Annotated in this window: 53 protein-coding genes, 1 tRNA gene and 2 pseudogenes (1 of these 56 cut by a window edge); 41 read left to right on the top strand and 15 right to left on the bottom strand. The window is 71.6% G+C overall.

The features are described from left to right. Nucleotides 1–167: 167 nt before the first annotated feature. Nucleotides 168–1502: an AMP-binding protein gene (locus tag NLX94_RS35940; protein WP_254387469.1), complete on the top strand. Its 1335-nt coding sequence runs from the start codon at nt 168–170 to the stop codon at nt 1500–1502. Nucleotides 1503–1560: 58 nt separating this feature from the next. Next, entirely contained in the window at nt 1561–2457 is an 897-nt protein-coding gene (locus NLX94_RS35945) for a DMT family transporter (RefSeq protein WP_254387470.1), read from the top strand. On the opposite strand, the gene NLX94_RS35950 is transcribed toward NLX94_RS35945, so the two are convergent. Both NLX94_RS35950 and NLX94_RS35955 read right to left on the bottom strand, forming a co-directional pair. Beyond that, nucleotides 2450–2872 (bottom strand): GNAT family N-acetyltransferase, encoded by a 423-nt coding sequence (locus tag NLX94_RS35950; protein WP_254387561.1) that lies wholly within the window; start codon nt 2870–2872, stop codon nt 2450–2452. The genes NLX94_RS35945 and NLX94_RS35950 overlap by 8 nt on opposite strands. Nucleotides 2873–2911: 39 nt before the next feature. Continuing rightward, nucleotides 2912–3478: pseudogene (locus NLX94_RS35955) on the bottom strand (alpha/beta fold hydrolase); the annotation flags it as partial. A 155-nt stretch (nt 3479–3633) separates the two neighbouring features. Here NLX94_RS35955 and NLX94_RS35960 point away from each other — a divergent pair. Then, nucleotides 3634–4683 (top strand): ABC transporter substrate-binding protein, encoded by a 1050-nt coding sequence (locus tag NLX94_RS35960; protein WP_254387471.1) that lies wholly within the window; start codon nt 3634–3636, stop codon nt 4681–4683. Between the two features lie 17 nt (nt 4684–4700). Here NLX94_RS35960 and NLX94_RS35965 read toward each other — a convergent pair whose 3' ends face one another. The 4 genes from NLX94_RS35965 to NLX94_RS35980 all read right to left on the bottom strand — a co-directional run bounded on the left by NLX94_RS35965 (nt 4701) and on the right by NLX94_RS35980 (nt 9204). After that, nucleotides 4701–5648: an NAD(P)-dependent oxidoreductase gene (locus NLX94_RS35965; RefSeq protein WP_254387472.1), complete on the bottom strand. Its 948-nt coding sequence runs from the start codon at nt 5646–5648 to the stop codon at nt 4701–4703. Between the two features lie 158 nt (nt 5649–5806). Continuing rightward, entirely contained in the window at nt 5807–6571 is a 765-nt protein-coding gene (locus NLX94_RS35970) for an SDR family NAD(P)-dependent oxidoreductase (protein ID WP_254387473.1), read from the bottom strand. A 77-nt stretch (nt 6572–6648) separates the two neighbouring features. Further along, on the bottom strand, nt 6649–7815 hold the full coding sequence (locus tag NLX94_RS35975) for a cytochrome P450 (protein WP_308402630.1): 1167 nt from the start codon (nt 7813–7815) through the stop codon (nt 6649–6651). Nucleotides 7816–8052: 237 nt separating this feature from the next. After that, a complete protein-coding gene (locus tag NLX94_RS35980; RefSeq protein WP_308402631.1) occupies nt 8053–9204 on the bottom strand; it encodes a ScbA/BarX family gamma-butyrolactone biosynthesis protein in 1152 nt (383 codons plus the stop codon). Between NLX94_RS35980 and NLX94_RS35985 the strand changes: the two genes are divergently transcribed. The 17 genes and pseudogenes from NLX94_RS35985 to aroA all read left to right on the top strand — a co-directional run bounded on the left by NLX94_RS35985 (nt 9164) and on the right by aroA (nt 28667). Then, nucleotides 9164–9865: a ScbR family autoregulator-binding transcription factor gene (locus tag NLX94_RS35985; RefSeq protein WP_254387475.1), complete on the top strand. Its 702-nt coding sequence runs from the start codon at nt 9164–9166 to the stop codon at nt 9863–9865. The genes NLX94_RS35980 and NLX94_RS35985 overlap by 41 nt on opposite strands. 213 nt (nt 9866–10078) lie before the next feature. Beyond that, nucleotides 10079–11692 (top strand): class I adenylate-forming enzyme family protein, encoded by a 1614-nt coding sequence (locus NLX94_RS35990; RefSeq protein WP_254387476.1) that lies wholly within the window; start codon nt 10079–10081, stop codon nt 11690–11692. Continuing rightward, nucleotides 11689–12072 (top strand): hypothetical protein, encoded by a 384-nt coding sequence (locus NLX94_RS35995; RefSeq protein ID WP_254387477.1) that lies wholly within the window; start codon nt 11689–11691, stop codon nt 12070–12072. Before NLX94_RS35990 ends, NLX94_RS35995 begins: the two co-directional genes overlap by 4 nt. A gap of 195 nt (nt 12073–12267) precedes the next feature. Further along, a complete protein-coding gene (locus NLX94_RS36000; protein ID WP_254387478.1) occupies nt 12268–12546 on the top strand; it encodes a LysR family transcriptional regulator in 279 nt (92 codons plus the stop codon). Nucleotides 12547–12885: 339 nt separating this feature from the next. After that, nucleotides 12886–14424 carry a 4-hydroxyphenylacetate 3-hydroxylase family protein gene (locus tag NLX94_RS36005; protein ID WP_254387479.1) on the top strand — a complete coding sequence of 513 codons (1539 nt, stop codon included), beginning with the start codon at nt 12886–12888 and terminating at the stop codon, nt 14422–14424. Nucleotides 14425–14503: 79 nt separating this feature from the next. Further along, a complete protein-coding gene (locus NLX94_RS36010) occupies nt 14504–15001 on the top strand; it encodes a flavin reductase family protein (RefSeq protein WP_254387480.1) in 498 nt (165 codons plus the stop codon). A gap of 242 nt (nt 15002–15243) precedes the next feature. Then, a complete protein-coding gene (locus tag NLX94_RS36015; RefSeq protein WP_302171419.1) occupies nt 15244–16788 on the top strand; it encodes an FAD/NAD(P)-binding protein in 1545 nt (514 codons plus the stop codon). A gap of 82 nt (nt 16789–16870) precedes the next feature. Beyond that, nucleotides 16871–17683: a class II aldolase/adducin family protein gene (locus NLX94_RS36020; protein ID WP_254387482.1), complete on the top strand. Its 813-nt coding sequence runs from the start codon at nt 16871–16873 to the stop codon at nt 17681–17683. Nucleotides 17684–17745: 62 nt separating this feature from the next. Continuing rightward, the gene (locus NLX94_RS36025; protein ID WP_254387483.1) at nt 17746–18393 is read left to right on the top strand and encodes an NAD(P)-dependent oxidoreductase; all 648 of its coding nucleotides are present in this window, start codon (nt 17746–17748) and stop codon (nt 18391–18393) included. Between the two features lie 28 nt (nt 18394–18421). Further along, the gene (locus tag NLX94_RS36030; protein ID WP_254387484.1) at nt 18422–19678 is read left to right on the top strand and encodes a multidrug effflux MFS transporter; all 1257 of its coding nucleotides are present in this window, start codon (nt 18422–18424) and stop codon (nt 19676–19678) included. Nucleotides 19679–19769: 91 nt separating this feature from the next. Then, on the top strand, nt 19770–21158 hold the full coding sequence (locus tag NLX94_RS36035; protein WP_254387485.1) for a class II 3-deoxy-7-phosphoheptulonate synthase: 1389 nt from the start codon (nt 19770–19772) through the stop codon (nt 21156–21158). Nucleotides 21159–21205: 47 nt separating this feature from the next. Beyond that, the gene (gene aroH, locus NLX94_RS36040) at nt 21206–21583 is read left to right on the top strand and encodes a chorismate mutase (RefSeq protein ID WP_254387486.1); all 378 of its coding nucleotides are present in this window, start codon (nt 21206–21208) and stop codon (nt 21581–21583) included. Beyond that, entirely contained in the window at nt 21583–22707 is a 1125-nt protein-coding gene (locus tag NLX94_RS36045) for a prephenate dehydrogenase (RefSeq protein WP_254387563.1), read from the top strand. Before aroH ends, NLX94_RS36045 begins: the two co-directional genes overlap by 1 nt. A 91-nt stretch (nt 22708–22798) precedes the next feature. After that, entirely contained in the window at nt 22799–23986 is a 1188-nt protein-coding gene (gene aroC, locus NLX94_RS36050) for a chorismate synthase (protein ID WP_254387487.1), read from the top strand. After that, entirely contained in the window at nt 23983–25065 is a 1083-nt protein-coding gene (aroB, locus tag NLX94_RS36055) for a 3-dehydroquinate synthase (RefSeq protein WP_254387488.1), read from the top strand. Before aroC ends, aroB begins: the two co-directional genes overlap by 4 nt. Before the next feature lie 193 nt (nt 25066–25258). Further along, a pseudogene (gene tkt, locus NLX94_RS36060) lies at nt 25259–27390 on the top strand (transketolase). Then, nucleotides 27387–28667, top strand: a complete 1281-nt coding sequence (gene aroA / locus NLX94_RS36065) for a 3-phosphoshikimate 1-carboxyvinyltransferase (RefSeq protein WP_254387489.1) — start codon at nt 27387–27389, stop codon at nt 28665–28667. The pseudogene tkt and the gene aroA overlap by 4 nt, the downstream one beginning before the upstream one ends. A gap of 303 nt (nt 28668–28970) precedes the next feature. Here the strand turns inward: aroA and NLX94_RS36070 are convergent, their stop codons facing one another. The 4 genes from NLX94_RS36070 to NLX94_RS36085 all read right to left on the bottom strand — a co-directional run bounded on the left by NLX94_RS36070 (nt 28971) and on the right by NLX94_RS36085 (nt 33229). Continuing rightward, nucleotides 28971–30449: an MFS transporter gene (locus tag NLX94_RS36070; RefSeq protein WP_254387490.1), complete on the bottom strand. Its 1479-nt coding sequence runs from the start codon at nt 30447–30449 to the stop codon at nt 28971–28973. Nucleotides 30450–30536: 87 nt separating this feature from the next. Continuing rightward, entirely contained in the window at nt 30537–31739 is a 1203-nt protein-coding gene (locus tag NLX94_RS36075; RefSeq protein ID WP_254387491.1) for an acyl-CoA dehydrogenase family protein, read from the bottom strand. Between the two features lie 296 nt (nt 31740–32035). Further along, nucleotides 32036–32608: a dihydrofolate reductase family protein gene (locus tag NLX94_RS36080; RefSeq protein ID WP_254387492.1), complete on the bottom strand. Its 573-nt coding sequence runs from the start codon at nt 32606–32608 to the stop codon at nt 32036–32038. A 153-nt stretch (nt 32609–32761) separates the two neighbouring features. After that, nucleotides 32762–33229 carry a hypothetical protein gene (locus NLX94_RS36085; protein WP_254387493.1) on the bottom strand — a complete coding sequence of 156 codons (468 nt, stop codon included), beginning with the start codon at nt 33227–33229 and terminating at the stop codon, nt 32762–32764. Between the two features lie 269 nt (nt 33230–33498). On the opposite strand from NLX94_RS36085, the gene NLX94_RS36090 reads away from it, so the two are divergent. From NLX94_RS36090 to NLX94_RS36115, 6 genes are all read left to right on the top strand, one after another. Beyond that, nucleotides 33499–34173, top strand: a complete 675-nt coding sequence (locus tag NLX94_RS36090) for a DUF4097 family beta strand repeat-containing protein (protein WP_254387494.1) — start codon at nt 33499–33501, stop codon at nt 34171–34173. A gap of 44 nt (nt 34174–34217) precedes the next feature. Further along, on the top strand, nt 34218–35198 hold the full coding sequence (locus NLX94_RS36095; RefSeq protein ID WP_254387495.1) for an ATP-binding cassette domain-containing protein: 981 nt from the start codon (nt 34218–34220) through the stop codon (nt 35196–35198). Further along, nucleotides 35195–35980 (top strand): ABC transporter permease, encoded by a 786-nt coding sequence (locus NLX94_RS36100; RefSeq protein ID WP_254387496.1) that lies wholly within the window; start codon nt 35195–35197, stop codon nt 35978–35980. Before NLX94_RS36095 ends, NLX94_RS36100 begins: the two co-directional genes overlap by 4 nt. Nucleotides 35981–36130: 150 nt before the next feature. Continuing rightward, a tRNA-Trp gene (locus NLX94_RS36105) sits at nt 36131–36205 on the top strand. Between the two features lie 691 nt (nt 36206–36896). Then, nucleotides 36897–37385 carry a MarR family transcriptional regulator gene (locus tag NLX94_RS36110; protein WP_254387497.1) on the top strand — a complete coding sequence of 163 codons (489 nt, stop codon included), beginning with the start codon at nt 36897–36899 and terminating at the stop codon, nt 37383–37385. Then, nucleotides 37382–37705 carry a helix-turn-helix domain-containing protein gene (locus NLX94_RS36115; RefSeq protein ID WP_254387498.1) on the top strand — a complete coding sequence of 108 codons (324 nt, stop codon included), beginning with the start codon at nt 37382–37384 and terminating at the stop codon, nt 37703–37705. Before NLX94_RS36110 ends, NLX94_RS36115 begins: the two co-directional genes overlap by 4 nt. Nucleotides 37706–37855: 150 nt before the next feature. On the opposite strand, the gene hisC is transcribed toward NLX94_RS36115, so the two are convergent. The 3 genes from hisC to gap form a co-directional block, all read right to left on the bottom strand. Next, nucleotides 37856–38944 (bottom strand): histidinol-phosphate transaminase, encoded by a 1089-nt coding sequence (gene hisC, locus NLX94_RS36120; RefSeq protein ID WP_254387499.1) that lies wholly within the window; start codon nt 38942–38944, stop codon nt 37856–37858. Nucleotides 38945–39080: 136 nt separating this feature from the next. Continuing rightward, nucleotides 39081–39995, bottom strand: coding sequence for a pyridoxamine 5'-phosphate oxidase family protein (locus NLX94_RS36125; protein ID WP_254387500.1), 915 nt, complete (start codon nt 39993–39995; stop codon nt 39081–39083). 49 nt (nt 39996–40044) lie between these two features. Then, the gene (gene gap / locus NLX94_RS36130) at nt 40045–41052 is read right to left on the bottom strand and encodes a type I glyceraldehyde-3-phosphate dehydrogenase (RefSeq protein ID WP_254387501.1); all 1008 of its coding nucleotides are present in this window, start codon (nt 41050–41052) and stop codon (nt 40045–40047) included. Nucleotides 41053–41318: 266 nt separating this feature from the next. Here gap and NLX94_RS36135 point away from each other — a divergent pair, with 266 nt between their 5' ends. The 12 genes from NLX94_RS36135 (at nt 41319) to NLX94_RS36190 (ending at nt 52432) form a co-directional block, all read left to right on the top strand. Next, on the top strand, nt 41319–42281 hold the full coding sequence (locus tag NLX94_RS36135; RefSeq protein ID WP_254387502.1) for a helix-turn-helix domain-containing protein: 963 nt from the start codon (nt 41319–41321) through the stop codon (nt 42279–42281). A 101-nt stretch (nt 42282–42382) separates the two neighbouring features. Then, nucleotides 42383–43192 (top strand): bifunctional 2-polyprenyl-6-hydroxyphenol methylase/3-demethylubiquinol 3-O-methyltransferase UbiG, encoded by an 810-nt coding sequence (locus tag NLX94_RS36140; protein WP_254387503.1) that lies wholly within the window; start codon nt 42383–42385, stop codon nt 43190–43192. Beyond that, complete coding sequence (locus NLX94_RS36145) at nt 43189–44859, top strand: AMP-binding protein (RefSeq protein ID WP_254387504.1); 1671 nt, start codon at nt 43189–43191, stop codon at nt 44857–44859. The genes NLX94_RS36140 and NLX94_RS36145 overlap by 4 nt, the downstream gene beginning before the upstream one ends. Before the next feature lie 87 nt (nt 44860–44946). Next, nucleotides 44947–45603 (top strand): TetR/AcrR family transcriptional regulator, encoded by a 657-nt coding sequence (locus NLX94_RS36150; protein WP_254387505.1) that lies wholly within the window; start codon nt 44947–44949, stop codon nt 45601–45603. A 2-nt stretch (nt 45604–45605) separates the two neighbouring features. Continuing rightward, complete coding sequence (locus NLX94_RS36155) at nt 45606–46202, top strand: CGNR zinc finger domain-containing protein (RefSeq protein ID WP_254387506.1); 597 nt, start codon at nt 45606–45608, stop codon at nt 46200–46202. A gap of 648 nt (nt 46203–46850) precedes the next feature. Then, nucleotides 46851–47369 carry a toxin-antitoxin system HicB family antitoxin gene (locus NLX94_RS36160; protein ID WP_254387507.1) on the top strand — a complete coding sequence of 173 codons (519 nt, stop codon included), beginning with the start codon at nt 46851–46853 and terminating at the stop codon, nt 47367–47369. A gap of 99 nt (nt 47370–47468) precedes the next feature. Next, nucleotides 47469–48335 carry a DUF4097 family beta strand repeat-containing protein gene (locus tag NLX94_RS36165; RefSeq protein WP_254387508.1) on the top strand — a complete coding sequence of 289 codons (867 nt, stop codon included), beginning with the start codon at nt 47469–47471 and terminating at the stop codon, nt 48333–48335. Nucleotides 48336–48396: 61 nt separating this feature from the next. After that, on the top strand, nt 48397–49389 hold the full coding sequence (locus NLX94_RS36170) for an ATP-binding cassette domain-containing protein (protein WP_374684064.1): 993 nt from the start codon (nt 48397–48399) through the stop codon (nt 49387–49389). After that, the gene (locus tag NLX94_RS36175) at nt 49386–50171 is read left to right on the top strand and encodes an ABC transporter permease (RefSeq protein ID WP_254387509.1); all 786 of its coding nucleotides are present in this window, start codon (nt 49386–49388) and stop codon (nt 50169–50171) included. The genes NLX94_RS36170 and NLX94_RS36175 overlap by 4 nt, the downstream gene beginning before the upstream one ends. A 129-nt stretch (nt 50172–50300) precedes the next feature. Beyond that, nucleotides 50301–51137 carry an alpha/beta fold hydrolase gene (locus NLX94_RS36180; protein WP_254387510.1) on the top strand — a complete coding sequence of 279 codons (837 nt, stop codon included), beginning with the start codon at nt 50301–50303 and terminating at the stop codon, nt 51135–51137. Further along, nucleotides 51130–51681 (top strand): TetR/AcrR family transcriptional regulator, encoded by a 552-nt coding sequence (locus NLX94_RS36185; RefSeq protein ID WP_254387511.1) that lies wholly within the window; start codon nt 51130–51132, stop codon nt 51679–51681. Before NLX94_RS36180 ends, NLX94_RS36185 begins: the two co-directional genes overlap by 8 nt. A gap of 79 nt (nt 51682–51760) precedes the next feature. Then, nucleotides 51761–52432, top strand: a complete 672-nt coding sequence (locus NLX94_RS36190) for a ScbR family autoregulator-binding transcription factor (protein ID WP_254387512.1) — start codon at nt 51761–51763, stop codon at nt 52430–52432. Nucleotides 52433–52555: 123 nt separating this feature from the next. Here the strand turns inward: NLX94_RS36190 and NLX94_RS36195 are convergent, their stop codons facing one another. After that, nucleotides 52556–53386 (bottom strand): SDR family NAD(P)-dependent oxidoreductase, encoded by an 831-nt coding sequence (locus NLX94_RS36195; protein ID WP_254387513.1) that lies wholly within the window; start codon nt 53384–53386, stop codon nt 52556–52558. Between the two features lie 146 nt (nt 53387–53532). Between NLX94_RS36195 and NLX94_RS36200 the strand changes: the two genes are divergently transcribed. Together NLX94_RS36200 and NLX94_RS36205 are read left to right on the top strand one after the other, a co-directional pair. Continuing rightward, the gene (locus NLX94_RS36200; RefSeq protein WP_254387514.1) at nt 53533–54492 is read left to right on the top strand and encodes an AraC family transcriptional regulator; all 960 of its coding nucleotides are present in this window, start codon (nt 53533–53535) and stop codon (nt 54490–54492) included. A gap of 195 nt (nt 54493–54687) precedes the next feature. Continuing rightward, nucleotides 54688–54855 (top strand): hypothetical protein, encoded by a 168-nt coding sequence (locus NLX94_RS36205; protein WP_250744256.1) that lies wholly within the window; start codon nt 54688–54690, stop codon nt 54853–54855. Between the two features lie 127 nt (nt 54856–54982). Here NLX94_RS36205 and NLX94_RS36210 read toward each other — a convergent pair whose 3' ends face one another. Continuing rightward, a complete protein-coding gene (locus tag NLX94_RS36210) occupies nt 54983–55999 on the bottom strand; it encodes a helix-turn-helix transcriptional regulator (RefSeq protein WP_254387515.1) in 1017 nt (338 codons plus the stop codon). A 299-nt stretch (nt 56000–56298) separates the two neighbouring features. Here NLX94_RS36210 and NLX94_RS36215 point away from each other — a divergent pair, with 299 nt between their 5' ends. After that, nucleotides 56299–56445, top strand: partial view of a hypothetical protein gene (locus tag NLX94_RS36215; protein WP_254387516.1) — the 5' portion only. 48 nt of this gene lie beyond the right edge of the window; only the first 147 of its 195 coding nucleotides appear in the window; the start codon lies at nt 56299–56301; its stop codon lies beyond the right edge, outside the window.

Raw genomic sequence — 56445 nt, forward strand, 5'->3', positions numbered from 1 at the left:
GGGGGGGGGTGGGGGGGGGGGGGGGGGGGGGGTCCCCTACCCGCCCTTCCTCCGTTCCCCGGGGCTCCGCCCCGGACCCCGCGCCTCAAACGCCGGCGGGGCTGATCGTGGCTGGGGTCGGTCGTAGGGTTGGGTTCTCGGATGGACCGCATGCCCCAGGGGGATCAGTGCTGACCGCGCTCACCGGTGTTTACGGAGACAGGCCCGATGCCCTGCGGGTGGCCGGGCGGGGCGCCTCCTACGAGGAGCTGCTCGGGGCGGCCCGGGCGGTGGCCGCCGATGTCGCCGGGGCGCCCGCCTTCGCGGTGACCGCGACGGCCTCGCTGGAGACCGTCGCCGCCGTCGTCGGCGGGCTGCTGGCCGGGGTGCCCTTCGTACCGCTGCCGCCCGACGCGGGGCCCGCCGAGCGGGAGCACATCCTGCGGGACTCCGGTGCGGTGCTCGTCGACGTGGACTTCGCACGGCGTGGGGACGGGGGAGTGGAGGCGGGCCCCGGGCGGCCGGCGCTGATCCTCTACACCTCGGGGACCACCGGCCCGCCCAAGGGCGTCGTGCTCACGGCCGAGGCCGTGGCCGCCGATCTCGACGCCCTCGCCGAGGCCTGGCAGTGGAGTGCCGAGGACACCCTCGTGCACGGGCTGCCGCTGTTCCACGTGCACGGGCTGGTTCTCGGGGTGCTCGGCGCCCTGCGCACCGGCAGCCGCCTCGTGCACACCGGGCGGCCCACCCCCGAGGCTTACGCGGAGGCCGGTGGCAGCCTGTACTTCGGGGTGCCGACCGTGTGGTCCCGTATCGCGGGGGCGCCGGCGGCGGCCGCCGCGCTGGGCGGGGCCCGGCTGCTCGTCTCCGGCAGTGCCGCTCTGCCCGCGCCGGTCTTCCGGGACCTGGAGCGGCTGACCGGGCTGCGGCCCGTGGAGCGGTACGGGATGACGGAGACGCTGATCACCGTGAGCGGGCGCGCGGGCGGGGAGGTGCGGCCGGGTACGGTCGGCACCCCGCTCCGGGGCATCCGTACGCGGATCGCGGCGGAGCCGGGCGCGGAGATCGGCGAGCTCCAGCTCACCGGGCCGACGCTGTTCTCCGGGTACCTGGGCCGGCCCGAGGCCACGGCCGCAGCCTTCACGGAGGACGGGTGGTTCCGTACGGGCGACATCGCGGCCGTCGACGAGGGCGACGGGGTCCACCGGATCGTCGGCCGGGCCTCCATCGACATGATCAAGTCGGGCGGGTACCGGATCGGCGCCGGCGAGATCGAGAACGCGCTGCTCGACCACCCCAAGGTGAGCGAGGCGGCGGTGGTGGGGCTGCCGGACGCGGATCTCGGGCAGCGGATCGTGGCCTTTGTGGTGGCCGAGGGCGTCACGGGTCCGGAACTGACGGACTTCGTCGCCTCGCACCTGTCGGTGCACAAGCGGCCGCGCGAGGTGCGGTTCGTGGCGGCGATCCCGCGCAATGCGATGGGCAAGCCGCAGAAGAGGCTGCTGGTGACGGGTGAGGGGTGACGCAGGCGCTCGGAAAAAGGGCAACGGGCCTTGGGGGCGGGGCGGGTAGCTTGCTCGCATGGAGAAGACGTCTGATCAGGTCAGGACCGACCGGCGGGCGCTGCTGGCCGCCGGGGTGACCGTCGTGCTGTGGGCCTCCGCGTTCGTTTCGATCCGCTCGGCGGCCGCGTACTTCGGGCCCGGAGCGCTGGCCTTCGGACGTCTGCTGACGGCCTCGGTGGCGCTCGGGCTGGTCCTGCTCGTCAAGCGGGTGCCGGCGCCGCCGAAGGGGGCCTGGCCCGGGATCCTGGTCTCCGGGGTGCTCTGGTTCGGGCTGTACATGGTGACGCTGAACTGGGGCGAGCAGCTCGTCGACGCCGGTACCGCGGCCATGATCGTCAACATCGGCCCGATCGTGATCGCCCTGCTCAGCGGCTGGCTGCTGAAGGAGGGCTTCCCGCCCCTGCTGCTGGCGGGCATGGCGGTCTCCTTCGCCGGGGCGGTGCTGGTCGGACTGTCCACCTCGAACGGCGGGTCCGCCTCGCTGGGAGGGGTCCTGCTCTGCCTGGTCGCCGCGCTCACGTACGGGGCCGGTGTGGTCGCGCAGAAGCCGGCGCTGGCGCATGCGAGCCCGCTCCAGGTGACCACGTACGGCTGCTTCGTCGGGACGGCCGTCACCCTGCCCTTCGTCGGGCAGCTCGTCGACCAGCTTCCCGGGGCTCCGCTCTCCGCCGTCCTCAACATGGTCTACCTGGGGCTCTTCCCGACCGCGCTCGCCTTCACCACCTGGTCGTACGCGCTGTCGCGGACCACCGCGGGGAAGATGGGCGCGACCACCTACGCGGTGCCCGCCGTGGTGGTGCTCATCGCCTGGGTCGCCCTCGACGAGGTCCCGGCCGCGCTGACCCTGCTCGGCGGCGCGGTCTGCCTGGCCGGGGTCGCCGTTTCGCGGAGGCGCCGGCGGGCGTTCACGTGAGGCGCAGGTCCACGAAGGGGACGGTGTCGCCGGGGAGGACGTAGCGGTCGAACTCGATGAAGCCCGCGCGGTGCGCGAAGTCCAGGCCCTCCGGGTTGGAGGCGAGGACCACGGTCTCGATCACCTCGGCGCCGAGGGTCCGTGCCTCGGCGAGCGCGTGGGCGTACAGCTCCCGGCCGAGACCCCGTCCGCGGTGGGCGGGCAGGATGCGCGCGATCACGGTGGCGGTCGTGGAGCCGGCAGCGGGCGGCCGGACCGTCGTGCAGCCGACGAGGGCGTCGCCGAGGTGGGCGATGTGCAGGAGGTTGCGCGCGGCCCGCTCCCGTACGTCTTCCAGGGAGAGGACGGCCGTCGGGATGACCGTGTTGTGGACGTGCTGCCAGTTGTGCAGGGCGGCTTCGGAGCCGGCGTCCACCGGGTGGATCCGGAGGCCGGAAGCCGGGGGCGGGGTGTCCTGGGCGGCGGCGTCGAGCAGGACGCGGGCCAGGGCGGAGGGGGCGGAGAACATCGGCCAGTGGCCCGTGTCCAGGGTGACCAGCTGCCAGTCCGGGGCGGTGGCCAGGAGCTTCGCCGCCTCGGGGCGGGGGGTGGTGGTGTTCGGCGTGCAGGCGACGTAGGTGGCGGGGAGTTCGGCCAGCGGGTGGGTCAGTACGGTGCGGCCGTCCGGGCCGGTCGAGACGAAGGATTCGTGGTGGACGGGGACGTCGGCGTCGACGAAGACCACACGCTTCAGGCGGCCGCCGATCCGCTCGGCGGCCTGGCCGACCGGGATGCCGGAGCAACCGTGCCCGACGAGGACCACATCGCGCAGGCCGAGCTCGTCGATGCCGTCGACTATGTCCGTGACGTGCGTCTGCCGGCCCGCTGCGCGGCCCTGCTCGTCCGCGGGGCCGGACAGGGTCAGCGCGTGGACCTCGTGCTCTTCGCCCGTGGCGCGGAGTGCGGTGCGGAGTTCGCGGGCCACCTCGTCCCATGCCGCGGCTCCGAGCCAGGCGTCTGCCACCAGTACGAATTCAGTCATGAACGCACGTTAATCGACTGTATGCGGTTGCTTCGGGCTGATGGGGGTGGGTCCAATGGGGCGGATGGTTCTGCGGTGCCCCAGGTGGTGCGCCGGGTGGTGGGCGTGATGGGGAGTGGCGGGCTGTGAGTGACGTGGCGTCTTCTGGTGTGCGGTTGGGGGCTCTCGCGCCGTTGACGCGGCCCGGATGGGTCGACGCGGGGCGGCAGTTGCTCGCGGGGATCGAGCTGGCCGTGGACGAGGTCAACGGCGGCGGAGGGATCGGCGGGCGGCCGCTGGAGCTCCTCGTGCGGGACACCGCGGCCGATCCGGAGCGAGCCGCGGCGGCCGTGGAGGAGCTGGCGGGGCTGGGCGTGGCCGCCGTGGTGGGGGAGTACCACAGTGTGGTGGCCCGGGCCGCCGCCGCCCGGGCCGATGCGCTCGGGGTGCCCTTCCTCTGTTCGTCCGCGGTGCTCGACGCGCTCACCGAGGAGCCGACGCAGTGGGTCGCGCGCCTGGCCCCGGCCCAGTCCCACGGCTGGCGGACGTACGCGGACTTCCTCCTCGGAGCGGGCCACACCCGGATCGCGGTGGCGACCCAGCCGAGCGTGTACTGGGCTTCGGGGACCCGCATCCTGCGGGAACGTCTTGCCGGGCGCGGCGGGAGCGTGGTCGAGATCGACGTACAGGGGAGCCCGGTCGGGGCAGTGTGCGACCTGCTCGTCGAGCAGGGGGTGACGGCGCTGCTCCTGCTGGTCGGGTATCCGGAGCCGGCCGCGGAGCTCGTCCGGGCCGTACGGGGCGACCGGCGGCTCGGGGAGCTGCTGATCGGCGCTCCGGCCGGGCAGCCGGAGTTCGCCGGATGGGCCGGGGCGCTGGGCGCGGACGGCGCGGGGATCCCCTTCCTGCGCTACCTGCCCGAGCAGCTCGGGCCGCTCGGCGAGCGGGTGGGGAAGGAGCTCCGCGCGCGGCTGGGCGAGGAGCCCTCGATGGTGGCCTTCGAGGGCTGGGACAGCGTCACCGTCCTTGCCGAGGTGCTGCGTTCCCACGGTGCCGGGGACCGGGCGGCCGTCGCCGGGGCCTGGCCACGGGTGGAGGTCGAGGGCACGCGGGGGCCCGTCCGGTTCTCCCGGACGCCCGGGACCGGTGTCTGGCAGTGGGCCTGGGCGCCCGTGCACGTGGTCGACCGGGATCCGGCGGACATCGGCCGCTTCCGGATCCTGTAGGGAGGGGAGGGGCGTCTTCAGTCGCGGGACAGGTGGGCGCGGTACCAGGGGGCCGCGGCGGGGAGCAGGGCGAGGGGCGTGGGTGTGGGGCGCAGGCCGGTCAGCTGCCAGATGGCGTCGGCGCGCTGGTAGTAGTCGCGGGCCAGCAGGGAGAACTGCCGTTCCGTCACCAGGCCGGGGCGCACGCGGAGTTGTTCCACGCAGCGGTCCCACGGCCAGTCCTCCCGTACCGCCGGCAGGATTCCCTCGGCGGCCAGGGCCGCCATGAGGCTGGCGCTGGTCACGGCGGCGGGGTGGCTCGCGTGGTGGATGCCGCCGGCGAGCGGGCCCGGGGCCGTGGCCAGGGCGTCGATCAGGCGGGCCAGCTCGCCGACGTCGATCACGGACAGCAGCGCGCGGCCGCCGTCCCAGAGGGCCGGGACCCGGTCGATCAGCTCGGCCAGGGCCGGGACCACCCATCGGTCTCCCGCGCCCAGCACCAGCCCCGGGCGCAGGACGGTTCCGCCGGCGGCCAGGACCGGGGTCTCCGCCGCCAGCCGGGTGCGGCTCGCGGCGGACACCGGGTCGGGGGTGACCTCGTCGACCTCGACCCCGCGGTGCGGGAGGTTCCCGTAGACCGCGGCCGTGGACAGGTGGACGATCCGGTCCACCCCGGCCCGTGCGGCCTCCGCGAGGAGGGCCCTGCCGCCCAGGACGTTGACCGTGTGGCAGCGCTCCTCGTCCCGCCCGATGTAGGAGGCCAGACTCACCAGTGCGGCCGCCCCCTCGCAGACCCCGTGCAGCGAGTCGGGGTCGCCCAGGTCCGCCCGCACCCACTGGACGCCTTCGCGCTCCGCACCGGGGGTGCGGGCGAGGGCCCGCACCAGGATTCCGGAACGGCGGGCCAGGGCGTCCAGTGCGGCCGAGCCGATGAAACCGGTGGCTCCCGTCAGGACGATGACCCGGGGTCTGTCATATGTCTGCATGGGGCGATTTTATGGGCGCCGGGTCGGCCCGGACTGGTGCGCCGGTGAGCCCCCACAGCTCTTCTTCTGTTCGTTGGCCCGGGGTTCCGTCAGGTTCTGCCGGGGGCCGACCGCGGTCCGGTCGCGGTCCGTCGCGCGGCCGCCGCCGTACGGAGCACTCAGCGGGCGGTCCAGCCGCCGTCCACCGGGACGGTCGCGCCGACCACGAAGGAGGCCTGGTCGCTGAGCAGCCAGGCGGCCGCGTGCGCGATCTCGCGCGGGTCCGCCGTACGCGGCAGCGGGGTCCTGGTGTGCAGCTGCTCCTCCAGGCCCGGGTTCAGGTCGAACCACTGGGCCATCATCTCGCTGCGCGTGGTGCCCGGGGCTACGGCGTTGACCCGGACGCCCTGGGCGGCGTACTCGGCCGCGGCCTTCGTCAGGCCGATGACGGCGTGCTTCGCCGCGATGTACGCGGCGGACGCCGGAGTGCCCATCAGGCCCGCGACGCTGCTGTTGTTCACGATCGCCCCGCCCCCCGGCAGCATCGCGGCGATCTCGTACTTCATGCAGTTCCAGGTGCCGCGGACGTTGGTGGCCATCACGGCCTCGAAGTCCGCGTCCTCGGTGAGGTGCAGCGGTGCGGGCACGGTGCCCAGCCCCGCGTTGTTGAAGGCGGCGTCCAGGCCCCCGAAGAGCTCCACCGCCCTGGCCACCGCCGCCTCGGCCTCCTCCGCGCGGGTCACGTCGGCGACCGCGTAGGCGGCGGTGAACCCCCGGTCCGTCAGTTCGCGGGTGAGGGTGGCGAGTTGTTCCCCGCGCCGGGCGAGGAGGAGCACCGAGGCCCCGTTCTCGCAGAACACCCGGGCGGCGGCCGCCCCGATCCCGCTGCTGGCGCCGGTGATCAGGGCGCGCCTGCCCACGAGGAGGCCGGTCTTTTCCGTCATGGGGGAGTCTTTCGTCTCGTGCGGTCCGCGCGGTCCGGGGGTCCGGGCGGGGGTTTGCGGGAGGGGTCGCTCCGGAACTATTGGCTGGAAAAAGACCTCTTGGGGGCGCCCAGGAGCACCGGCAGCACCCGGTGGCCGTTCGAGACGAACGAGAACTTGGGCCGCAGTTCCCCGGCCGGGACGGCCAGGGCGAGATCGGGGAACCGCTCGAAGAGGGCCGACAGCGCGATGGCGGCCTCCATACGGGCCAGGGTCACGCCGAGGCAGTGGTGCGCTCCGTACCCGAACGAGACGTGGTCGCCGCGGGTGGGGCGGGTGATGTCGAAGTGGTCCGCGTCGGCGCCGTGGTGGAGGGGGTCGCGGCCCGAGCCGGCGAAGCAGATGGAGATGGCGTCGCCCTGCTCGATCCGCACGTCGTCGTCGATCTCGATCGCCTCGACGGCGTAGCGCATGATGCTGTGCGCGCCCGGCGGGTCCGCGCGCAGGGACTCGTCGATCACGTCGTCCCACGTGGCCTTGCCGGCCCGTACGAGGGCCAGCTGGTCGGGGTGGGTGAGGAGGGAGACGACCGCGTTGTCGATGAGGTTCGCCGTCGTCTCGTACCCGGCGGTGAAGAGCAGGATGAGGTTGTCGAGGAGTTCCTTCTCGCTGATCCGCGCCGTGCCCGAGTCGCGCGCGGTGATGAGCCCCGAGGCCAGATCGTCCGAGGGGTTCTCCCGCTTGTCCGCGACGAGCTTGTTCATGTTCTCGTACATCGCGATCCCATTGGCCATCGCATCCTCGGTGGAGATCGAGGTGGAGAAGAAGCCGTCGATGATCCGCTGCAGGGGTTTCCATGCGGAATGCGGAATCCCGAAGAGTTCGCAGACCACGGAGTGCGGCAGTACCTGGGCGAATTCGGTGCGCAGGTCCACCGGCACGCCGGCCGGGGCCAGCTCCAGCCGGTCGAGGAGTTCTGCGGTGAGCTCCTCGACCCGTGGGCGCAGTGCCGCCACGCGGCGTGCCGTGAATTCCCTGGCAATGGGTTTGCGCAGGCGGGTGTGTTCGTCCCCGTAGGCGGTGACCATGTTCTGGACCGAGACCCAAATGGCCAGCGGCCACTCCTCGGTGACCTCTCCGTCGACCCACGCGGGCCAGTGCCGGTAGGCGTCCTTCGACACGCGGGGATCTGTGAGCAGACGTTTCACGAGGGCGAAGTCGGTGATCGACCAGGCCTCCACTCCACCGGGGAGTGCGATCTTCACGGCCCGGCCACGGGAGCGTATTTCCTTGATTTCTCCGTGAATGTCCTGGCCGAGCGGATCGATGACGAACGGGCACTGCCTGCTCACAGGAGTATCCCCCCTACAGGTTCTGCTGATGGTGAATCGGGCGACGTCACAGGCTGGCACGCCGACGCCCGTCCCGCCACTTCGCGCGCGTGACGTCTCGGTGAGTGGATCGCGCGGAAGGGCTTCCCGTATTCCTGGAGGGGCAGGAGATCAGGGAGAAACGGGAATTGCCTCGAGCAGGGCGAGGAAGACCCGCCGGCCGCTCTGGTGTCCCGTGATGCTCAACGACAGCGTGTTGTCGCGATTCCGTGTCACCGGCTGCGCCTGTATCAGACAGGGCGTGTCGAACTCCGCGTAGCGCTCGAAGGCCAGGCGGAGCGAGGTGGGGTAGAGCCGGGTGGAGCCCGCGACGGCGAAGGCGGCCTGGTGGGTGGCTTCCATGAGCGCCATGCCGGGGACGTGGTCGTTGGGGTGCGCGAAAAGCGTCGTGTTCTCGGTGTGCGACCGCAGGGTCCAGCAGCGGGGGTCCCTGGTGGGGGCGAGCAGCACGTCTCTCGGCTCGGTCCGCAGGACGAGGGAGGGGTGCACCGGTTCCGGTACGGGCAGGACGGGGCGCGCGTCCGCGAATTCGCCCCGCATCCGGCGGTAGGCGCCGGGGGACGTGCAGGCGAGGCTTCCGTCCCCGGTGGCGATGACCCGGCCGCCTCGTACCAGGCGCATGTGGCAGGTCATCCCGGAGAAGCGGGTGCCGCGCCGGCGGATGTCCGAGCAGGTGACGTCGATGTGGACGGGGGAGTCGTCGTCCGCTTCCACGAGTTCCGGTTCGATCGTGTAGTTGAGATCGGACATCAGGAAGTGGTGGCCCAGCGGGACGCCGAACTCGGCGTGGGAGATGAGGATCCCTGCTTGGCGGATGGCCTCCGCGATCAGGGTGGGTGATCGAAAACCGTGCAGCGCGGTATGGAACGGATGGTTTTCAGGCCAACGCAGCGTCACATTGAAGCGGTCGTCACCTGTTCGTTCCCAGTGCGACAGGAACACCTCAGAGGTGTCGGGACGGTGCACGAGCCAGTTGGGTACGGCCGGGGGCCTAGCTTCTGCGACCCCGACCCTCTGTCTTTGGATGTTTTCGCCCGGAAATGACGCGATTAACATGAACTCCCCCTCCAGGCTCAAGGCAGGTTTGAGCCAGTGATGGTATGTCCCGGTCCGCCGCAAGATACGTGCTGGCTGGTATAATTTGCAACGGCTGTTTTCGGTGACATGCTCGTACCTCCGAGGAGGTGCATGATTGGCCGCCAGGATCATGGAAGGAGCGAGGGTGTCCCAGAAGGAGGCTTCCCGGCGAACCCGGCAGCTCATCGTCGAGACTGCGGGCGCCGTGTTTGCGGAGAAGGGCTTCAACGGGGCCACGATCGCGGACGTGTATCAGCGTCTCGGGCTCACCAAGGGCGCCTTCTACTACTACTTCACGGGCAAGGAAGAGCTGGCCCAGGCCGTGCTGGCCGGCCAGATCGACACGATCGGCTTCCCTCTGGTCCCGCGGAGCACCCGGCTCCAGGAGCTGATCGACAAGGGGATGCTCTTCGCCGTCCACATCCGCAGCGACCCGATCCTGCAGGGAAGCCTCAGGCTCTCCCTCGAACGGGGAAGCCATCACGTGGACCGGCTGCGCCCCTACCAGGACTGGATCGCGCACAACCGTTTCGGGCTGGGCCAGGCCAAGGAGTGCGGTGAGCTCTACGCCCACGTCGATCTCGACGCGGTGGCCCACCTGTTCGTCGGCGCCTTCACGGGAGTCCAGGTGCTCTCCGAGGTGCTGACCGACTGGGAGGACCTGGAGATGCGGGTGTCCGTGCTGCTCAAGCACATCATGCCGATCATCGCGCTGCCGACCGTGCTGGCCGAGCTGGACATGGCACCCGGCCGGGCCGACCGGGTCGTGGTCGACCTGGAGAAATACCTGCGCGAGCAGGCGGAGGCCGCGGCCGAGTCCGAGGAGCAGGCCGAGGTCCAGGCCTAGGTCCGGATCCCGTACCCCGGGACCCTCCGGGCCGCACGCTGTTCCCGCCGGGCGTCATGGACGCCCGGCGGAGCCGTGTGCGGCCCGGATTCGACGTTACGGGCCACCACATCAGAACTTCCGATGACTGTTGCCTACCTTCATGCAGGTTTGTTTCCATGGGCTCGGCCCCGAGCCACATACGAGGCTCTTGACCGACCACGGAGAAGCCACATGATCAAGCTCGATGACATCCGCCGGTACGCGGCGGGCGGCGCGACGCGGGATGCCTTGGTCGACGGCCAGGTGCGGCTGACCTGGGGCCAGTTCGCCGAGACCGTGGAGCGGACGGCGGCCGGGCTCACCGAGCACCTGCCCCAGGAGGGTGCGGTCCGGGCGGTCTTCCTCGCCGGGAACAGCTGGCAGCTCACCGTCGCGATGAGCGCCTGCGCCACCCTCGGCGTCTCCTGCACCGGTCTCGATCCGCAGAGCGGCACGGACGATCTGGGCCAGGTGCTCTCCTGGCTGGAGCCGTCCGTGGTCTTCGTGACCTCGGAGCACCGCGCCACCCTCGACCAGCTCGTATGGCCCAGCGGCCCGCAGGCCGTGCACGTCCTCCTGGACGGGGTCACGGCTCCCGGCGCCCCGGCCGCCCCCGGCCGGCACCAGGCCCTCAACTTCGACCTGCTGACCTCGGCCGAACCCCTGCGCACCCTGCCGGCGCCCCGGCCGTACGAGTCCTTCGCGGTCGCCGGGCACACCGGGGGCCCCTCCAGGATCGCCGTGCGCCGTACCCCCTCCGAGGGCCGCCACCTGGTCGACCTCGTCGACGAGTTCGGGCTCAGCCGGGACGACGTGCACCTGGCCTCCGCGCCGCCGACCGAGCCCACGGCGCTGGCGCTGGCCCGCACGATGCTGGGCATCGGCGCCACCGTCGTCCTCGCGGACGGGGCCGGCCCCGAGACCCTGACCTCCCTGCTGGTCACCGAGCGGGTCAGCACCGGCGTCATCACCCCCTCGGCCCTGCACGGAGTGCTCGGACTGCCGGAGACCGCCGAACCCTCGCCGCGCACCCGCCACCTGCGGTTCCTCCTCACCCCAGGCGCCCACTTGGGCCGGTGGACCGTCAACAAGGCCTGGGAGCGGCTCGGCCCGGTGCTGCACACCGCGCTGTCCAGCGCGGAGACCGGACTGACCGCCGTCATGGGCCCCGAGGAGCTGCTCGTCTCGCCGCCGCGCTCGGGCCACACCACGCTCGGCACCACCGTCGCCGTCCTCGGCCAGGACGGGCAGCCGGTGCCCCAGGGGGAGAGCGGACGCCTCGCCTTCGCGGGCCACCAGGTCATGGACGCCTACCTGGACGGCGAGACACAGGCCGCCGAACTGGACCTCGGCTGGGGCACGGAGCGCTTCCTGGTCACCGACGAGTCCGGGTACGTGGACGAGACCGGCCGGCTGCTGGTCACCGGGCGGGTCACCGACGTGCCCGTGGTGGTCCGCGATTCGGCGGTCGACACCGAGCTCTTCCGGCTGGAGTCGGACCTGCTCAACCTGCCCTGCCTGCGCGACACCGCCGTCATGCGGGTCAGCAGCCCGGTGCTGGGCGACGCGATCGTGGTCCCCTTCATCGCCGTGGCGGTCGGCCGCGAGGCCACCGGGTACCAGGCGCTCAGCGCAGCCTGCGCCCGCCGGGTGCCCTCGCTGCCCGCGCACGTCATCGCGGTCGACACCATCCCGTACAGCCCGACGGGCCGGATCCGCACCGGGGACCTGCTCGACGCGGTGCTGCCCATCATCACTCTGAACCTGCAGCTTGAGCAGTCGATGCAACAGGAGATGTCCGCGTGAACCTGCCCTCCTTCGACGACCCGTCCTACGACGAAGTGCTGGTGGAGGACTTCGAGACGGCCTTCTTCGCACTCGAACTCGAACTCCTCGACCTGCCCTGCGTCCAGGACGTCACGGTGATGCGCACCCGGCTGCCCGAGGTGGGCGAGACGCTGGTGGTGGCCTTCGTACCGCTGGCGGAGGAGGACCAGGAGGCCGGCGGGCGCCAGGCCGCGCTGGCCGCCTGCGAACGGCGCATGCCGTGGGTGCTCTCGCACGCGGTGGCCGTGGACGCGATCCCGCGCGCGGCCGACGGGTCGGTGCGCACGGGCGTCCTGATCGACCGTCTGCTGCCGCAGATCGCCAGGGACCTTCTCTCGCCGATGGAGATGTCCGACTAGTCCACTCCGCAGAACCCGCTGACAGCGCGAAGCAGTGACATACCTGTGGCCATGCCCTCTCTGGGGCATGGCCACAGGTATGTCGGCTACCGTACCGAGCGCGTGGACGACTGCTCCCCATACTGCAATTATACGTGCACCGTGGTATGTTTCTACTCTCCGGGGCTTTTGGCCTCGCAGAAGGGAGCCCCTGCCGTGCAGTTCCAGCAGTTACGCTCGTTCCGCGAAGTGGCCGCCGAGATGAGCTTCACTCGTGCCGCCCGAAACCTCCATTACTCGCAACCCAGCGTCACCGCCCACATCAAGAACCTCGAGGACTACATCGGGGCCGAGCTGTTCCATCGCGCCGGCGGCCGCGTCGAGCTCACCGAGGCGGGCATGCGACTGCTGCCGCACGTCGAGAAGATCATCTTGATCGCGGAGACCGCCTGTATCGACGCCGCCTCCGCCGGCCGTTCCCGTCCCGCCGCCTGACCGGCCGCCCGGACGTCCATTCTCTTCTGCATTCGACCCGACCGCGTATCCAAATCTCCTGGATCGAGGTCGGGTCATAGTTTTGCCCGGGTATTCGGAATTCATTGTTCCGCCATATTGGGACGCGTGGCCGCCCATTATTCGCAAGGTCAACCCATTTTCTTCTCCTGGTTGTTGACGTGCCGTCCGGAAACGTGATGGCGACAGGGTTGGCGTGGATGGGCAATTGTTCGTGCGCGACCCCGCAAGAGCGGATGGACGTCCGAACCTACGCTCGGATCAATCGAACTGCGCGCCCGGCAGCGGTCGCTCGTAGCACCCCTGGAGAGGAGAACCGAAATGGGTCAGGTCCCGCTGGTGGATCAGTCGGCCGACGAGGCGCCGAACGACCTCATGACGGGCGACTCCTACCTGGAGAGCCTGCGTGACGGTCGCCAGGTCTTCGTGGACGGCGAGTTCGTGAAGGACGTGACGACGCACCCGGCCTTCGCCAACGCCGCGAGGTCGATCGCGCACCTCTACGACGCGCTCCACCACCCGGACACCAAGGACCTGATGACAACGGTGGACCGGTACACGGGCTACCGCGTCCACCGGTTCTTCACCCCGGCGCACTCGCCCGAGGAACTCCTCAGGGCCCGTGACGCCATCGAGCACTGGGCTCGCCTGGGCTACGGCTTCATGAACCGCACACCCGACTACAACGCGTCGTTCATGGCCGGCCTCGCGGTCACCCACGACTTCTACGAGCCCTTCGGCGACAACGCCCGTGCCTGGTACGAGAAGTACGCCCGCCAGGGCCTCTCGGTCAGTCACGCGATCGTCAGCCCACCGGTCGACCGCGCCAGATCCTCGCACGAGATCCGCGACGTCCACCTGAAGGTCGTCGAGGAGCGCGTGGACGGCATCGTCGTCGAGGGCGCCAGGCTCATGGCCACCGCCTCGGCCCTGACCAACGTCGCCTTCGTCGGCCAGAGCCACGTGTCCGACCTGGACACCGGCACGGCCGACGACATGGCGCTGGCCTTCATGGCCCCGCTGAACACCCCCGGCATGAAGGTCGTCTGCCGCACTTCTTACGAGTCCAAGGCCACCAGCCCGTTCGACAACCCGCTCTCCAGCCGGTTCGACGAGAACGACGCGGTGCTGGTCTTCGACAACGTGTTCATCCCGTGGGAGAGCGTCCTGATCCACCGGGACACCGAGAGGATCCACCAGTGCTTCCCGCACTCCGACCTGCTCTCCCGCGGCTACTTCCAGGGCGCGATCCGCAGGTCGGTCAAGCTCCAGTTCATGGCGGGCATCCTCGACCGGGGCACGCGCATCAACGGCACGGACGGCCTCCGCGACGTCCAGGCCGGCCTCGGCGAGCTGCTCGCCTGGCGCCACCAGACCTGGGCCGTCACCAGCGCCATGGCCCTGGACCCGGAGTCCGGTCCGGCCGGCACGGTCCTGCCGCGCATGGACTACGCGGCCGGCTACCGGGCGCTCGCACCGCTCAGCTGGGAGCGCACGCACCGCTTCTTCGAGGAGCACCTCGCGGGGGCGCTGCTGATGACCCCCTCCAGCGGCAAGGACCTGCAGAACCCCGAGCTGCGTCCGCTGCTCGACCGCTACTACCGCGGCACGGGCGCCACCGCCGAGGAGCGCACGAAGCTCTTCAAGCTGGCCTGGGACGCAATCGGCACCGAGTTCGGCGCCCGCCACGAGCTGTACGACCTCAATTACACCGACCGCCCCGACCAGGTGCGCCTGGACACCCTGAACTGGTCCCGCGACGCCGGTCTGCTCGACACCTACGGCGACCTCGTCCAGAAGGCCATGGACGACTACGACCTCGACGGCTGGATCCGCGGCCGCTGGGCCCAGGAGAACTGACCGTAAAGCCCGCGTACGGACGGGTGCCCGCGGCCCAGGCGCCGAGCGCACCCGTCCGCGCCCAGCAGAGAGGCCCGGCATGAACCACGACCTGCGCGATGTGATGCGCTCCTTCGCCACCGGGGTCTGCATCGTCAGCACGTACACCGAGAAAGACGGCGTACGCACTCACAACGCGATCACCGTCAACTCACTCACCTCCGTCTCACTGGAACCGCCGCTGGTTTCCCTGAGCTTCCGGCACGACTCGGAGTTCTTCGTGGAGCTGATGCGCACCGGCGTCGTCGGGATCTCGATCCTCGGCGCCGAGGGCGAATCCACCGCCCGCGCGTTCGCGCGCCGACGGCCCGAGCGCGACCGGGCGCTGACCGAGGTGACCGGGGTCCCGGGCGAGGCCACCGGGACGCTGCTGTTCGACGCGGCGGCCTGGATGGAGTGCAGCCTCCGCGACCACGTGGTGGCTGGTGACCACGTCATGGTCATCGGCGAAGTCCTCGCCATGGGGGCCCGTGAGGCCCAGACCCCCTTGATCTTCCTTCAGGGCGGATTCCACAGATTCGAACTGGAACAGGTGTGACGTGCGGGCGAAGAAGCCGCCGGGCCACCGGGGCCGTCTCGATGCGTGACCGCAAGAACTCCGCCGCCTGAGCCGGAGTGTCCCACCCCATTGGCCGACCGGCTTCACCCCCGCCGTACCGGGGGTGGGCCGGCGGCTTCCACCGAATCCCCGGAGTAGGCGAGGAGGGCCCCGTGATCACGGACAGCAAGGCCGGCGCACGACGACCCAGCGCCTTCCACGAATTGATAGGTGACTGACACATGTCCCGTGGATTCTCGATCGGTATCGTCGGAGGAGGCGCGGCTGCAGTCTGCTTGATCGACGCGTTGTCCCGAACAGAGAGCGAACCAGGCAGCCTCACGGTCTTCGAACCGTCACCGCACCTGTGGCGCGGCCGCGCCTACCAGGTGGACACCGAGACTCTCAAGGTCAACGCGACACCCGACGACATGTCCGTGCGCGCCGGCGACCTCCAGCACTTCGAGAACTGGCTGGAGACGCGGGACAAGATCGTCGGGGTCCGTACCGGAGTCGACCGGTGGTCCGGAAGCCGCTTCGCGCCCCGCACCGTCTACGGCGAGTACCTGGAGCAGACCGCGTACGCCGCGCTCGGCGAACTGCGCCGCCAGGGCTGGCGCGTCGACCTCGTCGGCGAAGGCGTCACCTCCGCCAGCCGGGCCGCCAACCGGGTGCTGCTGCGCACCAGCAGCGGCCGCGCCCGCGCCTTCGACTACGCCATCCTCTGCGTCGGCGGCGACAGCCCCAAGGACGTCTACGGACTGGCCGGCACCGAGGGCTTCGTCGGGGACCCGTACCCGATCGTCAGCAAGTTGGCGGACGTCGGCGAGAACGACCACGTCGCCGTCATCGGCAGCGGTCTGACCTCCATCGACATCATCCTGTCCCTGGCCGCCCAGGGCCACCAGGGCCGCATCAGCCTGCTGTCCCGCCGCGGAGTCCTGCCCGGTGTGCGGCAGAAGGCGGTCCCCTTCGAGCTGCGCCACTTCACCCCGCACCGGATGGAGGTCTTGGCCACGACCCACCCCGAGGTCACCCTCGAGGACATCGCCACCGTCATGCGGGCCGAGTTCCGCGACATCGGCGCCGACCTCGACGCGACCGTCGAGGAGATCATCCGGGTCGACCTGGAGGACCCGGTCGACCGGCTGCGCCGGCAGATCGAAGAGGTCGACTCCCCCCACATGGGCCTGCGCATCCTGCAGCGCGCCGTCCCCGAGACCGGGCCCGACGTCTGGCCGATGCTGCGCGAACAGGACAAGGTCCAGCTGCTGCGCGCCCACTACCGCACGATCATGAGCCTGTGCTGCCCCATGCCGCCGGGCAGCGCCGGAGTCCTCCTCGAACTCGTCGAGGCGGGCAAGCTCGATATCGTCGCCGGTCTGCAGAACATCACCCCGAACCCCGAGGCGGGATTCGACGTCGTCACCGCCGAGGGTCACAACTTCACGGCCGACCGTGTCATCAGTGCCGTGAACGCCTCCGAGGGGCGCATCCCCACCAGCGCCGCGCCCCTGGTCACCTCGCTCATGCGCAGCCGCGTCGCCAGCCGACACCCCCACGGCGGCCTGCACATCGCCCGGCCGACCAGCCAGCTGACGACCAACGGCAGATCCGACCCGCGCCTGTACGGGCTCGGCAACATCGCCGCGGGCTCGCTCTTCTTCACCTTCGGCATCCCCTCGCTGGTCGACCGCAGCCAGGACATCGTCGGCGCGATCCTGCAGCACGCCGAGACCGTCGCGGCCGCGAGCCGGGAGAACGAGGAAGTCCTGCTCACGGTCTAGTCCCGCGCACGCCGCGGCCGCCGCCCGCACCCGTATCCGTACCGCTACCGGAGAACGATCCGGAGATGAGGACCCCCCGAGCATGAGCGTCACCGAGACCGACCGGCCCGCCTACCTGGCGGACACGCACACCGGCCTGCCGATCCCCGGCGAGCCGGTCTTCACCACCCACGAGGAGACGCGCCGCCACCGCAAGCAGCGGCTCGCCGCAGCCCTGCGGCTCTTCGGCAAGTACGGCTTCGGCGAGGGCATCTCGGGCCACATCTCGGTCCGCGACCCGGAGCACGAGGACCGCTTCTGGGTGAACCCCTTCGGCGTCTCCTTCAACCTGGTCCGCGTCGCCGACCTGATCTGCGTCGACTCCGCCGGCAACGTCGTGGAGGGGAAGCACCGGGTCAACCCGAGTGCCTTCGTCATCCACTCGGCCATCCACGAGATGCAGCCGGGGGCCACGGCGGCCGCCCACGGCCACACCGCGCACTCCCGCGCGCTGGGCGCCCTGGGCCGCCTGCTGGACCCCATCGACCAGGAATCCGCGGCCTTCTACAACCGTCAGGTCCTCTACGAGGAGTACGAGGGCCCCTCGGTCTCCGCCGAACTCGGCCGCGACATCGCGGAGAAGCTCGGCGACAACCGCGCGATCCTGCTGCGCCACCACGGCCTGATAACCGTCGGTGGATCGCTCGACGAGGCCGTGCACTGGTTCTTCACCTACGACAGCTGCGCCCAGGTGCAGCTGCTCGCCCGGGCGGCGGGCACGCCCAAGAGCTTCAGCCACGAGCAGGCCGTGGCCGCGGGGGACGGATTCGGCAACGAGCAGCTGGGCTGGTTCAGCTTCCAGCTGCTCTGGGACGAGATCGTCCGCGAGCAGCCGGACTTCCTGGAAGAGGACTAGCCCGCGCTCGTCCCGCGTCCGACACCACCCCGCGAGAAGTACCCAGGAAGAAGAGGCACGCCATGAACATCCTTCTTTTCGGCGCGAGCGGACACATCGGCAGCGCCATCGCCGGTGAGCTGCTCTCCCGCGGGCACTCCGTCACCGGCGCCACCCGCACCGGTGCGATCGCGGGCAAGAGCCACGAGGGCCTGACCGTCGTCGCCGGCGACGCCACCTGCGCCGACACGGTGGCCGAACTGTCCGCGCGGGGCTACGACGCGGTGGCCTCGGCCGTCGGTCCCAAGCTGGGCTTCGACGACGACCACAAGATCATCGTCGGTGCGGCCAACGCACTCATCGAGGGCCTCGCCCGCAGCGGCGTACGCCGTGTCGTGGTCCTCGGCGGTGCCGGCAGCCTGGAGGTCTCCCCGGGCGTCAAGGTCGTCGACAACCCGAACTTCCCGGCCGTCTGGAAGCAGAACGCGCTCGCGCAGAGCGAGGCCCTGGGTCTCTACCGCCAGGCCGACACCCTGGACTGGACGTTCATCTCCCCGGCCGCCCTGATCGAGCCGGGCGAGCGCACCGGAACCTACCGCGTCGGCGGTGACCAGCTCGTGGTGGACGCCGAAGGACACAGCCGCATCAGCATCGCGGACTACGCGGTCGCCTTCGCGGACGTACTGGAGCGCGGTGACGCCATCCGGTCCCGCATCACCGTCGCCTACTGATTCCGCGTTCCCCGGAGGGGATCCGACCATGGCTCCACCCGCGATACAGAAGGGCGCAGGGCTCGCCCGGTACGTCATCATCCTGGGCGCACTCACCGCTCTCGGCCCGCTGGCCAACGACGCCTACATGCCGGGGCTGCCGCAGATCGCCGAGGACCTGCACACCAGTGCCTCGGCGGCCCAGCTCAGCCTCACGGCCTGCCTGCTCGGCCTCGGCATCGGCCAGCTCGTCGCCGGCCCGCTCAGTGACGCGCTCGGCCGCCGCCGTCCGCTCATCGCCGGTCTCGCGCTCTTCTCCGTCACCGCGCTGCTCTGCGCTTTCGCCCCCAACATCGGGACCCTGGTCGGGCTGCGCGCCCTCCAGGGCCTCGGCGGTGCCACCGGCATCGTCATCGCCTCCGCCGTCGTGCGCGACCGGCACACCGGGCCCGCCGCGGCCCGGTTCTTCGCGATGCTGATGCTCATCACCGGCATCGCGCCGATCCTGGCCCCCGTCCTCGGTGGCCAGCTGATGCTGGTCACCTCGTGGAAGGCCATCTTCATCGCCCTCGCCGTCATCGGCGCCGTGATGCTCTTCGGCGTCGCGGGCGCCCTGCCGGAGACGCACCCCGCCGAACGGCGCGTGCACGGCGGCCTCAGGGCCACCGGCCCGATCTTCCGCCGGCTGCTGAGCGACCCGGTGTTCGTCGGCTACAACCTGGCCTGCGGCTTCGCCTTCGCCGCGATGTTCGCGTACATCTCCGGCTCGACCTTCGTGCTCCAGTCCCTCTACGGGATGTCCCCGCAGGGCTACAGCGTCGTCTTCGCGGTCAACGCCCTCGGCCTGGTCCTCGCCGCGCAGGTCAGCGGCCGCATCGTGCACAGGGCCGGCCCGCGTGCCCTGCTCGCGACCGGTCTGCTCTTCTCCGCGGTCGGCGGCCTCGCGCTGCTGGCCGTCGTCCTCACGGACGCCGGCCCGGCCCCGCTGCTCGTCGCGCTGTTCCTGGTCGTCTCCAGCGTCGGGCTCGTCCTGCCGAACTCCTTCGCGCTGGCCCTGCAGGACCACGGCGACGTGGCCGGCTCGGCCTCGGCGCTGATGGGCCTGTCCCAGCATCTGATCGGTGCGGCCGTGGTCCCGCTTGTCGGCCTCGCCGGCGAGGACAGCGCGGTTCCGATGGGCGTCGTCATCGCCGTCCTCGGCGTCGGCGGTCTGCTCTCCTTCAGCCTCACCAAGGGCCCCCGGGCCGCCGGTGCGGAGACCGGCGCCCGGGCACCCGCGGCCGCCGAGGTGCGCGAGCCGGTCTAGCCCTGGCGAGACAGCATCCAGCAACGGAACGCCTGCCGGGGGCCCACGCCTCTTCCCTTTCCGAACGAAACCGATCGAGGTCCCAGCCACCATGACCCTCGCCACGCACACCACGGCCGTCGACTCCTGGCGGCTGCTGCCCGCCGCGCAGCAGCCGTCCTACCCCGACCCGGTCGCCCTGCGCTCCGCGCTCGACGACCTCGCCTCCTACCCGCCCCTGGTCTTCGCAGGCGAGTGCGACCGACTGCGCGACCGCCTCGCCGACGTCGCCCGGGGCGAGGCCTTCGTCCTCCAGGGCGGGGACTGCGCCGAGGCCTTCGACGCCGTCAGCTCCGACCAGGTCCGCGACAAGGTCCGCACCCTGCTGCAGATGGCCGCCGTCCTCACCTATGCGAGCTCCGTGCCCGTGGTGAAGATCGGCCGGATCGCCGGGCAGTACTCCAAGCCCCGCTCCCAGTCCACCGAGGTCCGCGATGGCGTGGAACTTCCCGTCTACCGCGGCGACTCCGTCAACGGTCTCGCCTTCACCCCCGAGTCCCGCACCCCGGACCCCGAGCGGCTCAAGCGGATGTACCACTCCTCCGCCGCCACCCTGAACCTCGTACGGGCCTTCACCACCGGCGGCTACGCCGATCTGCGCCAGGTCCACGAGTGGAACCGCGACTTCGTCGCCGCCTCCCCGGTCGGAGAGCGTTACGAACGCCTCGCCGGCGACATCGACGACGCCCTCACCTTCCTCGCGGCCTGCGGCGCCGACCCGGCAGCGGTCCACTCCTCGGAGATCTTCGCCAGCCACGAGGCGCTGCTCCTGGACTACGAGGCCGCACTCACCCGCGTCGACGCCCGCACCGGGCAGCTGTACGACGTCTCCGGCCACATGATCTGGATCGGCGAGCGCACCCGTCAACTGGACGGAGCCCACGTCGAGTTCGCCTCCACCGTGCGCAACCCCATCGGCGTCAAGCTCGGCCCCACCACCTCCGCCGACGAGGCCCTTGCGCTCATCGACAAGCTCGACCCGGACCGCGAGCCCGGCCGCCTCACCTTCATCACCCGCATGGGCGCACGCAACGTCCGCGAGATCCTGCCCGAGCTCGTCGCCAAGGTCACCGCCGAGGGCGCGAGCCCCGCGTGGATCTGCGACCCGATGCACGGCAACACGTTCGCGGCGCCCAGCGGCCACAAGACCCGCCACTTCGACGACGTGCTCGACGAGGTCGCGGGCTTCTTCGAGGTCCACCGCGCGCTCGGCACCCACCCCGGCGGCATCCACATCGAGTTGACCGGCGACGACGTCACCGAGTGCGTCGGCGGCGGCGCCGAGGTCCGCCTCACCGACCTCGGGCGGCGCTACGAGTCCGCGTGCGACCCCCGACTGAACCGCAAGCAGTCCCTCGACCTGGCCTTCCAGGTCGCCGAGCTGTACCGGGACCGCACGGCGCAGGGCGAGGCCCGCCGCGAAGCCGTACCCGCCGCCTGATCCGGCGCGACCGATCGACGTACCGTCCTCACCAAAGGGAGAAGACCATGTCCGTGCGTGCCCTGCGCGGTGCCATCCAGCTGGAAGTCGACGAGCGGGTACACCTGCTGGACGGGGTCCGGACGCTGTTCCAGGAGATGCTCGCGGCCAACGGGCTCGACCACGACGACCTGGTCAGCGTGCTCTTCACGGCGACCCCGGATCTGGTCAGCGAGTTCCCGGCGGTGGCTGCCCGCGAACTGGGCGTGAACGACGTGCCGCTGATGTGCGCACAGGAACTGGACATCGCCGGGTCCCTGCCCCGCGTGGTCCGCATCCTCGCGTACGCCGAGACGGAGCTGTCCAAGCCCGAGATCAAGCACATCTACCTGGGCGGCGCGGCCGCCCTGCGCAGAGACCTCTCGGTGGCAGGGGAGCCGAGGTGATCCGCTCCGCCGCGGTGGTGGGGACGGGACTCATCGGAACCTCCATCGCGCTGGCCCTCTCCCGCCGCGGGGTGGCCGTCCACCTGATCGACGAGAACGAGTCGGCCGCCCGCACCGCCGCCTCACTGGGTGCCGGTACGGTCGGCCCCCCGAAGAACACGGTCGACCTGGCCGTCCTGGCCGTTCCGCCGGCCCAGGTCGGCGCGGTGCTCGCGGCCCAGCAGAAGCGCGGCCTCGCCCGCTCGTACACCGACGTCGCCAGCGTCAAGACCGGGCCGGAGATCGGGGTGCTCGCCGCCGGCGCCGACCCCGTGACCTTCATCGGCGGACACCCCATGGCCGGCAGGGAGCGGTCCGGCCCGCTCGCCGCCTGCGCCACGCTCTTCGAGGGCCGCTCCTGGGTCCTGACGCCCACGGCCGACACCGGCCGCGAGGCGTTCAACATGGCGCTCGTGATGGTCTCCCTGTGCGGGGCGGTGCCCGTCGTGATGGACAGCGAGGTGCACGACCGGGCCGTGGCCCGGGTCTCGCACACCCCCCACGTCGTCGCCTCGCTGATGGCCGCGCGCCTCCAGCACCTCCCGGAGGACGCCTGCCGCCTCGCCGGCCAGGGGCTGCGCGACGTGACCCGGATCGCCGGGGGAGACCCCCGGCTGTGGAGCGACATCCTGGAGTCCAACGCCACCGCGGTCGCCGACGTGCTGACCGAACTCGCCGAGGACCTCCAGGTCACCGTGGCCGCCCTGCGGGGCCTCGCCACCGACGACGCTGACGAACGAGCCCAGGGCACCACGTTCCTGGCCGACCTGCTCGGCCGCGGCATCATCGGCCGCGACCGCATCCCGGGCAAGCACGGGCACCCGGTGCCCGCGTGCGCCCCGGTCCGCGTCCTGATCGGGGACCAGCCGGGCGAACTCGCCCGACTCCTCGCGAGCGCCGCCGAACTCGGCGTCAACATCGAGGACATGACCATCGACCACTCACCCGGCGACGAGAGCGGCCTGGTCGAGCTGATGGTCGCCCGCGGGGCCGCCGCCGGCATGGCCCAGGGCCTGATGGGCGCCGGCTGGCGGGTCCAGCGGATGGGGCCGATCGAGGCCCCGCCGGTGGCCGTCGGGGTCTGATCCCGCGTCCGCGCATCCCCGTACGCCGCCTTCCGTCACACCATGCCGTCACACCACGCCGTCCACCACGCCGCACGACAGAGGATCACCCTTGAGTACTTTGCGATGGCTCACCGCGGGCGAATCGCACGGCCCCGCCCTCACCGCCGTCCTCGAAGGCCTGCCCGCCGGAGTGGAGATCTCCACCAAGGCGGTCGCCGACTCCCTCGCCCGTCGCCGCCTCGGCCACGGCCGCGGCGCCCGGATGGCCTTCGAGCGGGACGAGGTGACCTTCCTCGGCGGCGTCCGTCACGGCCTCACCCAGGGCGGACCGGTCTCGGTCCAGGTCGGCAATACCGAATGGCCCAAGTGGGAGACGGTGATGGCCGCCGACGGCGTGGATCCGGAGGTGCTGGCCGGCCGGGCGCGCAACGCCCCGCTCTCCCGCCCCCGCCCCGGCCACGCCGACCTCGCCGGGATGCAGAAGTACGGCTTCGACGACGCCCGGCCGGTGCTGGAGCGGGCCAGCGCCCGCGAGACCGCCGCCCGGGTCGCCGTTGGGGAACTCGCCCGGGCCTTCCTCAAGCAGGCGTACGGGATCACGATCGTCAGCCACGTCGTCTCGCTCGGCGCGGCCGTCGCACCCGAGGGACTGGTGCCGGAGCCGTACGACACCGAGCGCGTGGACGCCGACCCGGTGCGCTGCCTGGACCCGGAGGCCTCCGCCGCGATGGTCGCCGAGGTCGACCGGGCCCACGAGAACGGCGACACCCTCGGCGGGGTCGTCGAGGTGCTCGCGTACGGGCTTCCGCCGGGCCTGGGCAGCTACGTCCACGGCGACCGGCGCATCGACTCCCGTCTCGCGGCCGCCCTCATGGGCATCCAGGCCATCAAGGGCGTCGAGTTCGGCGACGGCTTCGGCCTCGCCAGGGTCCCGGGCTCCCTCGCCCACGACGAGATCGAGCGGGACGGGGAAGGAGCCATCCGCCGCCGTACGGCCCGGTCCGGCGGGGTCGAGGGCGGGATGACCACCGGCGAACCGCTGCGGGTGCGCGCCGCCATGAAGCCCATCGCCACCGTGCCGCGCGCCCTGGCCACCGTCGACGTCGCCACCGGCGAGCCGGCCGTCGCCCACCACCAGCGCTCCGACGTCTGCGCGGTGCCCGCCGCGGCCGTCGTGGCCGAGGCGATGACGGCGCTGGTCCTCGCGCACGCCGCGCTGGAGAAGTTCGGCGGGGACTCCGTCGCCGAGACCGCCCGCAACCACCGGAGTTACCTCGACCACCTGGCCGTCCGGTGAGCGCGCCGACGCCGGCCGTGGTGGAGGGCTCCCGGATCCGGATCGGCGGTGAGCACCCGTACGAGGCCGTCGTGGGCCACGGGCTGACCTGCGAGACCGGTCGCGTCCTGGGCCCCGAGCCGCTGCGGGTGGCCGTGGTGCACTCCCGCACGCTGCTGCCGACCGCCCGCCGGATCGCCCGGGAGCTGACCGGCGAGGGACGCATCGTGGTCTCCCTCGAAGTGCCCGAGGGCGAGGCCGCCAAGGACATGACCGTGGTGGTGGGCCTGTGGCGGGCCCTCGCCGACGCCGGGTTCACCCGCTCCGACGCCGTCGTGGCCGTCGGCGGCGGCGCCACCACCGACCTCGCCGGGTTCGCCGCCGCGGGCTGGCTGCGCGGCGTGCGGCTGGTGCTCGTACCGACCACCCTGCTGGGCATGGTCGACGCCGCCATCGGCGGGAAGACCGCCGTCAACCTGCCCCAGGGCAAGAACCTGGTCGGCGCCTTCCACCCGCCCGCCGGGGTGCTGTGCGACCTGGACCTGCTGGACACCCTGCCGCCCGCCGACTACGCCAGCGGCCTCGCCGAGGTCATCAAGGCCGGCTTCATCGCCGACCCGGAGATCCTGCGCCTGGTCGAGGCGGACCCCGCCGGGGCCGTGCACACCCGGGAGCTCGTGGAGCGCGCGATCCGGGTCAAGGCGGAGGTCGTCACCGAGGACTTCCGGGAGGACGGCCGTCGCGAACACCTCAACTACGGCCACACCCTGGGCCACGCCATCGAGCGGGTCTCCGGCTACCGGGTCCGGCACGGCCACGCGGTGGCCGCCGGCATGGTCTTCGCCGCCGAACTCGCCCGGCTCGACGGCCGGCTGTCCGCCGCCGACGCCGAGCGCCACCGCACCCTGCTCGCCGCCGCCGGCCTGCCCACCACCCACGGCGGAGCCTGGGCCCCGCTGCGCGACGCGATGGGCATCGACAAGAAGACCCGGGGCAACCGGCTGCGGTTCGTGGTGCTCGACGCCATCGCCCGGCCCGCCCTGTTCACCGCCCCCGACGAGGGCCTGCTCGCCGCCGCCTACGAGCGGCTGGGCCGATGAGCAGGCCCGGCGTCCGCTACGCCCTTGCCCGCGCCGTCCGGCGTGCCCGCGCGGTCCGCCACGGCGGATCGGTCCGCCCGGCCGGGCAGGCCGGCGGGGGCGCAGCACCTGAACGCACCGCAGGCCTCGTACGCGTGGGTCTTGTGGCAGGAACCGCATCCGTACCCGAATCCCCCGAACAGGAAGGCCCGAGATGACCGTCGCCACCGCCCCGCAGGCGCCTGCGCCCGCCCTGCTCTGGGGGGACGCCGACCGCCGGGCCGTCGAGGTCGCCCGTGCGCTGACCGTGGACGCGGTCGAGGCGGCCGGCCACGGCCACCCCGGCACCGCCATGAGCCTCGCCCCGGCCGCCTTCCTGCTCTTCCAGCGGCTGCTGCGGCACGACCCCCGGGACCCGCGCTGGGCCGGCCGCGACCGGTTCGTGCTCTCCTGCGGCCACGCCAGCCTGACCCTCTACACGCAGCTCTACCTGTCGGGCTACGGGCTCACCCTCGACGACCTCAAGGGCCTGCGCACCGAGGGCAGTCTGACCCCCGCGCACCCCGAGTACGGGCACACCCCTGGCGTTGAGACCACCACCGGCCCGCTCGGCCAGGGCCTCGCCAACGCGGTGGGCATGGCCATGGCCGCCCGCCGCGAGCGCGGCCTGTTCGACCCGGAGGCGCCCCCGGCACCTCCCCCTTCGACCACACCGTCTGGGCGATCGCCTCCGAGGGCGACCTCGAGGAGGGCGTCGCGCACGAGGCCAGCTCGTTGGCCGGGCACCAGCGCCTGGGCAACCTGGTCGTCCTCTACGACGAGAACCGCATCTCCATCGAGGACGACCGGCAGATCGCCCACTCCGAGGACACCCTCGCCCGCTACCGGGCGTACGGCTGGCACGTGCAGGAAGTCGACTGGACTGCGGGCGGGGAGTATCGGGAGGACGTGGAGGCCCTGCACCGGGCGCTCGTCACTGCCCGCGAGACCACCGACCGGCCCTCCCTCGTATCGCTGCGCACGATCATCGGCTGGCCCGCGCCGAAGAAGCGGAACACCGGCGGCATCCACGGATCCGCCCTCGGCGCCGAGGAGGCCGCCGCCGCGAAGGCGGCGATGGGGCTCGACCCCGCGCTCTCCTTCCAGGTCCCCGCCGAAGTCCTCGCCCACGCCCGCCGGGTCGCCGACCGCGGTGCCGAGGCGCACCGGCAGTGGGACAAGACGCTGGCCGACTGGCGCGCGCTGAACCCCGGGCGCGCCGAGCTGTTCGACCGGCTCTCCGAGCGCCGGCTGCCCGAGGGGTGGGCGGACGCGCTGCCCGTCTTCGAGGCGGGCGGCCAGATCGCGACCCGCAAGGCGTCGGGGGAGGTGCTGAACGCGCTGGCCCCCGTCCTGCCCGAGCTGTGGGGCGGATCGGCGGACCTGGCGGAGTCCAACCTCACCACCATGAAGGGCGAGCCCTCCTTCATCCCCGAGGAGCTGGCGACCGGGGCGTACTCCGGCCACCAGTACGGGAGGACCCTGCACTTCGGGATCCGCGAGCACGCGATGGGGGCCATCCTCAACGGCATTGCCCTGCACGGCGGGACGCGCCCCTACGGCGGCACCTTCCTCGTCTTCTCCGACTACATGCGCCCGGCGGTCCGCCTCGCCGCGATGATGAAGCTGCCCGTCACCTACGTCTGGACCCACGACTCCATCGGGCTCGGCGAGGACGGCCCCACCCACCAGCCCGTCGAGCACCTCTGGTCGCTGCGCGCGATCCCCGGCCTGGACGTGGTCCGGCCCGCCGATGCCAACGAGACGGCCGTCGCCTGGCGGACCATCCTGGAGAACGACGACCGCCCGGCGGGCCTGTGCCTGTCCCGGCAGAACCTGCCCGTGCTGGAACGCAGCCAGGAGAGCGGGCTGTCCCCCGCCGAAGGCGCCGCGCGCGGCGGCTACGTCCTGGCCGAGGCGGAGGGGGGACGCCCCGGGGCCATCCTCATCGCCACCGGCAGCGAGGTGCCCATCGCCCTCGATGCCCGCCGCATCCTCCAGGACGGGGGCCTCCCCACCCGCGTCGTGTCCATGCCCTGCCTGGAGTGGTTCCAGGCGCAGGAGGAGGAGTACCGCGAGGCGGTGCTGCCCGCCGCGGTGGCCGCCCGGGTCTCCGTCGAGGCGGGCTCCAGCCTCGGCTGGTACGCCCTGGTCGGCGCGGCCGGCACCTCGCTGGGCATCGACTCCTTCGGCGCCTCCGCCCCGTACCAGTCCCTGTACGAACTCCACGGGCTGACGGCGCCGAAGGTCGCCGCGGCCGCCCGCGCGAGCGTCGAGCGGGCGCAGCGGAAGGCCGACGCCCGATGAGCGCCGCCACCACCGTGCTGGAGGCCCGGATCCCGGGCTCCAAGAGCATCACCAACCGCGCGCTGCTCCTCGCGGCCGCCGCACCCGGCCGCAGCCGCCTCCGTGCGCCCCTGGTCAGCGACGACACCCTCGCCTTCCGGGCCGCGCTGACGGACCTGGGCACCGGTGTGCGCGACATCGGCGACAGCGGCTACGGGTACGGGGACGGCTCGGGCTACGGAGACGGCTCCGGGGAGGTCTGGGAGGTCACCGGGCGCGGCGCCGGACCGGCCGGCCCCGGCCGGGTCTGGTGCGCCGACGCCGGCACCGCGGCGCGGTTCCTGCCGCCGTTCGCGGCCACCGGGAGCGGGGAGATCGCCTTCGACGGCTCCGACCAGCTGCGGGCGCGCCCGCTGCGGCCGCTTCTGGAGGCGCTCACCGGGCTCGGGGCGAAGGTGCGCGGCACGGGCCTGCCCTTCACCCTCACGGCGCGGGGGCTGGCCGGCGGCCGCATCGAGCTGGACTCCGGGCTGAGCAGCCAGTACCTCTCCGGGCTGCTGATGGCCGCCCCGCTGATGGGCGGACCGCTCACGGTGGACGTGCCGCGGCTGGTCAGTCGCCCGTACGTGGACATGACCCTGGCCCTGATGCGGCACTTCGGCGCGCGCGTGGAGGAGCAGGGCGGCGCGATCACCGTGCACCCCGGCGGGTACGCGCCGGCCGACCTGAAGATCGAACCGGACGCCTCGACCGCCTCGTACTTCTTCGCGGCGGCGGCCGTCACCGGCCGCACCGTACGGGTCCAGGGCCTGGGCACCAGCAGCCTGCAGGGCGACATGGCGTTCGTGGACGTGCTGCGGCGCGCCGGGGCGGAGGTGACGAAGACCGACGACTGGACCGAGGTCACGGGCACGGGCCCGCTGCGCGGCGGTTTCACGGTCGACATGGGCGATATCTCGGACACCTTCATGACGATGGCCGCGATCGTCCCGCTCGCCGACGCTCCCGTCACCATCACGGGCATCGCCCACGCCCGTCTGAAGGAGTCCGACCGCATCGCCGCCGTCGTCGGCAACCTGCGCGCGCTCGGCATCCGCGTCGAGGACGGCCCGGACCGCATCACGGTCCACCCGGGGACCCCCGCCCCGGCGGCGATCGACTGCCATCGCGACCACCGCATCGCGATGTCCTTCTCGGTGCTCGCCCTGCGCTCCGCCGGCATCACCCTGGACGACCCGTCGTGCGTGGCGAAAACCTTCCCGGGCTTCCACGGGGAACTGAGCCGCCTCTTCGGCTGACCCGCACGGACGGCGCCCCGTCACAGGCCGCCACGAAGAAGCAGGTCCTCGCCTCGGGCGGTGGCCTGCTTCTTCGTGCCGGCCGTCCCGTACACGGGCCCCGGGCCCGGCCAGGACCTCGGCGCCCCGGCCGGGAGCGCCTGGCGTACGGGTCGTACGGGTCGTACGGGCCGGAGGGGCCGGAGGGGCCGGAGGGGCCGGAGGGGCCGGAGGGGCCATGAGCTTCCCGGGGTCCGCCCACGGGTGAGCCCCCAGGACCCGGTCGGGTCCTGGGGGCTCGGGGAGGTCGTACGGGAGCCGCGGTCAGTGCTGCGGGGAGCCGGCCGCCCGCTTGCGTGCCGAGGCGCGCAGCGCCGCGACCAGGGTGAGCACCATGGTCAGGGCGGAGATGGCGGTGACCACCCAGAGGCCCTGGTGGAAGCTGCCCAGGGTCTCGCCGCCGCCCTCGGAGGTACCCTCGCCCGCCATCGTGGCGGTCACGATCGCCAGGACGACGGCCGCGCCGACCTGGTATCCCGTCTGAAGCACACCGGCGGCCAGACCCTGCTCCGAGTCGTCCACGCCGGTGGTCGCCTGGACGTTGGCGGCGGGGAAGGAGAAGGGGAAGGCGATGCCGATGAGCACGATGCTGGGCAGGATCACCCAGACGTAGGAGGACGTTTCGTCGATCCGCAGGAAGAGCAGGTACGAGGCGGTGTAGGCGACGAACCCGGCGAAGATCATCCACTGGACACCGAACCGCGAGATCAGCTTGCCGGCCCGGGGCGCGATCGTGGCGATGAGCAGACCGATGGGCAGGAAGGCCAGCGCCATCTGCATCGGTGACCAGTCGCGCAGGGACTGCAGGTAGAGACCGCCGATGAACTGGAAGCTCATGTAGGTGCCGAGGATCGCCGCGGCGACCAGGCTTGCGCCGACCAGCGCGCGGTTGCGCAGCAGGCCGAGGCGCAGCAGGGGCTGGGCCGCCCGGCGTTCGATGGCGACGAAGGCCGCCAGGAGGACCAGGGTGGCGGCGAACATCCCCAGCGTCCGCGCCGAGAGCCAGCCCACGTTGGGGGCCTCGACGATGCTGTAGACGAGGATCAGCATCGCGGCGGTGACGGTGAAGGCACCGGCGACGTCGAACTTGCCCTCGGCGCGGTCGGACTTGACGTCCCGGGGCACCAGGGCCACGGCGCCGATGAAGGTGAGGATCGCCACGGCGACCGGGAGGATGAAGGTCCAGCGCCAGTTGATCTCGGTGAGCGCGCCGCCGACGATGACGCCGGTGGAGTAGCCGACCGCGCCGCAGGCGGTGTAGATGCCGACCGCGCGGTTGCGCTGGGGGCCCGCCGGGAAGCTGGTGATGATGATGGACAGGCTGGCCGGGGCGGTGAAGGCGGCGCCGACACCCATGACGAACCGGGCGATGATCACCACGAGTCCGTCATCGGTGATCCCGCCGACCATCGAGCCGACGGCGAAGATGGCGACACCCCACAGGAACATGCGGCGCCGGCCCAGGAGGTCGGCCATGCGTCCGCTCAGCAGCAGGAAGCCGCCGAATCCGAGGACGTAGGCGCTGACGACCCACTGCACGGCTGCCGTGCTCATGCCCAGGTCGGCCTGGATGGGCGGGACCGCGACGCCGACCATGATGTTGTCGAGGGCGTCCAGGAAGAACGCGGCACAGACACTGACGAGCAGGCCCCACTGGCGGAATCCCCAGCTGTTATCGGTTCCTTCTGTCTTCCTCTCGGGTTCGACTGCTGTCTCGACTGCTGATTCGCTGGATGTAGGCATGCCTGTCCCAATTCACTAGTCACGTGCCGGTCAGAGCGACACGACCCGGGCGACGGCCTGCCGTCCCGGCCGCCCTCGCCGTTCCGGTTATCCCTTGAGTCCGAGGGGGAAGGGCGCCTCAGGCGTCCCCCCGAGGAGGTAGGCGCCCGCCGACTGCACGATCTGGTCCTGGGCGAGGATGTGCTGGCACATCGTGTGCAGATCGCGGAGCCAACGGCCCAGCGGCGAGGCCTGGTAGATCGAACCCGTACCGACGAGGTCGGAGAGGCGGGTGACGATCGAGCGAGCCGTCTTGAAGGCGTTGACGCGGGCCAGCGCCGCGGCGACCTGCTGCTCCGGGGTCGGCTCGGTGCCGGACACCAGCCGCTCCCACAGTTCGTCCAGGGAGCCGTAGACCGCGTAGCGGGCCGCGGACAGCTCCATCTCGGCCTGGCCGAGGGCGATCTGTACCCGGTAACTGTCCTTCCAGGCCAGACCCGTGGCCCTCTCGACCCGGTTGGCCGCCAGCTCGCGTACATGGTCGATGGCCGCACGGGCGACGCCGAGCGGTACGCCGGGCACGTTGCCCAGGAAGGCATCGGGGGCGGCGTAGGGACCCGAGGTGTGCGGGTTCGTGAAGAAGAAGGAGCGCTCCTCCGGCACGAACAGGTCGTTGGCCTGGTAGTCCATGCTGCCGCTGCCGGCCAGACCGACGGTGTGCCACGTGTCGATCTTCTCGAAGTCTTCGTTGCGGGCCACGATCAGCCGCCAGTTCACCGGCGAGCCGTCGGGCCCCGCTTCGGGCTCCCCGTTGCTGTGGACCACACAGCCGCCGACAACCCAGTCGGCGTGCGCGATCCCGCTGCCGAACGGCCAGCGGCCGTTGACGATGTAGCCACCGGGGACCCGCTCGGCGCGCCCGGCCGGGAAGATGAGGCCGGCGGTTATTGCGTCGGGGTTCTCCAGCATTTCCTTGACGACGGGCTCGTCCAGGTAACCGGCGTAGATCCAGGTGTCCATGCCGATCATGCCGCACCAGCCGACCGCCGGGTCGCCGTAGGAGAGCGCCTCGATCACCTCGGTCTGCTGCGCGAATGTGAGTTCCGGCCCGCCCCAGTCCTTCGACAGGCCAGTACGGAAGACGCCCGTCTCGCGGAGCAGCTGGGCGACGTCGTCGGGCAGGCGCCGGTTGAGCTCGATCTCCGCAGACCGTTCACGCAGCAGTGGGGCCACTGCGCGAGCGCGCGCCAGGATGTCCTCCGCCGAGGTGGGCGCCTTCTCGCGCTGCTCGGTGGGCCTGGGAGTCTCCATGATGGTCACGTAAAAGGCCCCCTGTGCCTGTGTAATCGTCCGGTACGGGAGCGAGGCGGTCCGCTCCTCCGGATTCACGGTATGTACCAGGACACCTCGGCTCTTGCCTGAATGCGCATGCGATCTGGCACGTGCGTGCACACTCTCAACCTAACCTCCTAAGCGGCTGTTAGAAGGTTAGGATAGCGGCAGTCGTCCTGTCCCGCGACAGCCGAACGCCGCTGCGCCCTGCCGTGGGGGTCGGCAGGGCGCAGCGGCGTGATGAGGGGTCGGTGGTCGGCGAGGGCGGGGTCCCGTCAGCGGACGACGTCGAAGACGTTCAGCTGCAGGCCGTTGGCGTAGGCCTCGTGCTCGACGAGCTTCAGCTTCTGCGCGTCCTTGTCGGTCGCGCTGAAGAGCCGCTTGCCCGCACCGAGGAGCAGCGGGAAGACGAGCAGGTGGTAGCGGTCGATCAGGCCGGCGTCGGAGAGCGCCCGGTTCAGGGCGGCGCTGCCGTGGACGATGATCGGGCCGCCCTCGGTCTCCTTCAGTGCGGCGACCTCGTCGAGGGTGCGCAGGATCGTGGTCTCGCCCCAGTTCGACACGAGGTCGTCCTCGGTGAGGGTGGTGGAGACGACGTACTTCGGCATGGCCTTGTAGTCGGCGAAGTCCTCCATGTCGGGCCACACCGGGCTGAACGCCTCGTAGCTCGTGCGGCCCAGCAGGATCGCGGAGGCCTCCTTCTGCTCCCGGCCCTTGATCTCGAACGCCTCGGGCAGGAACTCGACGTCCTTGAAGGTCCAGCCGGAGTTCCGGTAGCCGGGCTCGCCGCCGGGGGCCTCCACGACGCCGTCGAGGGAGATGAAGGCGGAGCTGATCAGGGTGCGCATCGTGGGTCCTCGGAATCTTGTGACGGGCTCTTGGCGGGTTCACATGTAAGACCGGGGGGTTCCGGGAAACTCATCGCTCCCGGCCCAACTTTTTTCCGGACCGTGAGCGGACCGGACCAGCCCGGTCTGCCCTGGCCCCCCGGGTCCAGTTGATCAATGTATCTGGGCGGTGGCTGCGGTGATGAAGGCGTTGAGGGCGTCCTCCAGGTCCTGCTCGCGGCGGGCCAGTTCGGCTCGGGTGGATGCCGCGCGCAGGGGGCCGAGGGCGTCGAAGGCCGAGGCGGCCAGCGCGACGAGCGCGGAGTCCGCGGCGAGCAGGCGGACTTGGAACTGGGAGTTCTCCGCGGCGGCGCCCAGCCGGTCGCACTCGGCGAAGGCGTGCCGCGTCTCGGGTCCGTCGGGGGCTTCCTGCAGGCGGAACCAGAGGGTGACGGTGGCCTGCTTGAGCGCGGTGACGGATCCCGCGTAGGCGCTGTAGGTCGTCAGGCGGTCCTGCCGCAGCTGCTGGGAACGGGCGAAGAGCTCCGCCCGTGCGCTCGTACGGCGCTGGACGGCAAAGGTGAGGGCGGACCCCAGCAGGGTCCCCGAGACAGCGATCAAGCTGGTCAGCACAGCCTCCATGCCCGCATCCCACCACAGGGGCCGGCACTCGCACAGGCTGCGGACGAGGGCGGGGCCCGGCGGGCGGTCCGTGTAGCTTTCACTTCCACCTCATTGCAACGCTCCGGGTTGCGGTCGTTGCGTTTAGCTTTAAGCCTTCGCAACGATTTACCGCCTCTGACCTGCTCTTACTCGGTTTCCTCGCAATGAGTTGCTTGCCGGGGTATGGAAAGCAACGTAGCTTTTCCCTCATCGGAAACACCGAGTCGACCGAGTCGCAGGAGAGAAAAATGCCGAACTTCACCGCCCCCACCGCCGCCCCGATCTCCGCCGTCCTGGACATCCCCGCCGGCATCGTCCGCTTCATCGCCGCCGACCGCACCGACACCGTGGTCGAGGTCCGGCCCGCCGACGCCTCGAAGGGCCGCGACGTGAAGGCTGCCGAGCAGACCTCGGTCGAGTACGCCGAGGGCGTCCTGCGGATCGCGGCCCCGGCGAAGAACCAGCTGATGGGCGCCTCCGGTTCCGTCGAGGTGACCGTCCAGCTGCCCGCCGGCTCCCGCGTCGACGCGAAGGCGGCCAGCGCCGAACTCCGCGGCGTCGGACGCCTCGGCGACGTCGTCTTCGAGGGCGCGCAGGCCTCGGTCAAGCTCGACGAAGCTGCGAGCGCCCACCTGACCCTCGAGGCCGGCGACGTCTCGGTCGGCCGTCTGGGCGGCTCCGCCCGGATCAGCACCCAGAAGGGCGACCTGCGCATCGCCGAGGCGCTGCGCGGCACGGTCGAACTGCACACCGAGTACGGCGAGATCTCGGTCGGCGCCGCCCGCGGGGTCAGCGCCACCCTCGACGCCGGCACCTCCCTCGGCCGGATCCACAACGCCCTGCACAACGCGGACGGCGCCGCCGCCGGCCTCGCCATCCGCGCGACCACCGCCTACGGGGACATCAGCGCCCGCAGCCTCTGACATCCATCCGCATCCGCATCCGCACCCGTAAAGGAGCACCCCTCATGACCAGCTGGGCCATCACGGCGAACGGGCTGCGCAAGTCCTACGGCGACAAGACCGTCCTCGACGGCATCGACCTGGCCGTCCCCGAAGGAACGGTCTTCTCCCTGCTCGGCCCGAACGGCGCGGGCAAGACCACCGCCGTGAAGATCCTCTCCACCCTCGTCTCCCCGGATCCCGCCTCCGGCGAGATCCGGGTCGGCGGCCACGACCTGGCCACCGCCCCGCGGGCCGCCCGCGCCGCGATCGGGGTCACCGGGCAGTTCTCGGCTGTGGACGGGCTGATCACGGGTGAGGAGAACATGCTGCTGATGGCGGACCTGCATCACCTGTCGAAGGGTGAGGGGCGGCGGGTGGCGGCCGAGTTGCTGGAGCGGTTCGACCTCACGGAGGCGGCGAAGAAGCCGGCTTCGACGTACTCGGGCGGTATGAAGCGGCGGCTCGACATCGCGATGACGTTGGTGGGTGATCCGCGGATCATCTTCCTCGACGAGCCGACGACCGGGCTGGACCCGCGGTCCCGTCACAACATGTGGCAGATCATCCGCGAGCTCGTCTCGGATGGAGTGACGGTCTTCCTCACCACGCAGTACCTGGAGGAGGCCGACCAGCTCGCCGACCGCATCGCGGTGCTGCACGACGGGAAGATCGCGGCCGAGGGCACCGCCGAGGAGTTGAAGCGGCTGATTCCCGGAGGCCACGTACGGCTGCGGTTCTCGGACCCGGACGTCTACCGGTTCGCGGCCGGTGTGCTGGGTGAAGCCGCCCGGGACGACGAGGCGCTGGCCTTGCAGATTCCCAGTGACGGCAGCCAGCGCGCGCTGCGCTCCGTACTCGACCGGCTGGACTCGGCCGGCATCGAGGCCGACGAGCTGACCGTGCACACCCCCGACCTCGACGACGTGTTCTTCGCCCTCACCGGCACCGACCCGCGTCACGGCCAGTCCACCCTGCCCAGCCAGTCCAAGGAGAACGTCCGATGAGCTCCCTCTCCCTCGCCGTCCGCGACTCGTCCACGATGCTGCGCCGCAACCTCCTGCACGCCCGGCGCTACCCGTCCCTCACGCTGAACCTGCTGCTCACGCCGATCATGCTGCTCCTGCTCTTCGTCTACATCTTCGGCGACGTGATGAGCGCGGGCATCGGCGGCGGCAGCCGCTCCGACTACATCGCCTACCTCGTGCCGGGCCTGCTGCTGATGACCATCGGCAGCACCACGATCGGCACCGCGGTGTCCGTCTCCAACGACATGACCGAGGGCATCATCGCCCGCTTCCGCACGATGGCGATCCACCGCGGGGCCGTGCTCATCGGGCACGTCGTCGGCAGCGTGCTCCAGTCGATCGCGAGCGTCGTCCTCATGGGAGCCGTCGCGGTGGCCATCGGCTTCCGGTCCACGGACGCCACGGCCCTGGAATGGCTGGCGGCCTTCGGGCTCCTCGTCCTCTTCGCCCTGGCGCTCACCTGGATCGCCGTCGGCATGGGCCTCGTCAGCCCGAACGCCGAGGCCGCCAGCAACAACGCGATGCCGCTGATCCTGCTGCCGCTGCTGTCCAGCGCCTTCGTCCCCGTCGAGGGGATGCCGGGCTGGTTCCAGCCCATCGCGGAGTACCAGCCCTTCACCCCCGCCATCGAGACCCTGCGCGGGCTGCTGCTCGGCACCGAGATCGGCCACAACGGATGGATCGCGGTCGCCTGGTGCGTGGGCCTCGCGGTGCTCGGCTACTTCTGGTCGGCCTCGAAGTTCAACGGCGACCCGAAGTAACCGCCGTGACACCGCGGGCCACTCCCCGCACCCCCACTCCGCCCCGAGGCGGCGTACCCCCCGACCACCTGTCGGAGTACGCCGCCTCTTTCGTGTGCGGAGGCCTTGTGGCGCGGCTGCGGCGAGAGTTCCTAGGATGGCGGCCGGGGCGGAGCCGTAGCGCAGAGGTCGTCGCGCGCGGTCTCCAAAATCGCGAGGACGCCGGTTCGAATCCGGTCGGCTCTGTCCTTCCGCCGTATCGGGCGTGACACCCGTGTTCCGGACCGCACGTGGATTCGTGCGCGAACCGGCATGGGCCAGCCCGATTGGACCCCGGCCACAGAAGGTGCGCCCCGACGAGGCCCGTCACCGCGGTCACCGGCGATGACGGATTCGCTCAGCCCCGGCCGGTGTCAGCCACGCTGCTGCTTGCCTCCGCCGCAACCACCGTGATCGTGAGCCGAGGTCGAGGCGGCAGACCCACCTGGGAGCGCTGGAGCGGAGCGACAGGGCGAGCAGCCGCCCGCCGGGGGGCGTAGCCCCGGCCGGCTGCCGGGCCGGGACCCGGCGGACATCAGCCCGAGGCAGCCAGTGGGTGGGCACGGCCTTTCCATGCATGAAGAGCACGCAGCCTCTACGCGTTCTTGACCTGCGGAAACGCCGGGTGCAACCCGATCCTGGGACTGGGAAACCCGTTCCTGGGGTCTAGTAACCCGTTCCTGGGATCGGGTCAACCCGGTCCCAGGAACGGGTTGCTTAGCCATGTGCACATATTTCCTGAGGGCTCGCCTTCGCGGCTCGGTTGATTAGCAATGAGTCAAGGCTGCCCTGTTCGAGGGGAGGGTCGATTAGCTATGCGGTAATGTGCATTCTGCTAACTGCGCTGACTTGGAAGCAGGTCACCTGGCGCGTGGCTGAGGGATGGGGCGGTTCACACATGGCACAGTCGGCGCGGAGCAAGATCCTCGCCCTCGTCGATCCGGACACGGGTGTCGTGGAGGAGGTCCCCCGTGCTCCGTACGCCTTCGACGGACCTCACATCAACGTCGGGATCCGCCGCGGCCGCCAGCTTGCCTCGGCCGACTCGGGCCTGAGTGACCGTGAGTTCCGGGTGCTGGTCTGGTACTGGTTCGCGACGGAGGAACGCCAGGGGCCTGTCCAGATGACCGGTGTAGCGGTTGCGGCCGAACTCGGCATGAGTCCTGACGCTCTCTCCAAGACCATCAAGATCCTCAAGGGTGCTCGTCTGCTGGTCGAGTCCGGGGGGATCGGCCGTACGACGTTCTACCGAACGACCCCGTACCTTGCGTTCATCGGAACGGGCTTCGAACATCGTGAGGCGGTTTCCGACTGGAACCCTCCGGAGATGCGCATCCCGAAGCCGAGCGACCGCCGAGCGAGGAAGACCAAGGGAGACGCGTCATGAAGGTCCACGGCAGCGAGGACGTGCTGTACGTCCTCAAGCGCACGGGGCGCGTCCTGAACCCGAACCAGCGGATCGTCGTCATGCTGTACGCGGCTGCGGACCAGCGGCCGGACGGGTCGGTCTGGATCAAAGCCACCGAACTCGCCGAGACCGCGGGGATGAGCGCCCCGGTCTTCTCCCGGACCCGCAAGGAGCTCGAGGCGCTCGGGTGGCTAGAAGAGGTGGACAGCGTCGGCCCGGTAAAGGTCTTCCGACTGACGCAGACGATAGACGCCGAGCGCGACCAGTCGGCCGTGCGCCTGCGGGTCGTCAACAGCTAAGACCACCAGGCCCGCCCCCTCCGACCGGCCGCCGGCTCGGCGACCCCATCAGATGTCGCGCCCGGACGCCGGGCAGCATCGGTCCCGCCCGTTGGGTCGTCCCGGCTGCTCGGTCGGACCGGTATCCGACTCGTCCTGGAGGGGCTGCGCTCAGTGGTTCCAGTGGGCCGCCGTCTTCAGGAGGCGGTCGTTGGCGTCGGGGGTGCCGATCGTGATGCGGACGCCTTCCTCGGCGAAGGGGCGGACCATCAGGCCGGCTGCTTCGCAGGCGTCTGCGAAGTAGGCGGTGCGGGGGCCCAGGCGGAGCCAGACGAAGTTGGCGTGGCTGTCGGGGACCTCGTAGCCCTCTGCGCGCAGGGCCGCGCTGACGCGGTCGCGTTCCGCGACCAGGTCGGCCACGCGTTCGCGGAGTTCCTCCGTGGCGCGGAGGGAGGCCAGGGCGGCGGCCTGGGCGGGGCCGCTGACGCCTAGGGGGACGGAGCAGGCGCGCAGGGCGGCCGTGACCCGGGGGTGGGCCACCGCGTAGCCGACGCGGAGGGCGGCCAGACCGTAGGCCTTGGAGAAGGTGCGCAGGACGGCGACGTTGGGGCGGTCGCGGTAGAGGTCGATGCCGTCCGGGATGTCTTCGGCGGCGTCCACCACGAACTCGCGGTAGGCCTCGTCTATGACGATCAGGATGTGCGGGGGTATGCGGTTCAGGAAGCGTTCCAGTTCGGCGCGGCGGACGGCCGTGCCGGTCGGGTTGTTCGGGTTGCAGACGAAGATCAGGCGGGTGCGGTCGGTGACCGCGTCGGCCAGTGCGTCCAGGTCGTGGGTCTCGTCGCGCAGCGGGACCTGGACGGAGGTCGCCCCGGCGGCCCAGGCCAGCAGCGGGTACGCCTCGAAGGAGCGCCAGGCGAAGACGACTTCGTCGCCCGGGCCCGCGGCCGCCGCGACCAGGTGCTGGGTGATGCCGACCGAGCCGGTGCCCAGCACCAGGTGGTCGGCGGGTACGCCGAGGCGCCCGGAGAGTTCCGCGATGAGCTCGGCCGCGCTGGGGTCGGGGTACCGGTTGAGGCGGCCCAGCCAGGTCTCGACCGCGGCGATCACCGAGGGGAGCGGCGGGTACGGGTTCTCGTTCGAGGAGAGCTTGTCGACGAACTCGTCGCGGGCCGCGCGGCCCGGCACGTAGGCGGGGAGCGTCGAGACGTCGGCGCGGAGGAGGGGGAGGGGAGAGTCGGGGAGGACCGGATCGGGCATGGCGCAGTCCTTAGGCGGGGGAGGGGAGCCGGGCGGGGAGTACAACACCGTCCGGTCGCGCCGACGGGGGAGGCGGCACGACCGGACGGTGACCGGGGAGACGGGAAGAGGGGGGCGGCGCGGGAGCCGCGGGGGTTCAGCCCCGCGCCGGTGCCGGCGGGTTGTAGGGCGAGGGACCGCCGAACGCCCAGCGCAGCCGGGTCGCCCCGTCGATCTGCACCACACGCTCGATGTCGAACTCGCACATCCGCAGGGCTCCGGGCACGTCGGCCCGGTCCCCCTCGGCCCAGTTGATCCGAGCCTTGCCCGTCAGTTGCAGGGTGTGGCCGGACTCCCAGTCCAGGAAGAGCAGTCCGCAGTTCTCGTTGAGCTGCAGATTGCCCAGGGTCATGTAGAAGGAATTGCCGAAGTAGTCGGGCCATACGAGCCTGCGCGGTCCCGCCACCGTGACGAAACCGGGGTCGCCGCCGCGGTGCGAGGAGTCCGCGCCGTAGCCGTCGGCCCGACTGGCGATGAAGAAGGTGTCCGCCCCGCGGATCCACTTCTCCTGCTCGGGCGTCAGCGCGTCGCCGTCCCGGGTCTCCCGGGGGCCGGAGGCAGGGCCGTCCGCGACCGGGACCCGTACCTGCAGGTACTTGGGGCAGTTGCCCAGCACCTGCTCGGTGCGGATGTGGAGGGAATCGCCTTCGCGCCGCGCCACGCCGTTGATCCGGATCCGGGTCGTCGTGTGCGGTTCGAGGGCGAGCAGCCCGATGTCGGCCGTCTCGGCGAAGGCCTCGGCGAGCGGATCGCCCGGGACGGGCAGGGAGGACAGCGTGATCGTGCGCCGGCTCGTGGGCAGGGCGAAGCCGGGGTCGCCCGTGACCAGCGAGGACCACATGGCGCCCGTGGCGTCGGCGCCGCCCAGGAAGAGCATGCGCTGGCGCATCAGGTACTGGTCGAAGCCGGGCTGGATCACGTCGTCGAACATCGGCGAACCCCAGCCGGGACCGCCTTCGCCGGCCTGCTTCTGGACGGCCTGTTCACCCTCGTGATGGGGGGTCTTGATCACGGGAATCGGGATCCTCCGGTCGGGACGGGCGCCGGTCAGCCGACGACGGTCAGCGGGCGCCGATCAGCAGGGCGGTGTCCACGACACGGTTGGAGAAGCCCCACTCGTTGTCGTACCAGCCGACGATCTTGACCTGGCGGCCGTCGCCGATCACCTTGGTCAGGCCCGAGTCGAAGATGCACGACGCGGGGTCGGTGACGATGTCGCTGGAGACGATCGGCTCGTCGGTGTAGGTGAGGATGCCCGCGAGGGGGCCCTCGGCGGCCTTCGCGAAGATCTCGTTGACCTCCTCGGCCGTCGTCGCGCGGCCGACGCGGACGGTGAGGTCGGTGGCCGAGCCCGTCGGGATCGGCACGCGCAGCGCGTACCCGTCGAGCTTGCCCTTGAGCTGCGGCAGGACCAGGCCGATGGCCTTGGCGGCGCCGGTGGTGGTCGGCACGGTGTTCGTCGCCGCCGAGCGGGCGCGGCGCAGGTCGGTGTGGGGGCCGTCCTGGAGGTTCTGGTCCGCGGTGTAGGCGTGGACCGTGGTCATCAGGCCGTGCTCGATGCCGAGCGCGTCGTCGAGGACCTTGGCCAGCGGGGCCAGGCAGTTGGTCGTGCACGAGGCGTTGGAGACGATGTCGTGCACGGCCGGGTCGTAGAGGTCGTCGTTGATGCCGAAGGCGATCGTCAGGTCCTCGTTCTTCGAGGGCGCGCTGATGATGACCTTGCGGGCACCGGCCTCCAGATGGGCGCGCGCCTTGTGCGCGTCGGTGAAGACGCCGGTGGACTCGATGACCACGTCCACCTCCAGCTCGCCCCAGGGAAGGTTCGCGGGGTCGCGCTCGGCGGTCACGCGTATGGTGCGCCCGTCGATGACGAGGTTGCCCTCGACGGCCTTGACCTCGTGGCCGAGCTTGCCGAGCGTGCTGTCGTACTTGAGCAGGTGGGCCAGCGTCGAGGCGTCGGTGAGGTCATTGACGGCGACCACCTCCAGGCCGGTGCCCCGCTGAAGGGCGGCGCGGAAGAAGCTGCGGCCGATGCGGCCGAATCCGTTGATGCCGACCTTGATCGTCACGTGATACCCCTCGTTCGGAAACTACATCCATGACCGCACGTGAAGCCGCGTTGTCCGGCCAGCACTCGCCATCAACTGTACCGGCTGAAGTCAGGAGCGCCTTATGTAAATGCGCCTGTTCCTGGCCTGTTTGCGCACGAAAGCCGAGGTTGGGCCCGGTACATCGAAACATCTGATCGCGCGTGAGTACGTGCATGCAGGTATGTTTTTATGGGTCTGCCTGTCACGATGACATGACGCTTCCCGGAGCGAGGAGACCGATGGACATGCTGCGCCTTCGCGGGCCGAGCACATTCGTGCCGGACCGCAGTCCACCGCTCGCCCCGCCCGCTGCCCCGCTCGCCGCGGGTACGACGGCACGGGTCATCCGGGCGCACGGCGAGTCCGTGTACGGGACCGCCGTCCGCCGCGAGTTCGGGGACGTCACCATCTCCCTCGTCACCGGGGAGGCCCACGAGGCCGTACGCCCCGGCCGCCACATCCGCCCCGACCCCTCCGAGTCCCTGCGGGTGTTCCGGGTGCTGGCCGGCGAGATCCACGTCCACCAGGACGGCCGCCGGGGCCAGGCGAGCGGCCCGCAGATCATCTGCTGCGACACCAGCCGGCCGTACCGCCTCCTGCTGCCCCGGCCCTTCCGCCTGGTCGAGGTCCAGCTGCCGCACCGGCACCTCGGCATGTCGGCCGGCGACACCGCGAAGCTCACCGCCACCGGCTGGTGCGGGCGGATGGGCGCGGGAGCCCTGCTCTCCCAGCTCCTCGCCGGACTCCACGACCACGGCACCGAGATCCACTCCGCCGTGGACCGGGTCGGCGCCACCGTGGCGGGCCTGACCGCGGCCGTCCTCGCCGACCGGCTGCGCCACGTCGCCGCCGAGGACGAGGTGGCCCGGCACGACCTCATGCTCGGCATCCAGGCGTACATCCGCGCACGGCTTTCCGACCCCGACCTCACCCCGCAGGCGGTCGCCGAGCACCACAACATCTCGCTGCGCTACCTCCAGCGGATCTTCCAGGAGCACGGGACCAGCCCGGCCCGGTGGATCCGCGACGAACGCCTCGCCCGCTGCCGGTCGGAGCTGCGCGACCCGCGGCTCGAACACCTCCCCGTCGGGGTGATCGGCGAACGGTCCGGCCTGTACCAGGCCTCGCACTTCAGCCGGCTCTTCCGCGACCGGTACGGACTCACGCCGCGCGGCTACCGGACCATGCGCGAGTCCGTGCCCACGTAGGGGAGGACCCGCAGACCGGCACCGGGCACCGCGGACCACCGGCGGGCACCGCAGACCACCGGCGGGCACTGACGACCGACCAGCACTGACATCCGAGGAGGATGACGGATTTGACCGGCACGAGCTTCGAATTCCCCGGTGAGTACTACGAGATCATGCGGAAGGACTTCCGCAACCTCGACGCCGAGACGGAGTTCCTCGCGTCCCTGCTCCCCGAGGCGGGCACCGTACTCGACCTGGGCTGCGGCACCGGCTCCAACCTGCGCGCCCTGCGCGGGCGCGGCCACCGCGGCACCGGCGTCGACCAGAGCGCCGCGTTCCTGGAGTACGCGCGCGCCGCCGGCGACGAGGACATCTCCTACGTGGAGGCCCGCGCCGAGGAGTACCGCACCGACGAGCGCTACGACCTCGTGTACAGCCTCTTCATGACCCTGAACTACCTGGAGCGCGACCGGCTCCCGGCCGTCCTGCGGTCCGTCCGCGAGCTGCTGAACCCCGGCGGGCAGGTCGTCCTGGAATTCGGCCACCTGCTGAACTTCGTCGACTCCTTCCAGCCCAACAGCGTCGGCCACCACCGCCGCGACGGGGTCCTCATCACCCGCCTCGCCCGCCAGTTCATCAACGCGCACGCCGCGAACTGGCGCAACGAGGAGACCCTGCTGGTCCGCACCCCGGACGGCACGGTCGCCATGTACGACAACTTCTTCGACCAGGCCGTCCTGACCGGGCCCGAGGTCCGCGAACTGCTGGCGGCTGCGGGGCTGACCATCACGGCCGAGTACGGCGGCTTCCGCAAGGAGCCCGCGCCCTTCCACGGCCGGGGCCCGCTCGTCATCGTGGCCACGGCGACCGACACGACCCCCGCTGACACCGCGTCCGACACCGCTCAGCAAGAGGAGAACCAGGCATGACCGGCACCGGCATTTCGCTGCTCGACGGCGGGCCCGCCCCCGAAACCGGCGTCGCGCACCTCGGCGCCGCCCTCGTCCGCGCCGTCGCCGAGGGCGGGGCCGACGGCCGCGGGGTGACGTACATCCGCGCCGACGGCACGGAGGTCCACCAGAGCTACGCCGAGCTCCTCGACGGCGCCTCGCGCGTCCTGGCCGGCCTGCGCGCCGCCGGCGCCGTGGCCGGAGAGAAGATCATCCTGCAGTCGGCCGACGACGCCGACCTCCTCGCCGGCTTCTGGGGCTGCGTCCTCGGCGGCTTCCTCCCGCTTCCCGTCAGCGCCGACGCCGTCAACGGCCCCGGCCTGCTGGAGCGCGTATGGGCCGGCTACGGCCGCCCCCGCGTCCTGACCGGCACCGGCCAGGAGATCGCGCCCGCCGTCACCGCCGACTCCGCCTGGACCGCCGCGCACCTCGGCGACGTGGCGGGCCTGCGCACCGCCCACGCGGCGGACCTCGCCTGGCACGAGCCGGACGCCGCGGACCCGGCCGTCCTGCTGCTCACCTCCGGCAGCACCGGCGTGCCCAAGGCCGTCAGCCTCACCCACCGCAACATCCTCACGCGCAGCGCGGCCACCTCCCGCGTGAACAAGCTCGACGCGGACACCCGCACCTTCAACTGGATGCCGCTGGACCACATCGGCGGGCTGATCATGTTCCACGCGCGCGACGTCTTCCTCGGCGCCGCCCAGGTCCACGCCAAGATCCAGTGGGTGCTCGAGGACCCGCTGCGCTGGCTCGACGCCGTCTCCGCCCACCGGGCCGACACCACCTGGGCGCCCAACTTCGCCTTCGTGCTCGTCAACGACCAGGCCGGCCGCTTCGAGGGCCGCGGCTGGGACCTGTCCCCGCTGCGCTACATCATGAACGGCGGCGAGGCCGTCCGCTCCGGCGTCGTCCGCCGCTTCCTGGACCTCCTGGCCCCCTACGGGCTGCCCGCGACCGCCATGTTCCCCGGCTGGGGCATGTCCGAGACCACGGCCGGCGTGGCCGACTGCCAGTTCACCGAGGCCGCCGCCGGCGACGACCGGTACGTGCCCGTCGGCCGCCCGCAGCCCGGCACCCGCATCCGGGTCGTCGACGAGCACGGCACCCTCGTGCCGTGGGGCGTCACCGGCCGCCTCCAGGTCACCGGCTCGACCATCACCTCCGGGTACCACGACAACCCCGTGCAGAACCGGCAGTCCTTCACGGAGGACGGCTGGTTCAAGACCGGCGACCTGGCGTACGTGGAGAACGGCATCCTCACCGTCACCGGCCGCACCGACGACGTCATCCAGCTCGGTGAGATCGCCTACCACGGCCACGAGATCGAGGCCGCCGTCGAGGAACTCGACTTCATCGAGCCCTCGTACACCGTCGCCTCCCTCGTCACCGCTGAGCCCGGCGGACCCGAGGAGCTGGCGGTCTTCTTCAGCCCGCGCGCCGGCACCCTCACCATCACCGGGGAACAGGGCGAGCGGATCCGCGAGCGGGTCCGCGAGCGGCTGGGCGTCGACGTACCGCACCTGCTGCCCGTGGACCGCTCCGAGATCCCCAAGACCGGCATCGGCAAGCTCCGCCGCGCCCAGCTCCGCAAGAGCTTCGAGGACGGCCTGGCCTCCGCCGTCCCGGCCGGCACCGCGGCCTGACCGTACGGGTGGTGCGGCTCGGGCGGGCCGCCCCAGGGCCTGTCGCACCACCCGTACGCCTCCATCCCCTACGCACGAGGAGCGCCCATGGCGCAGCAGGAGCGAGCCGAGCGGACGCGCCGGGCTCTGATCAACGGCGCCGCCAAGGCCATTGACCTCTACGGCTACGAAGGGGCCTCGCTCGCGGTGATCTGTACCGCCGCGGGCGTCACCAAGGGCGCCCTCATGTACCACTTCCCCGCCAAGGACGACCTGATCAGGGCGGTGCGCACCGAAGCCCGGCACGTGGTCGTCGACGCGCTCGGCGCGGTGCCGCACCGCGGGATCCGGCCCCTGCAGACCGCCGTCGACATGACCCACGCCGTCGCCGGGCGGCTCGGGCACGACCCCGTCGTACGGGCGGGCGCCCGGCTCACCCGGGAGTTCGTGCACTACCCCGACGGCAGCGTCTCCTGGACCGACGCCGTACGCGAAGAACTGGCCGACGCGCTGGCGGGCGCGGCCGACCCGTGGGGGACGGCGGCGCAGCTCGTGTACTCCCTGATCGGGATGGACGTGTGCCTGCGCGGCGAGGAGCACAGGCCGGGCCGGTCCTGCGGGCCGCTGCGCGGGCACCTGACCCGGCTGTGGCAGCTGCTCCTGCCCGGGATCCTCGCGGCGCCGCAGGCGGTGGAGCTGTACCGGGCGGAGGGGTCCTCGCCGTACTGTGCGTTCGCGGCCGTGCCTACGGGGCTGCGGGGGTGAGCATGGACCGCGTCGCAGGAGCCGCCCTGGGGGCGATCGCGCCCGATCCGCGTCCGCTGACCGGGGAACCGCTCAGCCTGGACCTCCTCAACACCCTCTGGCACGACCGGTACGGGCGCTACGACCTGCTGGACTCCACCGCGGGCCTCGCCTGCTGGCTGTCCGGGTCCCGGGTCGCCGCCGCGTACGCCGGCGGCGAGCTGCGCGCCGACCGGACCACCCTGGCCGCTGCCCGGGCGGCCCGCTCCGCGGTGGCCGGCGTGGCCGGGCGCGTAGATGCGGGGCCGGGGGCGTTCGACGCCTTCAACCGGCTGCTCGACGCGGGGCGGATCCGGCGGCTGCTCACGGCCGCGGGGCCGGTGGAGCGGCTGGAGGCGGCGGATCCGGGGCGGCTGCTCGGGTATCTCGTGGCGGCGGATTACCTGCGGTTGCTCAGCACCGCGGGGGATCGGCTTCGCAGTTGTGCGAATCCGACGTGCGGGCTGCGGTTCCACGATGTCAGCCGGAACGGCACGCGTCGGTGGTGCACGAGCACGGGCTGCGGGAACCGGGCGAAGGCGGCCCGCCACTACGCCCGGCGCACGGCCTCCGCCCCCTGACCCCGGGACGGGTGTCCCGTCCCGCCCCGCCGGTGGGTGCGCTGCTGCGCCCTTTCCCGCTGCGCGGGGCGGAGTTCCCCTACCCACCCTTCGCCCGTTCCCCGGGCTCTGCCCGGACCCCGGTCCTCAAACGCCGGACGGGCTGAAAGAACCCTGGGGCTCCGCCCCAGACCCCGGTCCTCAAGCGCCGGACGGCTGGATGGGGGTGGGCTGCGCCCGGACCCCCTGGGGCTCCGCCCCGGACCCCGCGCCTCAAACGCCGGCGGGGCTGGATTTGGCCGCCCTCGGCGTGCACCTGCGCGCAGCGCACCCGGCCGGGCGCACTGGATGGCCCGCAGGGCCATTCCAGCCCCTCCGGCACCCTCAGCCGCAAACTCAGCCCCTCCGGCGTTTGAGGAGCGGGGGTCCGGGGGCTGGCCCCCGGGAACGGCGCCGCGCGTGGCAACGGGTCCGGGGCGGAGCCCCGGGGAACGGGCGAAGGGCGGGTAGGGGACAGCCCCGCGCAGCGGTGGTGTCGGCTGGCGCCATTGTGGCGCAGGGTGGCGTCACCGCTCTGAACTGGGAGTTTGTTGGTCGAGGTGCCATCCGGCGAAGGCGTGGTGCCAGATTGGCTCGACATGGCGCCATGTCTGTGCCATGCTGTGGGACATGGACCTCACGCCCTACGTCACCACCCTCCGCCAAGAGCTCGCCATCGCCGCAGAGGCCGGCGGCGACGAAGCCCGCAAGCTGGCCGAGAGGCTCACCGCTCCGCTGGAGTCGGCGACCCGGCTGACCCTCCTCAACGTGCTCTCCGCCGCGATGGACGAGGTCACCCGCGACCTCGCCCCCGGCTCGGTCGACGTACGGCTGCGGGGGCTCGACCCCGAGTTCGTCGTGACGCCGCCCTCGACCGAGGGCCCCGCCCCCGTGGCGGAGCCGGCCGGTCCGGTGTACGCCGAGCCGCAGGCACCCGCCGACGGCGACGAGGGCGGCACCGCCCGCGTCAACCTGCGGCTGCCGGCCCACCTCAAGGCCCGCGCCGAGGAGGCCGCGAGCCGCGAGGGGCTGTCGGTCAACGCTTGGCTGGTGCGCGCCGTGTCGGCCGCGGTCGACGGCGGCACGCGGCCCCGTACGGCGGAGAAGTCCCAGAGCGTGGGGCAGAGCTTCACCGGATGGGTGAGCTAGGGCGCTCCCCGGTCCGGCCCCGACTTGATCGAACGCACCGCATCCACACCACGTCCCACCAGCGGGGACGCCCGGAAGACCCAAGAGGACGGGACAGCCATGCCTACTTTCGACACCTCCGAAGCGATCTCGGTCACCGCACACGTGGAGGCCGGCTCCATCCAGTTCACCGCGAACGACCGCCTCGACACCGTCGTCGCCGTACAGCCCCGGGACCCGAAGCGGGACAAGGACGTACGGGCTGCCGAGCAGACCGAGGTCACCTTCGCGAGCGGCGCGCTGAGCGTCCGGACGCCCAAGTCCAACCCGTTCGGCAAGCCCGGCATCGTCGACGTGGTCGTCGAACTGCCCACGGGCTCGCGGGTCGACACGACCGGCTCCTGGACCCAGGTGGTCGGCGAGGGCCGGCTCGGCGAGGTCCGGGTGAAGACCTCGTCCGGCGACGTCCGCCTCGACACGACCGGCCCGCTGAAGCTGATCGCCTCGCACGGCTCGATCACCGTGGACCGGGCCGAGGGCGCGACCGAGATCACCACCAGCTCCGGCAGCCTGCGCCTCGGCTTCGTCGACGGCTCCGCCGTCCTGAAGAACTCGCACGGCACCACGACCGTCGGCGCCGCGACCGGCGAGCTGCGGGTGAGCGGTGCCAACGGTGACATCGACATCCGGCGCGCCGAGGACTCGGTCACCGCCAAGACCGCCCACGGCACCCTGCGGGTCGGCGAAGTCGTCCGTGGAGTGGTTGAGTTGGAGACCGCTTACGGGGCCATCGAGGTCGGAGTCCGTGAGGGTACGGCCGCCTGGCTCGATGTCAGCTCGGGCTCCGGCCAGGTGCGCAACACGCTCACCGCGTCCGGGAGCCCCGACGCGGCCGCCGACACCGTCAAGGTCCGCGCCCGCACGAAGTACGGCAACATCGACATCCGCCGCGCGAGCGCCGGCGCCGGCGCCGGCACCGGGGTCTGACCTCCCCTCCCCTCCTTCTCCGCTCCCCCCCCGTTACTTCAGCCTTCGAATGGAGGGCCTCATGCCTTCTTCTGTCATGCCCACATCACGTCGGGGAGACGGTCACCCCGCTCCGGCCGCCGTCTCCACCGTCGGGCTGCGCAAGTCCTACGGCGACAAGACCGTCCTCGACGGCATCGATCTGAGCATCCCGGCCGGGTCCGTGTTCGCCCTGCTGGGGCCGAACGGCGCGGGCAAGACCACCGTCGTGAAGATCCTCTCCACGCTCATCAGCGCCGACGGCGGACAGGCCCAGGTCGCGGGCCACGACATCGCCGCCGCGCCGAACGGGGTGCGTGCCGCGATCGGGGTCACCGGGCAGTTCTCGGCCGTGGACGGGCTGATCACGGGGGAGGAGAACATGCTGCTGATGGCGGACCTGCATCACCTGTCGAAGGGTGAGGGGCGGCGGGTGGCGGCCGAGTTGCTGGAGCGGTTCGACCTCACGGAGGCGGCGAAGAAGCCGGCTTCGACGTACTCGGGTGGGATGAAGCGGCGGCTAGACATCGCGATGACGTTGGTGGGTGATCCGAGGATCATCTTCCTCGACGAGCCGACCACCGGTCTGGACCCGCGGTCCCGTCACAACATGTGGCAGATCATCCGTGAGCTCGTCAGCGGTGGGGTGACGGTCTTCCTGACCACGCAGTACCTGGAGGAGGCCGACGAGCTGGCCGACCGGATCGCGGTGCTGAACGGCGGCAGGATCGCCGCCGAGGGTACGGCGGAGGAGTTGAAGCGGCTGATCCCCGGAGGCCACGTACGGCTGCGGTTCTCGGACCCGGACGCCTATCGGTTCGCCGCCGGTGTGCTGGGTGAAGCCGCCCGGGACGACGAGGCGCTGGCCTTGCAGATTCCCAGTGACGGCAGCCAGCGCGCGCTGCGCTTCGTACTCGACCGGCTGGACTCGGCCGGCATCGAGGCCGACGAGCTGACCGTGCACACCCCCGACCTCGACGACGTGTTCTTCGCCCTGACCGCGTCCACCCACCAGACCAAGGAAGACGTCCGATGAGCTCCCTCTCCTTCGCCGTCCGCGACTCGTCCACGATGCTGCGGCGCAACCTCCTGCACGCCCGCCGCTACCCGTCGATGACGCTGAACCTGCTGCTCACGCCGGTCATGCTGCTCCTGCTCTTCGTCTACATCTTCGGCGACGTGATGAGCGCGGGCATCGGCGGCGGCGGCCGCTCCGACTACATCGCCTACCTCGTTCCCGGCATCCTGATGCTCACCATCGGCGGCACCACGATCGGCAGCGCGGTGTCCGTGGCGATGGACATGACCGAGGGCATCATCGCCCGCTTCCGCACGATGCCGATCCATCGCGGGTCCGTCCTCATCGGGCACGTCGTCGGAAGCGTCATCCAGTGCGTGATGAGCGTGGTCCTGGTCGGGGCCGTCGCGGTGGCCATCGGCTTCCGGGCCACCGACGCCACCGCCGTGGAATGGCTGCTGGCGCTGGGCCTGCTGGCACTCGTCTCCCTGGCGCTCACCTGGATCGCCGTCGGGATGGGGCTGACCAGCCCGAACGCCGAGGCGGCCAGCAACAACGCCATGCCGCTGATGGTCCTGCCGCTGCTCTCCAGCGCCTTCGTGCCGGTGGACGCGATGCCGGGCTGGTTCCAGCCGATCGCCGAGTACCAGCCCTTCACCCCCGCCATCGAGACCCTGCGCGGGCTGCTGCTCGGCACCGAGATCGGCAACAACGGGTGGATCGCCGTGGCCTGGTGCCTGGCGCTGGCCCTGCTCGGCTACTTCTGGTCCAAGTCCCTGTTCCAGCGCGACCCGAAGTAGGCAGTGAGAGCAGATGGAGCGAGAGCAGGCGCAGCGAGAGCAGGCAGCGAGGGCTTGACCGGTGCGGCTAATGCCATTAGCTTACGAGCGACAGGCATTAGCCGCAGCGTCATTTACGGGGGACGGGTCATGACGGAGTTTCTGAGCACCGGCGGCGGACGGCTCGCGTACGAGGTCACGGGCGAGGGCCCGCTGATCGTGCTCGCCCACGGCATGGGCGACAACCGCGGGGCCTACCGGGAGACCGCGGCCCTGCTCGCCGCCGCCGGGTACCGCGTCGCCTCCACCGACCTGCGCGGACACGGGGAATCGAGCACCGGCTGGAGCTCGTACACCCGCACCGACGTCGCGGGCGACCTGCTCGCCCTGATCCGGCACCTCGGCGGACCGGCCGTCATCGTCGGCCACTCCTTCGCCGGCGGCTCCGCCACCATCGCGGCGGCCCAGGAGCCCGGGCTCGTCGAGGCGATCGTCGAGATCAGCCCGTTCACCAGGGCGCAGAAGATCGAGTTCGGCGCCCTCGGCTCCAACGCCCGCTACCGCAAGGGCATGCTCCTGCTGCTCGGCACCGGCGTCCTGCGCAGCGCCGGGCTCTGGAAGCGCTACCTCGACCACGCCTACCCGGGCACCCGCCCGGCCGGTCACGCCGCCCACCTCGCCGCGCTCGACGCCGACCTGGGCCGCCCGGGCCGGATGGCGGTCGTCGCCAAGATGGGGATGTCCGCCCCCACCGACGCGGGCGCCCGCCTCGGCGACGTCCGGTGCCCCGCGCTGATCGTCGAGGGCACCCTCGACCCCGACTGGGCCGACCCGGCCGCCGAGGGCGCGGCCGTCGTCGCCGCACTGCCCGAGGGGCGCGGGCGCCTCGTCGCGATCGAGGGCGCGGGCCACTACGCCCACGCGCAGTTCCCCGCCGAGACCGCCGCGGCCATCCTGTCCTTCCTGAAGGAGACCGCGCGTGCCTAGGGCCTCGCTCTCGGCCGAGGCCGTGGTCGACGTGGCACTGCGCCTGGTCGACGAGGAGGGGCCGACGGGCCTGACCCTGTCCGCGGTGGCGGGCCGGGCGGGCGTGGCGACACCCTCCCTCTACAAGCACGTGCGCAGCCTCGCCGAGCTCCGCGACCTCCTGTCGGCCCGGATCATGAACGAGATGGCGGACGAGATCGGCGTGGCCGTCATCGGCCGCTCCGCCGACGAGGCGATCCGCGCGTTCATGACGGCCTGGCGCACCTACGCCCTGCGCCGGCCCCACCGGTACGCGGCCCTGCTGCACAGTCCCGAACCGCGGACGGCCGAAGCCGGGGAGCGTCTGATCACCATCCTCTTCGCCACCCTGCGCGCCTACGGCCTGGAGGAGTCCGCGGCCGTCCACGCGGCCCGCTGCCTGCGCGCCACCGCCCACGGCTTCGCCTCCCTGGAGACCGGCGGCGGCTTCGCCCTGCCCGAGGCCCTGGACGAGAGTTATGCCCTGCTGACGCACATGGTCGTCGCAGGTCTGCGCACCTCCTGAGGCGAGACACTGGTGCCCCCATATCAACGGAGTGTTAAATAGAGGTTGTTCGTTTTGTTTCCCGATGGAAGTTAGGCACATGGCTGAGCGCAAGAGAGAGCGCGTCCCGCAGAACCGTGCGATCCAGACCAAAGCGACCATTCTGCGCGCTGCGGCCGAGGTCTTCGACGAGTTCGGGTTCAGCGGCGCCAGCATCAGCAAGATCATGAAGCGGGCCGACGTCACCCAGGGCGGGATGTACTTCCACTTCGCCTCGAAGGAGGAGCTCGCCTACGCCGTCATGGTCGGCCAGGGCGAGGGCCTCGAATTCCCGGCCGGCGAGGACGGCCTGCAGCGCCTGGTGGACATCACGCTCTACCTCGCGGACCAGCTCCGGCACAATCCGGTGCTCCGGGCCGGCGTGCGGCTGGCCGTGGAGCAGGGGGAGTTCGGCCTGCGCGACGACGTCGCCTACCAGGCCTGGGTCCTCGAATTCCGCCAGCAGCTGCGCTTCGCCCGCGCCAAGGGCGAGCTCCAGCCCGACGTGGACGACCACGAGCTGGCCTGGATCCTGGTCAGCTCCTTCACCGGGGCGCAGCTCTTCTCCCAGATGTCGACCGGCCGGGCCGACCTCCCGCAGCGGATCGCCTCGCTCTGGCGCTACCTCCTGCCGGCCGTGGCCACCGAGGAGGCCCGCGGCGCGCTCCGGTTCACGCTGCCGGAGGCGAAAGCGGAGGCCGCGGCGGAGCCCGGCGCGAAGGCGGAGGGCTAGCGGGGCGGCGGCCGTCCCCGCCGCCGCTCCGCCGCAGGCGCGCACGGGCGCCGAAAAACCGAACGACCCCTTTTGCCCCGGACCCCCACCCGCCCCCACCGCTCAGGCCGAAGGCGGCTGCACTCATCTCACGGCCCTGGGGCCCTGGGCCTCGACGGCCACGTCCTGCCAGTCGGACCAGACCTTGAGGCGGTCGGCGTAGGCCGCCGGGAGCAGCTCGTTGCCCTGGGTGCCGAAGAAGACGCGCAGCGGCGGGTTGTCGGAGTCGACGACCTTCAGCAGCGCGGCGGCGGCGGCGCCCGGGTCGCCGAAGTCGAGGGTCTGCATGAACGCGCCCAGGGCGTCGCGGACCCCGTCGTACACGGCGATCGGGTCGACGCCGACGGCGGAGGAGCCGCCCCAGTCGGTCGCGTACGCGCCGGGCTCGACGAGGGTGACCTTGATGCCGAGGCCGGAGACCTCCTGGGCCAGGGACTCGCTCAGGCCTTCCAGCGCCCACTTCGAGGCGTGGTAGCCGCCGACGAGCGGCCACGCGACGACGCCGCCGGTGGAGGAGATCTGGACGATGTGGCCGCTGCCCTGGGCGCGCAGGAAGGGCAGGGCGGCCTGGGTGACCCAGAGGGCACCGAACAGGTTGGTCTCGAGCTGGTCGCGCAGGGCCTTCTCGGTCAGCTCCTCGACGGCGCCGAACAGGCCGTAGCCGGCGTTGTTCACGATGACGTCGAGACGGCCGAAGTGCGCGTGGGCCTGCTGGACGGCGGCGAACACCGCGTCCTTGTCGGTCACGTCCAGCTTCAGCGCGAGGACGGAGTCCCCGTACGCGGCCACCAGGTCGGCGAGGGCGGCGGTGTCGCGGGCCGTCGCGGCGACCTTGTCACCGCGCTTCAGGGCGGCCTCGACGTACTTGCGGCCGAAGCCGCGGGAGGAACCGGTGACGAACCAGATCTTGCTCATGATGTGCTCCAAACGGAGGGGGGTGCTGCTTCGTTTTTGACTCTAGGGAGTTGAGAAGAGACTCTCCATGGCAGAAACGATCCAGGACTTGCCGATTCGTCTCGGCCGTGCGTCAGAAAGGTGCTGTGGTGGATAGGCTGCACGGTATGGACGCACTCGCCGACGTACTGGCCACCACCGGATTCAGCGGGGTACTGGTCGCCCAGCTCCGCTCACGCGGCCCCGGCTGGGGCTGCGCGCTGGAGCAGCAGAACACCGCCGGCTTCCACCTGGTGGCTGAAGGGGCCTGCTGGCTGCGCGTCGAGGGGCGGCCGCCCCTGCAGCTGGTCCCCGGGGACGTGGTCCTGCTGCCGCGCGGTGAACCGCACAGCCTGGTGGGCGCCCCGGAGGCGGCCGCCGTGCCGTACGCCGAGCTGGAGGCGGCGCACCCCCCGGGCCGCGAGGGCGTCGTCGACCTCGGGGGCCTGGGGCCCGTCGTGCGCGTGGTCTGCGGCAAGTTCAGCTACGAGGGCGATGCCACCCGGCACCCCGTCCTGTCCGCGCTGCCGGCCGTGATCCACGTTCCCGGGATGAGCGCGGACGCGGAACTGCAGGGCATCATCCGGCTCCTGATCGCCGAGACCACCCGGACGCGGCCCGGAGCCCGGGTCGTGGCTGCCCGTCTGACCGACGTCCTGTTCGTCCAGGTGATCCGTGCCTGGCTCGAGCTCACCGAGGCCGATGCCGAGACCGGCGCCGGATCGCGGCAGCGGTCCTGGCTCACCGCGCTGCACGACCCGCGGATCGGCGCCGCGCTGTCGCTGGTCCACGAGACGCCGGAGGCCCCGTGGACGGTGGAGAGCCTGGCGCGCGAGGTGGCGATGTCCCGCCCGGCGTTCGCGCGGCAGTTCAGGGAACTGGTCGGCGCCGCCCCGCTCGCGTACGTGTCCCGGCTGCGCGTCGACCGGGCCGCGCGGCTGCTGCGCGAGACGGACGATCCGGTCGGCGACATCGGCGAAGCCGTCGGCTACGCCTCCGAGTTCACCTTCTCCCGCGCCTTCTCCCGGGAACTGGGCATCGCCCCCGGCCGCTACCGGCGGGCCGCCCGGGCGCGGCCCGCCGCCTGAGCCGCCGCGCACGACCGACACCTTCACCCTGCGCAGGCTCCAAGCGGAGCCGCCCCCGAGCCGCCGCCCCCGGTGTGCCGCCTCGCAGCATGCTGCGAGGCGGAATGCCGGAAGCTGCAGCCGGAACCGGGCCGGCGGGACGAGCCCCGCTGTCAGAGTGGAACGGCCATCCCCGCTTCCGAAGGAGCCACCACCATGGCCCAGACCCAGAAGAACCCGCTCGCCGTCACGACCGGTGTGCTGATCGCCCTCCTGGCCTCGTCCACCGTGCTGTTCGACGGCACGGCGCGGTACGTGGTCATGGGTGTGCTCGCCGTCGGCGTGCTCTCCTGCGCCCGCGCGCTCCAGCGGTCCCGCGCGTAACCGTGGCCGTCTTAGCCGCCTTAGCGGTATTGGCCGTCTCAGGGCCCGTTCCGACCGGAGTCCGCGCAGGGGGAGCACCTCCGGCGCGGACTCCGTGCTTACCGGGCGGCCGCCGCGGCCGCCCCCCTCAGATCCAGCCGCGCTCCCGCGCGAGCAGCGCCGCGTGGAACCGGTTCGACGCGTCGAGCCGGTGCATCAGCGTCGCCACGTACTTGCGGTACGTCCGCACCGAGATCCCCACGTCCCGCGCCCCGTTCTCGTCCTTGTCGGCCGTGCACAGCGACTCCAGGATCCGGCGCTCCAGTTCCGTCGGGCGCTCGCCCTCTGCCGCCGGCCCCTCCTCGTCCGCCGCGGCCGGTATCTCCTGCGCCTGTCCCCACATCCGGTCGAAGAGGGACACCAGGGTGGTCACCAGGCCCGGTTCACGGGTCAGCAGGGCGCCCCGCTTGCTGTCGGAGGGGTCGATCGGGGTCAGCGCCGCCGCCCGGTCGAAGATGAGGATGCGTTCCAGGTCGAGCCGGGACACCCGTACCTCCGCCCCCTTGCCGGCCATCTCCCGCAGGTACGCCATCGTGCCCGGATCGTCCAGCGCCGCCGCCCCGAACAGGCTGCGCATCCGGATCCCGCGCCGCAGGATGCGGGCGTCGGCGGGTCTGGAGGTCTCGATGATCTCGGGCCGCATCACCCCCGAGGGCCAGGTGGTCATCGACTCCGAGCGGGTGAAGAAGGTCAGCTCGTCGATGGCGGCCCGCACCTGTTCGATGCCCATCAGCCGTTCCATGGAAGGCCGGTCGGCCCCCGCGATCGCGTCCGAGGTCGTGGCCGCGTCCCGTTCCGCGAGCAGCGAGGCCACGATCGCGTCGGCCGCGGCCTTGGTCTCCAGCTCCTGCCGGATCCGGGAGATCCGGGCGTCGATCAGGTGCTGCACCGCCTTGGCGGGACTGACCGGGCGCAGCAGCCCCTCGGTCATCGCGGCGAGCCCGAGTGCGGTGGCCCGCTGCCGCAGGACGCGTACCGCTTCCTCGTCCAGATCGGCGTGCCGCACGAGCTGTTCGGGATCTGCGCCGCCGCTCCTGAGCAGGACGCGGTAGAAGCGTTCGTCCTCCGGATCGATATCGAGAAACGCCAGATCCGCATCCCCCATGGATTCCCCCAACGCCGTGGCCGGTCATTACCCGGCCTAGATCTACCGGTTACCCCGGGTCAAGGCTACGGCAATGATCCATTCCGCTTCCGTCTCCCCTTACGGAAGGAGGCCGCCGGCGGTGCAGTAAGTGACCTCCGGGAACGCAGCAAGCTGCGCGTACGAGCCCTCGAACGCGGGCTTTGCGAACGGCAGAGTTGTGGTCACAAGGAGCCGCCGGGAAAACAACCGGAGGCCACCGGAACCGGGACCCGAAAGGGCCGGGTCCGGGACGGACCGCAAATCGAGGGGGAACCACCATGATGAAGCGCCTCAGCGTCACTCTCGCCGCCGCCGTACTCATCGGCCTGGCGGGTGCCGGCACCGCGAACGCCGACACCCCGGCCCCGCTTCCCTCCCCCGGTACCCAGGTCTGCGTCCCGATTCCGGCCGGTCTCCCGCTCCCC

The sequence above is a fragment of the Streptomyces sp. TBY4 genome, from assembly GCF_024213195.1.
Taxonomy (GTDB): Bacteria; Actinomycetota; Actinomycetes; order Streptomycetales; family Streptomycetaceae; genus Streptomyces.

Excerpts from the sequence above, each read along its gene's own strand:
- NLX94_RS36070 (WP_254387490.1), bottom strand. The coding sequence starts at position 30,449 with ATGCCTACATCCAGCGAATCAGCAGTCGAGACAGCAGTCGAACCCGAG.
- NLX94_RS36020 (WP_254387482.1), top strand. The coding sequence starts at position 16,871 with ATGAGCGTCACCGAGACCGACCGGCCCGCCTACCTGGCGGACACGCAC.
- NLX94_RS36025 (WP_254387483.1), top strand. The coding sequence starts at position 17,746 with ATGAACATCCTTCTTTTCGGCGCGAGCGGACACATCGGCAGCGCCATC.
- NLX94_RS36180 (WP_254387510.1), top strand. The coding sequence starts at position 50,301 with ATGACGGAGTTTCTGAGCACCGGCGGCGGACGGCTCGCGTACGAGGTC.
- NLX94_RS36210 (WP_254387515.1), bottom strand. The coding sequence starts at position 55,999 with ATGGGGGATGCGGATCTGGCGTTTCTCGATATCGATCCGGAGGACGAA.
- NLX94_RS35990 (WP_254387476.1), top strand. The coding sequence starts at position 10,079 with ATGATCAAGCTCGATGACATCCGCCGGTACGCGGCGGGCGGCGCGACG.
- NLX94_RS36100 (WP_254387496.1), top strand. The coding sequence starts at position 35,195 with ATGAGCTCCCTCTCCCTCGCCGTCCGCGACTCGTCCACGATGCTGCGC.
- NLX94_RS35970 (WP_254387473.1), bottom strand. The coding sequence starts at position 6,571 with ATGACGGAAAAGACCGGCCTCCTCGTGGGCAGGCGCGCCCTGATCACC.
- aroH (WP_254387486.1), top strand. The coding sequence starts at position 21,206 with ATGTCCGTGCGTGCCCTGCGCGGTGCCATCCAGCTGGAAGTCGACGAG.
- NLX94_RS36080 (WP_254387492.1), bottom strand. The coding sequence starts at position 32,608 with ATGCGCACCCTGATCAGCTCCGCCTTCATCTCCCTCGACGGCGTCGTG.
- NLX94_RS36150 (WP_254387505.1), top strand. The coding sequence starts at position 44,947 with ATGGCGCAGCAGGAGCGAGCCGAGCGGACGCGCCGGGCTCTGATCAAC.
- NLX94_RS36205 (WP_250744256.1), top strand. The coding sequence starts at position 54,688 with ATGGCCCAGACCCAGAAGAACCCGCTCGCCGTCACGACCGGTGTGCTG.
- NLX94_RS36195 (WP_254387513.1), bottom strand. The coding sequence starts at position 53,386 with ATGAGCAAGATCTGGTTCGTCACCGGTTCCTCCCGCGGCTTCGGCCGC.
- NLX94_RS36030 (WP_254387484.1), top strand. The coding sequence starts at position 18,422 with ATGGCTCCACCCGCGATACAGAAGGGCGCAGGGCTCGCCCGGTACGTC.
- NLX94_RS36140 (WP_254387503.1), top strand. The coding sequence starts at position 42,383 with ATGACGGATTTGACCGGCACGAGCTTCGAATTCCCCGGTGAGTACTAC.
- NLX94_RS36075 (WP_254387491.1), bottom strand. The coding sequence starts at position 31,739 with ATGGAGACTCCCAGGCCCACCGAGCAGCGCGAGAAGGCGCCCACCTCG.
- NLX94_RS35965 (WP_254387472.1), bottom strand. The coding sequence starts at position 5,648 with ATGCAGACATATGACAGACCCCGGGTCATCGTCCTGACGGGAGCCACC.
- hisC (WP_254387499.1), bottom strand. The coding sequence starts at position 38,944 with ATGCCCGATCCGGTCCTCCCCGACTCTCCCCTCCCCCTCCTCCGCGCC.
- NLX94_RS35980 (WP_308402631.1), bottom strand. The coding sequence starts at position 9,204 with ATGAGCTGCCGGGTTCGCCGGGAAGCCTCCTTCTGGGACACCCTCGCT.
- NLX94_RS36015 (WP_302171419.1), top strand. The coding sequence starts at position 15,244 with ATGTCCCGTGGATTCTCGATCGGTATCGTCGGAGGAGGCGCGGCTGCA.
- NLX94_RS35945 (WP_254387470.1), top strand. The coding sequence starts at position 1,561 with ATGGAGAAGACGTCTGATCAGGTCAGGACCGACCGGCGGGCGCTGCTG.
- aroA (WP_254387489.1), top strand. The coding sequence starts at position 27,387 with ATGAGCGCCGCCACCACCGTGCTGGAGGCCCGGATCCCGGGCTCCAAG.
- NLX94_RS36010 (WP_254387480.1), top strand. The coding sequence starts at position 14,504 with ATGAACCACGACCTGCGCGATGTGATGCGCTCCTTCGCCACCGGGGTC.
- NLX94_RS36090 (WP_254387494.1), top strand. The coding sequence starts at position 33,499 with ATGCCGAACTTCACCGCCCCCACCGCCGCCCCGATCTCCGCCGTCCTG.
- NLX94_RS36145 (WP_254387504.1), top strand. The coding sequence starts at position 43,189 with ATGACCGGCACCGGCATTTCGCTGCTCGACGGCGGGCCCGCCCCCGAA.
- NLX94_RS36200 (WP_254387514.1), top strand. The coding sequence starts at position 53,533 with ATGGACGCACTCGCCGACGTACTGGCCACCACCGGATTCAGCGGGGTA.
- NLX94_RS36165 (WP_254387508.1), top strand. The coding sequence starts at position 47,469 with ATGCCTACTTTCGACACCTCCGAAGCGATCTCGGTCACCGCACACGTG.
- NLX94_RS36170 (WP_374684064.1), top strand. The coding sequence starts at position 48,397 with ATGCCTTCTTCTGTCATGCCCACATCACGTCGGGGAGACGGTCACCCC.
- NLX94_RS36005 (WP_254387479.1), top strand. The coding sequence starts at position 12,886 with ATGGGTCAGGTCCCGCTGGTGGATCAGTCGGCCGACGAGGCGCCGAAC.
- NLX94_RS36155 (WP_254387506.1), top strand. The coding sequence starts at position 45,606 with ATGGACCGCGTCGCAGGAGCCGCCCTGGGGGCGATCGCGCCCGATCCG.
- NLX94_RS36190 (WP_254387512.1), top strand. The coding sequence starts at position 51,761 with ATGGCTGAGCGCAAGAGAGAGCGCGTCCCGCAGAACCGTGCGATCCAG.
- NLX94_RS36135 (WP_254387502.1), top strand. The coding sequence starts at position 41,319 with ATGCTGCGCCTTCGCGGGCCGAGCACATTCGTGCCGGACCGCAGTCCA.
- NLX94_RS36035 (WP_254387485.1), top strand. The coding sequence starts at position 19,770 with ATGACCCTCGCCACGCACACCACGGCCGTCGACTCCTGGCGGCTGCTG.
- NLX94_RS36160 (WP_254387507.1), top strand. The coding sequence starts at position 46,851 with ATGGACCTCACGCCCTACGTCACCACCCTCCGCCAAGAGCTCGCCATC.
- NLX94_RS36085 (WP_254387493.1), bottom strand. The coding sequence starts at position 33,229 with ATGGAGGCTGTGCTGACCAGCTTGATCGCTGTCTCGGGGACCCTGCTG.
- NLX94_RS36110 (WP_254387497.1), top strand. The coding sequence starts at position 36,897 with ATGGCACAGTCGGCGCGGAGCAAGATCCTCGCCCTCGTCGATCCGGAC.
- NLX94_RS36095 (WP_254387495.1), top strand. The coding sequence starts at position 34,218 with ATGACCAGCTGGGCCATCACGGCGAACGGGCTGCGCAAGTCCTACGGC.
- NLX94_RS36115 (WP_254387498.1), top strand. The coding sequence starts at position 37,382 with ATGAAGGTCCACGGCAGCGAGGACGTGCTGTACGTCCTCAAGCGCACG.
- NLX94_RS36175 (WP_254387509.1), top strand. The coding sequence starts at position 49,386 with ATGAGCTCCCTCTCCTTCGCCGTCCGCGACTCGTCCACGATGCTGCGG.